This is a genomic window from Chitinophagaceae bacterium, from assembly GCA_016717285.1.
In the GTDB taxonomy this organism is placed as follows: Bacteria; Bacteroidota; Bacteroidia; order Chitinophagales; family UBA10324; genus JACCZZ01.
Genome location: JADKFU010000005.1, coordinates 1,039,900 through 1,097,570, shown reverse-complemented (window position 1 = coordinate 1,097,570; position 57,671 = coordinate 1,039,900). Strand labels below are relative to the sequence as shown.

Here is a 57,671-nt window from a genome sequence, read left to right as displayed (position 1 = left end):
ATCCATTTTCTAAAAGTGATCTGCTGATTTTTTTAGTGGGAACACCTTCAAATATTTCTTCAAAATCACGGTCCGTCAGCAGTTGCAACTCTTCACCTGTAGATTGTCCGAACAAAATTTTTGAGGCGCGGATGGCCTGGTTATAATCTTCTGCGGAATGAACCCTGATGGTAATGTCCTTAGCTAATGCCTGCTGCAATAAGCGAAGATGTGGTTCTTTCACATGACTTGCTTCCATCGCTTCAATCTCTTCTTTGTTCATCAATGTAAAAATCCGCAGGTACTTTGCCGCATCTTCATCAGAAACATTCAACCAGAACTGGTAGAATTTATACGGTGAGGTCATTGCAGCATCCAGAAAAACATTTCCCTTTTCTGACTTGCCGAATTTCTTTCCGTCACTTTGCGTAATGAGCGGACTGGTTACCGCAAACACCTCATTGCCTGATTTTCTTCGCGATAATTCAATGCCGGCCGTAATGTTACCCCACTGATCGGAACCTCCCATCTGCAAGGTGCAATCACGGTGACTGTTCAACCAGTAATAATCATATCCCTGCAAAAGCTGGTAAGTAAACTCTGTATAAGAAATCCCGGTTTCAAGCCGGCTTTTAACAGAATCCTTTGCCATCATATAATTCACAGTGAGGTGTTTACCTGCTTCGCGGAGAAATTCCAGCACTGTCATGTCTTTGTACCATTGATAGTTGTTCTCAATTGTCGCTGCATTGACTCCTGTGAAATCAAGAAACTTTCCCAGTTGCAACTTTATCTTTTCTTCATTGGCTCTGATCGTTTCTTCAGACAATAGTTTCCGCTCTTCCGATTTTCCGGAAGGATCTCCAATCATGCCGGTGGCGCCACCAACCAGCGCAATTGGTTTATGGCCCGCTCTCTGAAAATGAGTGAGCAACATGATCTGTACAAGATTGCCAATACCCAACGATGGAGCCGACGGATCGAAGCCAATGTAACCGATACGTGATCCGCTGCTGAGGTGTTCCTCCGTTCCGGGTGTTGTGTCAAAATACAAACCGCGCCATTTCAGCTCTTCTATAAAATTCATGCTTCTGTTTTGCGGTAAAATTAAGAATTGAGAATTGAGAATTGAGCATTAGGAATTAAGAATCAGGAATTGTGAATTGGAGTCAGCACACCGGCTTTGCCGCAACCATTAAGCAATTTAACCATGTAACAATTATCCTTTCAACCTTTGGTCTGCCCGTTTGAACAGTCTTTCTTCAGAAACCAACCGACATCGGTTCGGAATAAAAATTCTATTTTTACAATACCTTTATTGAGAGGGCGTTTATCCAGGATTTCAACCAAAAATTTAGATGAGAAAAACACTGACAATTATTGTGCTACTGCTTTGCTCCTACTCAGGCGCATTTTCTCAGTTTTACAAATACAGCAATGAATTTCTCAGCATTGGAATCGGCGCCCGTGGTTTGTCAATGGCTGGTGCACAAGTGGCTTCTGTGAGAGACGTGACGGCAGGCTTCTGGAACCCAGCCGGATTGGCACTGATTGATAAAAAATTCGATCTCGGACTGATGCATGCAGAATATTTTGCCGGCATCGCCAAGTTTGATTATGCGGCGGTAGCGCTACCGATGCAGGACAAAAACAGGATGCTGGCATTTTCCATCATTCGATTTGGCGTGGATGATATTCCGAATACACTTTTTTTACTGGAGCCCGATGGAAGCGTGAATTACGATAATGTGACTACCTTCTCCGTTGCTGACTATGCAGGACTGATTTCCTATTCACAAAAACTAGGTGTTGAAGGATTAAGGATTGGAGGAAACCTCAAAATCATCCACCGGACTGTCGGATCGTTTGCCTCTTCCTGGGGCGTTGGACTGGATGCAGGCATTCAATATGACTTGAAAAAATGGCACTTCGGTGCGATGGCAAAAGACATTACCACCACATTCAATGCCTGGTCATTTAATTTTACGGAAGAAGAGCAAGCGGTTTTTGCATCCACCCAAAATGTGATTCCGGAAAATTCAGTGGAGCTCACGGCACCAAAAATAATTCTCGGTACTGCCTATAAATTTACTTTGGGAAAAAACATCACGCTATTACCTGAAGTGGATATTGACATCTCTACAGATGGTAAAAGGAATGTGCTTATCAGTGCAAAACCTTTCAGTATCGATCCTCATGCAGGAATTGAAGCAGGTTACAAAGACCTTATTTTTTTAAGGGGCGGAATCGGCAATATCCAAAAGATCACCAACATTGACGGAACGACGAATATGACTGCTCAGCCTAGCATTGGTGTGGGACTGGTAATAAAAAGTATCAGCATTGATTACGCTTTAACAAATCTTGGGAGTCTTTCTTCTTCGCTCTATTCTAACGTATTTTCTCTCAGGATTGCCATTAATGAAAAACCAAGCAAGTCGTAGATGAGAAGACTGATACTCGCATCGTTCTTCCTTTTGATTTCACATTCACTTTACTCCCAGGTTTATGGGAATGAATGGATACAATACAACCAGCCCTATTTCAAATTCCAGATTATTGATGATGGATTTTACAGAATAAATTATTCTGTATTGGCTGCAGCGGGCATTCCGCTTGGCAGTGTAAATGGAAATCAGTTCCAGGTTTTTAATAAAGGTGAAGAAGTGCCTGTCTATACAAGCACAAATGGTTTGTTCGCAGCAAATGATTATATCGAATTTTATGCTGTACACAATGATGGAATGCTTGATTCGGTGTTGTATGCTGATAAAAGCTGGCAGCCCAACAATCACCTTAGTTTGTACAATGATACCGCGACTTATTTTTTGACGTGGAGCAACATGCCCAGCAACAATCATTTTGTACAAACAACAAATAGTATCAGCAATCATCCTCCCAAAGAGTTGTATTGCTGGTATACAGTAGCAGAAGTCTACGGCAAGGAACGATACGCTCCAAATAATTACAGCCATGGTCCTACGGCGCTTTCCGGCCAGGCTTTGTTTAATTCCGATTTTAGTGTCACCGAAGGTTACTCGGGAGATTATTTCAATAAGACTTCAAAGGCCTTATCTCTCAACACACCTTATCCTTATGCAGACGGTCCGACAGGCTCACTTACATCATGGGCAACCAGTTGGGGAAACACAGATCATCGTTTTACCGTCGCTGTGAATGGAAACACCATTTATGATGTGTCGGATTTTGGATATTTGGTTCGTCACTTTTTCCTTCCCCTTCCCGGCAACAATTTACTCACTCATCCCACTACAACAGTTACTTATTCTACAGAACTTACCACTTCCACTACTACTGACTGGGGATCAGTTGGCTGGCTTGATTTTAAATATCCGAGAGAATTCAATTTTGATTTTCAAACACAGGTGCCCTTCAGTTTAAATGCATCAGGCGGAAATCAATACATTGAAATCGGCAATTTCAATTCCAATGGCACTACGCCGGTGTTGTATGATTTCACCAACAAGTTGCGGCTTGAAGCAGTTGTACAAAATGACACACAGAAATTTTTATTGCCGCCGTCTGCAATTGAACGCAGCTTGTGTCTTATTGCTTACGATCCTTCATCGGTGATCAAAGCAGTTGATACATTGCAGGAAATTCATTTCACCAATTTCTTTGATGCAATCAATCAAGGCAACTTCATCATTATTACACATCCTTTTTTCTTCAAAGACAGTATTGGTCATAACTACGTTGAAGATTACAAGAATTATAAAAATGCAAGTGGCTATACTGCCATCGTTGTAAATATCCGTGAACTATACGATCAGTTCGCCTGGGGCATACATGAACATCCTGCTTCCATCCGGCATTTTTCAGATTTCATTCTTGCAAAATGGCCACCGCAAGACAGGCACATTTTTATAATCGGCAAAGCAATCGAGTATGTAAGCATGTGGGAGATTCCGGCTAACAGACCGTATTGTCACGTGCCCACCTTTGGAAATCCGGGCTCTGACGTGCTGCTCACGGCATATGGTTTTTCGCCGGTGCCGCGCATCCCGATAGGAAGACTTGCCTGCCTGAAACCTGAAGAAATCGGCATTTACCTTTCAAAAATGCAATTGTTTGAAAGTGCACAGGCAAGTCCCTTTCAAACAGTGGCTAATAAAGGCTGGATGAAAAATATCATGCACCTCGCCGGAGGATCTAACTCGATAGATCAGGCTGTCTTTCAGGGATACCTGAATAAATACAAATCCATAGCTTCAGACACGATGTACGGCGGTAATATTTATTCATTTTTTAAGACGAGCACCGATCCGATTGAATACATTGTTTCCACCTATCTCGATTCATTGATTTCCAATGGTGTTTCGCTGATTACCTTTTACGGACACTCCTCCTACAATTCATTCGATTTCAATCTTGACAGACCTGAGGAATACAACAACTATGGAAAATATCCTGTAATTCTCACTAATGGTTGCCTGATTGGTAATTTATTTAACACTACACACGGCATAAGCGATGATTTTGTGTTTGCGAAAGACAGAGGCGCCATCGCCTTTCTCGCACCCTCCCAATTTTCTGTTTCCACATCGCTTGATTTGTACAGCACCAACTTCTACAAAAATTTATCTGCTAAATACTACAATCAATCACTCGGAACATTGATTGCGAAAACGATGAGCAACGTGATTGCGCAATCGGGTGCAGACATCGACAGAACTGTTGCAGAACAAATGTTGCTGAATGGAGATCCTTCAATTAAGATCAACACACATCCAAAACCTGATTATGATCTTGAATCGCAATTCGTAAGCTTTGATCCTCCAACTGTGTCTGCAGGACTTGATTCTTTTTTCCTTCAGGTTGTACTGTACAACATCGGTGAAGCCACGAGCGACTCCATATTTATAGATGTAAAACGCACCTTGCCAGGCGGCACCCAGGAATTTCTCTACCACCAACGTATCAGGGCGCCCTATTTTAAAGATACCATCCGGCTTTCCATAAAAACAGAGCCCAATATTTCTTTCGGATTGAACCAGTTTAATATTAAAGTGGATGCCGGCGACAGTATTTCCGCACAAGGGGAGATTGATGAAATATCAGAGCTGAACAATGAAATAACCACCAATCTGTTTATCAGTTCAGATGACATTGTACCTGTTTTTCCCTATGATTATTGTATTATAAGCAGTCAGGATTTGGTACTGAAAGCCGCCACGGTAGATGCTTTTGCTGCGGAAAAACAATATGTATTTCAGATTGATACTACGCAACTTTTCAACAGTGCTTTATTGCAACAGAAAAAAATTATTCAGTCGGGTGGAATTTTAAACTGGAAGCCTGACTTAATCTTAAAAGATAGTACTGTGTATTATTGGCGCACCAGTATTGATACATTGTACAACAACGGTTACCTCTGGCACAATGCCTCTTTCATCTATCTGCCAGGCTCCTCTCCCGGCTGGAACCAGTCGCATTTCTTTCAACTGAAATCTGCTATTCAACCAAATGGAAATATTGAATTACCTGACTCACGCGTGTTTAAATTCAGCGACGATATTAAAACCATCAGCGTGTACGATGCTTTCACTGCTTACATAGGCGGTCCTGTTCCATTGGATGATCCCGGCTACTTTATCAATGGCGTGAGAATGTCCAGGGTGTGGGATTGTATGGGTTATGGAGTTACCATGTTATTTGAAGTGATTGACTCAGCGAATGGATTGCAATGGATGAATCCTAACATTGGAGGTTATCAAGGTCTATACAACAGCATACAATGCAAAGAAACACCCCGTGCTAATTTTTTCTACAACACCTCTTATACTAATGTTGATGTCGGCAATTTCTTAGATACAGTGCCAAATGGCGATTACCTGTTAATGATGTCGGTGAATGATCCGAACATCCGGAACTGGGACAGCACCATGATGAAATATTTCACAGATTTAAATCTTACAAAAATCACTACGATTGATTCTGCAGTGCCTTACGTTGCATTCCTGAAAAAAAATGATCCGTCCTATCCTGTGTATGAAGTGGTGGGTGATACCTTTAACTCCATCATCGACACCGGTTTTGTGATAAAGGGAAACTGGGATCAGGGATTTATGGAATCACCGCTAATCGGACCTGCCGTATCATGGACCTCCCTGCACTGGAAAGCGCATTCGCTGGAAGCAGGAGCAGACAGCATTTCCCTGCAACTAATTGGGGTGAGTAATGATGGCCTTGAAACCGTTCTATCGAATCATGTATCAGCAAATGACACTTTGATTGACGGTATTGATGTTTCTCAATATCCTTATCTGAAGCTGCTCCTGTTTTGCACGGATACTTTAAACCGGACTCCCGTTCAGCTTGATTACTGGCGGATCAACTATCAGCCGGTGCCGGAAGCAGCATTAAATCCGTCGCTGCATTTTTTAATGTCCGATACCATACATCAGTTTTTGCCGCTGCATCTGGATGCTGTGATAGAAAACCTGACACCATGGGACATGGACAGCATGCTGATGAAATTTGAAGTAACCGATGCGACCAACGGAACCCACACTTACATAAAACGGTATGGGCCATTAGCGGGAAATGACACTATTCATGTCACCTATGATTTCAGCACCGGAAGTGATCAGTACGCCGGTATTAATTATTTATTTATTGAAGCGAATCCTGACAACGATCAGCCGGAACAAGCTCATTTTAATAACATAGGCATCATCGATTTCACCGTAACCACCGATAATTTGAATCCGCTGCTGGATGTAACTTTTGATGGCATTCACATTCTTGATGGCGACCTGGTTTCGGCTAAGCCTGAGATAGATATGGTGCTGAAAGATGAAAGCAAATTTCTTGCATTGAATGATACTTCACTCTTTGACATTTATTTATTGTATCCGGATGGAGGAAAGCACAATGTAATCTTCGATCAGTTGACAGCCTTCTTCTATCCTGCTGATTCCTCCAATCTTGCAAAAGATAATTCAGCGCATGTAACATTGAAAAAATATTTCCCCATCGATGGCACCTATCAACTGGTAGTGCAGGGATATGACCGCAGTGGTAATTCATCCGGCAACAATACTTACAGAATATCTTTCAAAGTTATCAATAAGCCGATGATCTCCAATGTGATGAATTATCCTAACCCGTTTACCACTTCCACACGATTTGTGTTTACGCTCACAGGTTCCGAAGTGCCGCAGTTTATGAAAATTGAGATCATGACTATCAGCGGAAGAGTGATCAAAGAAATATTCATGAGTGAACTCGGTGCCATTCATGTTGGAAATAACATTACGGATTATGCCTGGAATGGTACCGATCAGTACGGCGATAAGCTGGCCAACGGTTTGTATTTCTATCGCGTAGATGCAATTCTCAACGGCCAGGATATTGATCACTATGACGTTGGCACCGATCAGTATTTTAAACATGGCATCGGAAAAATGTATCTGATGCGTTGACAAATTCCGAAACGGTCTTGCATCTTGTTTTATAACTGCAGATCATATTTTACCCTGACTCCCCTATCTTTGCCTCACAAAAATTTATTACGCTGTTAAGCAGCATTCACCGTCTAATTTTCTATGGCAAAAATTTCCATAAATATTAAAGAGGCTTCGATTGAAAAAAAAGAGCTGATTGCAGGCATCGATCTCGGTACCACTAATTCATTGATTGCTTTTGTTAACAGGGAAACCGGCCACGCGGAAACCGTAAAGGAAGACGGCGTGCATTCGCTCGTTCCTTCGATCGTGCATTTTGAATCACCTGAAAAATTAGTCGTAGGATCAGCGGCAAGGCAGCATCTGATTTCCGATCCGCAAAACACCATTTATTCCGTAAAGCGATTGATGGGAAAGTCGTATAAAGATGTGAAGGCTCATGAAAGATATTTCGGTTATAAAATTATTGATGAAGACACGGAGCAATTGGTTAAGATTCGTGTCGGTAACATTTTCTACTCTCCCATTGAACTATCCTCTTTCATCTTGAAAGAGCTGAAAGAACGTGCAGAAAAAGTGATGAAGGCAGCAGTAAAGAAAGTAGTGATCACCGTTCCGGCATACTTCAACGATTCACAAAGGCAGGCAACACGCGATGCCGGAAAATTAGCCGGACTGGAAGTGTTACGCATCATCAATGAACCAACGGCAGCTTCACTCGCGTATGGTATTGGATTGAATCCGGACGAAGAAAAAACAATTGCTGTTTATGATCTCGGTGGAGGAACTTTTGATATTTCCATTCTGAAAATTCAGGGCGGAATATTTGAAGTGCTCTCTACACATGGAGATACATTTCTCGGTGGCGATGATTTCGATCGCGCTATTGTAGATTTCTGGCTGAAACAAAATCAGCTATCAGAAAAGGAACTCGTTAGTGATAAATCGTTGAGTCAATCGCTACGTCTTCAGGCGGAAGAAGCCAAAATTTATCTGAGCCAAAACGATAGCTATTCAGGCCATCAAGGCAGCTTCAATTGCAACATCACAAAAACTGAATTCGAAGCAGCAACCAACCACCTTGTTGAAAAAACAATGGTGGCAGTAAAGCATGCATTAAAAGATGCAAAGCTGACGACCAGCGATATTGAAACAATCGTGATGGTGGGCGGAGCTACTCGTATTCCATTGGTAAATCAAACAGTGGCTGCATTCTTCGGCAAGCCCGTTTATGATTCACTAAATCCGGATGAAGTAGTTGCATTGGGAGCGGCGATACAGGCTGATGTATTAGCAGGAAATCAAAAAGATATTTTACTGCTCGATGTCACTCCGCTTTCACTCGGCATCGAAACTATTGGTGAACTGATGGATGTGATTATTCCGCGTAATTCAAAAATTCCAACCAGCGCAGCAAGACAATACACCACTTCTGTTGACGGACAAAAGAATCTGAAAATTGCAGTGTACCAGGGCGAACGTGATGTGGTGAAAGACAATCGTAAGCTGGCAGAATTCATCCTATCAGGAATTCCTGCCATGCCTGCCGGTTTTCCAAAAATTGAAATCAGTTTTATCCTGAATGCTGATGGCATACTAAAAGTGAAAGCAAAGGAATTGCGTAGTGGACTTGAACAAAGCATTGATATCAAACCACAATATGGATTGACAGATGCGGAAGTGGAAAAAATGTTGCTGGATTCTATCACCCATGCAAAAGATGACATGCAGACACGTAGTGTTCAGGAAGCAAAAACAGAAGCGCAACAGGTTTTGCTTTCCGCCGAAAAATTTCTGAAGAGCAATGCCGGTTTCCTTTCTAATGAAGAAGCTGAAGGCATGCGTTCTTTTATGAATGCTCTGAAAGATTCATTGGATAGTGGTGATAAAGATTTTATTCATACCAAAATGGAGGAGCTAAATGAATATTCACAACCCTTTGCACATCGTGTGATGGATAAGGTGATCCTGGATGCTATGAAAGGGAAGAAAGTTTAGTCATTTTTTTTTTGCTCCCTGAGCGTAGCCGAAGGGCGCAAAAAAAAAAAACGCGATCAGTCAAACTTCAAAAATCCGGGCACTTCGGCTCCGCTCAGTGACCGATTTTTTTTGCTCCCTGAGCGTAGCCGAAGGGCGCAAAAAAAAAGAAACCAGTCATTTAAAAAAATCCGGGCACTTCGGCTCCGCTCAGTGACCGATTTTTTTTGCTCCCTGAGCGCAGCCGAAGGGCGCAAAAAAAAACGCGATCAGTCAACTTCAAAATCGGGCACTTCGGCTCCGCTCAGTGACCAATTTTTTTTTGCTCCCTGAGCGTAGCCGAAGGGCGCAAAAAAAAAGAAACCAGTCATCTAAAAAATCCCGGCACTTCGGCTGCGCTCAGTGACCGATTTCTTTTCGAGCTCCGCTCAGTAACCGATTTTTAGTTTAGAATTTCGTCTCTGATAATTCTACTAATGCATCGTAAAAATTCTCACAAGCATTCTCGTTAATGAAAAAAGATAATGTAGGTTCAATCAACTCTAATTCCATCAATAGAAATTTTCCATCATCGGTTACAACTCCATCTACTCTTGCATAAAGTAAGGGTTCTGCAATACTGCTTAACAATTCAGATGCCTGCATTAAAATAGCTGCATCAGGTTGTATCACTTCCGCCGTTCCTCCAAATTGCGTCTGCACCCTGAAATCGCCGTGCTTTGCTTTTTTACAAATGGCATGACTGAATTTTTTATTAAAGAAGATGAATGACAATTCTCCTTTGGTAACAATTTCTTCCACAAAAATCTGAACAATCACATCACCGGTTTTCAGTAATTCTGCAAAACGTATTTCGTCGGAGGCAACAGTATCAATAGTTGTAACCCAAGTATTGTAAGCACCTCCGGAAATAACCGGCTTCACAACAGCTTTGCTCCATCCGCTTTCTTCCATTATTTTCTTTAATGTCTGCTTATCATTGCGCGAACAAATAACATAGGCTGGCAGCAGCACACCCTTACGCCTGAAATCATTAAAATAATGTTTGTTCTGATTCCACCTTACTACCGAGAGCGGGTTTAACACGTTGCAGTCAAGCGCTTCAAGCTTATCAAGCCATTGATCAAACTCATGCGGCCTTTCAAAATAATCCCACATCGAACGGAGTATGATGGTATCAAACTGCTGCCAGTTGATCGTTTTATCATCCCACTGCACAGGACTTACAGTAATATTTTTTTGCACTAAATAGTGCATCAACAGTTGATCGTCCTCCGTCAAATCAGGAAATTTGCTATAGGTTACAAAAGCTACCTGCATGATTAATTTGTTTGATTATTATTTAATGATGCAAAGTAAAAAAGATGGAGAGAGAAAAAAGTTGCCATAAGACAAGTAATGAATTACTTCATTTTTCTTCTTATCCTGCTCAGTGATGTAGGAGTTACACCAATGAACGAGGCTAGATATTTTTGCGGGACTTTTTGCAGGTAAGCAGGTTTATTCAATAAATCTTTATAACGTTTTTCGGCAGCATCTCTTTGAAGAGCAGTAAACCGGTCGATGAGATTCAATACAACGTCTTCTAAAAATAGCCGCATCATCTCCTGCACCTTCGGTTGTGAATGGTACAGTTTATTCAACTCTGTTTTGGGAAGGAACAAAATTTCACTGTCTTCAGTGGCCTGCAGAAAATAGTTGGTTGGTTTTCCGCTGAGAAAACTGGAAATTTCAATGGCCGATGAATGCTTAAAAGAAAACCAAACAGATACTTCAACGCCATCTGCAACATAATACAACCTGAGACAACCTTCTTCCACAAAAACCAGGTCCTTACAAATCTGTCCTTCACGTAAGAGGAATTCATTTTTCCTAACAGCTTTTACTTTAAACTTATTGACAATGCTATCCATTTCTCTGTTGCTGAGTACAACATAATCTGAAATGAATTTTCTTAACGCTGCAGTCATAGATCTATTTAGATGATCGCAATAATAATCAAATCATCGGGACGGTTTTTCATGCGACTACCTTGCTTGAGCTAAGTATTCTTACCAATTACTGTAAGTTATTTTATTTTCTATTCCGGATCAGATAACGCAACTGAAACGATAATGTCTTGTTGGTAAAGCTTTCTGCCATACAGCTATATGGATAAAAGTATAAAGAATTACCACCCACCGTATAAGACAAGCATGCCTGCATGTGATCGTTGAGTTCAGCACCGATTACAGAAGTGAATTGCAACTCCCGTGGCGTATAGCCCATCAAATCATTTTTGCTTTCTTCTATAAAATTGTTGGTATAATTCATTTCCGGGTCATGAGAATAGGACTGTTTCGCCTCAGCACGAATGGTGTAAGAAGGCACCATTCCAAATCCTGCAAAGGGATGCATTTTTTTGATCCGGAAATGATAATTCAGCGTTACAGGCATTTGCAAATAGGCAAACTCATAATGACGTACATTCTTATAGTAATACCAGAATTCCGTAGTTTTCTCAGGATCATTGATATACACTGTTTTCTTGCCGGATTGAGAATAGATAACCTGTAAATCAAGTGAGAGATGCTTCCATTTCAATTGAGAAAATATTCCCGCCGTAACTCCAAAAACAGGATGAACCCCGAAGGAATGATGCTCTTTTGTCTGACTTTCATAATAGCACTTATTATGATAAACTCCTGATGCATTTATGCCTGCTACAGGGCCAAAATTGAACTCCGCCTGTGCAAAAGATTTCATCACAGTTAAGATCATCACAACAATGAACAGTGCTAAACAATTAATTTTCATCTCATCATTTGTTGGGTTAGGTTAGCAATTACTAAAAAAAAGAATTATTCTTAGATAGTGACACTTTGAATTCCCGAATAGCTGTGGTAAACCTATTCATATCTATCAGTTTTTTATTCAAAGATGTATTTCAATCTGAATTCGCTGCTTTTCAAAAAGTTTGCTGCTTCGTTGTAGAGACCGAATTTTTTCGACACCACTCAGCGGCCGAATTTTTTTTGCTCCCTGAGCGCAGCCGAAGGGCGCAAAAAAAATACACGATCAATCAACTTCCGAAATTCGGGCACTTCGGCTGCGCTCAGTGACCGAATTTTTTGCTCCCTGAGCGCAGCCGAAGGGCGCAAAAAAAGCGATCAATCAACTTCCAAAATTCGGGCACTTCGGCTCGCTCAGGCTCCCAACCCCCCCCCCCCCGGGGGCCCGGCCGTGACCGAATTTTTTTGCTCCCTGAGCGCAGCCGAAGGGCGCAAAAAAATACACGATCAATCAACTTCCAAAATTCGGGCACTTCGGCTGCGCTCAGTGACCGAATTTTTTTGCTCCCTGAGCGCAGCCGAAGGGCGCAAAAAAATACACGATCAATCAACTTCCAAAATTCGGGCACTTCGGCTGCGCTCAGTGACCGAATTTTTTACTTAAAAAAACAAGCATTTCCTGTCTGGTGTACGATCTGCCTGATTCAACACTAATGCTTTCCTGATGAGGTAATAATAATTGTCTTCACTAAATAACGAAAATATCTTGTTCATGTAAAAATGCTTATGCTGGTAGAAACCCACCAACCATGACAATTGTCATTGTTAATCTAGAGCATAGTTTAGAATTTTACAATCTTCAAATAAATAAGTCTGCTACATTAACAAATTCAAAAATTAATACTATGAAAAAGATAATCCCCTTGATCGCTTTCTTGCTGATGGCTTCTAGCTATTCTTTTGCAACTTATTCCACTGACTGGATCAAACCAGCCGACAGTTATCTTAAAACCGGTTCGATGATTGCCCACGACAAATCAGATAACGTAGTGGTAGCCGGCTATATACAAGCTCAGAATACTTACACACGCAAGTATGATAAGTTCGGGAACTTCTTGTGGGAACGGATCTCTACTTCGGGTATTTCAGGCAACTATGAAAAACCTGTTTGGATTAACTGCGACAAGAACAAAGATATTTATGTTGTGGGCTACAGATATACATGGGGTTCTTCCTGGGAATATCCCAATGCTGTTGTTGTGCTGAAATACACTTCAACAGGAACTTTGCTGTGGAAAAAAAATATTGATCTCAGTTATATTGTAGGCAGCTCAACAGGTATGAAATTCAACTTGCGCAGTGAACTCGATAAAAACGGAAATCTGTATATAGGTACAGCAGGCACCAGTCCCGCAGGTTTTGTTTTGATGAAACTTAATCCGGCCGGTACAGTGTTGGTAAACACCACTGTCAACCTTGGAACTATTCACGGATTTGCATCCATGCGGTTAAAAAATAATTTAGTGATAGTGACAGGAACGTCTGAATATGTAGCTAACCTCTCGATAGTAGCGTGGGATACTGCCGGTACATTTTTATGGAGCAAATATCTTACAGGTTACTCGGGACAAGATGTTGAAATTGATGGTAATGGAAACTCATACATTCTCACCAATTATCCGAATCAGGTGTCAGCTAACAGTGGCATGGATATGATCATTTATAAGTTTAATGCTGCCGGCGTTCAGACCTGGAAGAAGAGTTATGATTTTGGCGGTGAAGAAACAGCGAGGAGTTTCACATTGGTTTCCACCAAGTTAAGTGTGATTGGTTATGGCAATCTAAATGCTTCCTATTTTGACTGGGTAACCTTCCAGGTAAATAATAGCGGCAACATGTTATGGAATGCACGATACAACCAAACCACCGGTAATGATGAGGCGCCGGGCGCCCTTTCTGCAACGGCCAATGGAGAAGTTTTTGTAACCGGGAAAGGCGGTCCGATGTTTACACAATCCAATGGCTCATCTTACCTGCGAATGATTACTTTGAAATACAGCAATAGCGGAGCAATACAATGGATCGACTCCGTAAATATTTATTCAGGTTGGGGCATCGCATCTACGCTTGCCAATGACAGCAGTCTGTTTGTGTTAAGCGGAACGAATATGACCGCCTTCCATTTTCTTGATCACAATGGTACAGGAACATGTAGCATTCCAACCAACTTAAAGGCCAATAACATTACAGACACAACTGCCAAGGTTTCATGGGCGGCTGTGGCTGGTGCCTATCTTTACCATCTCCATTATAAAACGAGTTCAGCCGCAGATTGGACTACTATCACAACTGATCTTACTTCCATCAAAATAAAAGCACTTACAGCAGGCACTTCCTATAATTATGCAATAGAGGCCGTCTGTAGCAGTGGACCTTCGGGCTTCTCTAATACAAAGAACTTCACCACTAAAGGTACGGGTTATTGTAGCGTGGGCGGTCTGGATGCATCACTCGAATACCTTTCTCTGGTTTGGATTGGCGGTATACAAAACAGTACCGGAAATAATAATGGCTATGGAGATTTCACAAATCTTAGTACTAACCTGATTCAGGGTTCTATTGTAACCGGGTATCTATCGGCAGCGTTGCCATTTGGACTCACCGAGAATTACAGTATCTGGATTGACTATAACCATGATAATGATTTTACAGATGCAGGCGAACAGGCAGTAAATATTTCTTCTGATTTCCTTGGATGGATTGGTGTGAATTTCAACGTTCCAGCAAATGCTACACCTGGCTTAACCCGCATGCGTGTAATGATGATATTTGGTGTACCGCCTTCTCCATGCGGATCCTATGCACGAGGTGAAACAGAAGATTATACAGTGAATATTGTACCTCCGAAGTCCGGTGTTACCATTGAAGGCATCAGTGAAACAGGAATTTCCAATAATGTAAAGGTCTATCCGAATCCTGCTACAAACATTATCAATGTGTTGTTGAATGGATTTGAAGGAATGGTTAATCTTCAGGTTTTCGATCTTTCAGGAAAGGAGTTGTACAGGCAATTATCAGATGAAGCAGATCAAACACAGTTTGATGTTCACGAATTACTACCTGGACTATACCTCGTTCGTGCCACAGATGAAGCAGGAAATATTTCTATAATTAAATGGGTGAAGGAATAAATCAGGATTTTTTTGCTCCCTGAGCGTAGCCGAAGGGCGCAAAAAAATACGCGATCAGTCTACTTCAAAATTCGGGCACTTCGGCTGCGCTCAGTGACCGATTTTTTTTGACTTCATACAGCAGCCGGGACTTTTTTGCTCCCTCAGCGTAGCCGAAGGGCGCAAAAAAATACACGATCAATCGACTTCCAAAATTCGGGCACTTCGGCTGCGCTCAGTGACCGAATTTTTTGCTTCCTGAGCGTAGCCGAAGGGCGCAAAAAAATACGCGATCAATCAACTTCCAAAATTCGGGCACTTCGGCTGCGCTCAGTGACCGAATTTTTTTGGCTGCACTCAGTGACTGAATTTCAGAAGCCGATTTTCTTCCTAACTTTCGCCCCTTCCAAAAATAAATTCTCATGAACAGGATTTACATTGTTACGATCATCTTACTGGTGATCGCGCTGATTTTCGCCATACAAAATATTGCCACGGTGTCACTTCACTTTCTGTTCTGGAAATTTGAAGGCTCGATGTCACTGGTTACCATCGTAATTTTTGTGGTTGGATTTGCCGGAGGCTGGTTGCTGGAAACCCGGAAAGTCTGGATCAAAAATTCACAATTGAAAACGGTTCAGAAAAAACTTGATGAGCTCCAGAAAACGTTGCATGCAAATAGCGCAGGCAGCAGTAAATAATGTGCTGCGTCCGGCCTAAATGGAATGACCGGTTTTATGAAATAAAGGAATCATCGTACATAAAGAATGGATTATAACAGAATAAGGGTGTTGATGTTGGGATGGGAATTTCCACCAATTCTAACCGGTGGACTTGGCCCTGCATGCTACGGATTAGCGAAAGCACTCGCCAATTTTGTAGAAATTAAAATCATCCTTCCAAAAAGTGATCTCCACTTCAAAATGAAAAGGGTAAACCTCATCGGTCTCAATCATTTTGATTATGATGTGGCCACGGGTGAAATGGTGGTGGATGACTTCCGGAAATTTCTCGCCGCTGAATTTATTGATGAGCTGAATCCGGATCATGCGGACTTACGCATACCGTATGCAGGCAATGATGTGGTGGGTGAAGAAGTGAAGGCATTATTCAATCAGCAGGAATCCTATGGACCCGACATCATGCGCAAGGTCCGCGCGTATGCGGAAATGGTCAATCAGTTGAGTAAGAAAATTGATTTTGATGTGATCCATGCGCATGACTGGATCACTTTCCCTGCTGCTGTTCAATTGAAGAAGAAAACCGGTAAGCCTTTGTTGGTGCATGTTCATTCACTTGAAACAGATCGGGCGCATACAGATGCGCGCAATCCTGTTTATCACATCGAACATCAGGGCATGTTAAATGCAGACCGTGTTTTGCCGGTAAGTGCATACACGAAATCAACCATCATCAATCATTATGGAATTTCCGCAGAGAAGATTTTTCCTGTTTACAATGCTATTGAAGATAACAGCACTTATAAAGTAGCAAGAACCGACCATGAAAAAAGGATACTTTTTCTCGGACGCATCACACGTCAGAAAGGACCCGAGTTCTTATTGGAAACCATGATAAAACTCTGCAGCAAAATGCAGGAGGCAAAATTTATCGTTGCGGGAAATGGTGACCAGTCAGATTGGTTGAAAGAAAAAGTGAACGAAGCCGGACTTAACCGGCAGGTAGAATTTACAGGCTTTATCAAACGCGATAAAATTTCAGAGCTGCTTGCTTCCGCTGACGCTTATTTTATGCCATCCGTTTCTGAACCATTTGGATTATCTGCGTTGGAAGCCGCGCAGTTTAATGTTCCCTGTGTGATTTCAAAACAATCAGGCGTGAGTGAAGTGCTCCATAATGTTTTAAAAGCTGATTGTTGGGATACTGATAAGTTCGCGAATTATCTCTATTCCGCTTGTAATTACAAAGGATTGCGCGAAACCATGATAAAGCTCACAGCGAACGATGTTAAGAATATCAGTTGGGATAATTCTGCACGCGAAGTGTTGAAATCATACAAACATTTAGTGGAGTCAGCTAAGGAAGTTGTAGAATAAAGCGTTCTTATTAATTTACAGATACTATGTCGAAACGAGGCAAGAAAAAGAAAAAACTTAAAATCAAAGAAAAGGCAAGCGATGTTGAAAAAGTATTTGATCCCGTTACAGGTTTCACGGTGCCGGTGTATGCATTGAATGAAAACCTGGCAAATATATTTATTGACTCCATGGCAACCGGCAACAATACCGGGGAATCCGGTGTAATTAAAAGTGTTGAAGAAAAAACAGCAAACCTTACTTCAGCAATTCTTCCCGCTGAATTAATAACCCTATCGCCTGCAAGAAAAGCGAATGAGCTGCCCGGAACCTCCGTTTGTTTTTATTTCCAGGTACACCAGCCATTCAGACTTCGCAATTATAATTATGATCAGATCGGTCATGATCATTACTATGAAAACTACGATATGAACGTAGAGATTCTGAATAAAGTGGCAGACAAATGTTACCTCCCGACAAACGCAAAAATTCTCGAATTGCTTTTGCGGCACAAGGGAAGATTCAAAGTGGCCTACTCTATTTCCGGAGTGGCCCTGGAGCAATTTGAATTGTACAGACCCGATGTGATTCTTTCTTTCCAGGCATTGGCTGCAACAGGTTATGTAGAAATGCTCGACGAAACCTATTATCATTCACTCAGTTTCCTGTATTCAAAAGATGAATTTGACCGGCAGGTGAAAATGCACCGTGAAAAAATAAAAAAGCTTTTCAATCTCGAACCTGCCATCTTCAGGAATACGGAACTCATTTTTAACAACGATCTCGCTGCGCATGTTGCTTCACTTGGTTACAAAGGCATGTTGTGCGAAGGCACCGATCGTTATCTTGTAACACGCTCACCTAACCAGGTTTATACTGCACCCGGTGTTGAAAATTTTTCATTGTTGTTGAAAAATTACCGTTTGAGTGACGACATCGCTTTCCGTTTCAGCAATCACAATTGGGAAGACTGGCCGCTTACTGCCGATAAATTTTCGAAGTGGCTGCATGACCATGCCGGACAGGCGGAAACCATCAACCTGTTTATGGATTATGAAACCTTTGGTGAACATCAATGGAAAGAAACAGGCATCTTCGATTTCCTCGATAATCTTCCGGAAATGATTCTCGATCATCCTGATTTTTATTTCCGCTCTCCTTCAGAAGTAATTTCCAATCATCCTCCGCGTGATGTATATGATGCACCTGAATTCACCAGTTGGGCTGATGAAGAACGCGATCTTTCTGCCTGGAATGAAAATGAATTACAGCGGGAAGCACTTGAAAAAATTTATGCACTGGAACACGCCGTAAAAGCAACGGATAATGAAGACCTTTTAAAAGTGTGGAGCAAGCTGCAAACTTCCGATCACTTTTATTATATGAGCACCAAATTCTGGGCTGACGGCGATGTACATAAATATTTTTCTCCTTTTCCTTCACCTTATGATGCCGGCATTTTTTATATGAATGTGATCAGTGATTTGGAGAAGACTATTCTGGAACAATAAGGCAAGACCTTTTCAAAGTTTATTTCACTTTGGAAAAGTTAGTAAAACAAAATCAGCGCTACTTCTAATTTTAGGGCTCGTAAAATCTCAATTATTTATTCAGATATAAATTTGAAGCAAGACCTTTTCAAAAGTCAAAAACTTTGGAACGGTCCTATCTTATTGAAAAAAAATTACCTACTCAATAAATATCACCTTTCCCGTTTTAACAGTTTCATTTCCGTCGCGAAAACGATAGATATAAGGTGCAGCTACATTTAAAAAAGAGGAAGCATTCAAAGAACTTCCGTCAACAGGCAGGCTGATCAAAGTTCGTCCCAGGAAATCAATAATTTCCAATCGCAATGCTGTATACTGATGTATATCACAATCCATAGTCACACTCAGCATTCCTGAAGTGAGCGTCGGATGTAAAGCGATGGCACAATCTTCCACGACTGTCTCTTCCACAGCAGTTGGTACATTGCAATCTTTACTGAGTGCATACAAATCGGAACCAAGCGTTACTGAGCTGAAGATGGTAGTATTAAGATTATCCATTGGAAGAATAGCAACGGTATTTGTTCCAAGATCATAAATCGCCATTTCAGGATATCCGGGATTACTTTGCTGAACAATAAAATAAAGCTTGTTGGTGGGTGGATTGAACACCATATTCGCACCGATCAGATTCGCAAAAAAGTCGGTGGTGAGGTAAGTGAACGCTCCGGTTTCCGGATCTACCTTTACAATGCGCAGGTCGCCAAGAAAATTGTTGTTTGCAAAAGAATCAAGGTCGTAATCAACTCCATAAAGATTTCCATCATTTGAATTGTACGTGAGTGATAGTTGTGAGATGTTAAAATCCGGCTGCGACAGCGTGGCTGACGAAACAGTGTTGCTGCTGATGTCGTAGGTAATAATCTCGCTCGACGATGCATAGTAATTGTAATAACCAAGGTAAATCTGCTGGTGATTTACTGTTACCACATTATCGAAGCTCCACCAACTGATTGGAAATTTTGCAAGCTCCGTTACTTCATAGGAAACAGGATCCACTTTTGCAAGATGTGTTGAATCTTCCCAGGGGGCCTTGTAATGCATAAAATAAATTTGTGCATCAGCACAATTGTAAAAAGTACCGTTGATGTTTCCGCCAATTGTTACAGAACCGGTTTGGCCATTTCCCACTGAATCCACTGTAAACAATTCACCTAATACTTCTCCGGTAGTGAAATCAATATCCTTTAAATACATATTCAGAGAATCTCCAATTACTTGTACATATCTTTTGTGCACCGGATCAATAGCATGATCACCAAAGGCATAATATTGTTCGCTGAATTGGCTCCAGGTTGCCAGTTCGTTGGTGGCAGTATTGTATTCTGCCAGACCTTTGTAAGTGTTGGGCGGATTACTTTGAGAAAAAATGCTGAAGCCATAAAGAAAGCCGTTCGTTTGTGCTTCACAGCAGCAGGCAAAAACACAAAGCAATGGAAGAAGTACAATTCGTTTCATGCAGTAACAATTTTCGAGAAGTGAATGATTCCCGAAAGCTAAACATTTGATTTGTTATTCTTATGCTGATTCATCAGTGCAGGAACCAATAAACCGATCATCCGCACACTCAGCTTTACAAGAAATGCTTCCGATAATCAGCGTCTGCGTGGCAGTTGTAAAGGCTGATCAAGTCTCCTTTAATAAAAAGATTATCTGTAATGAATTCGAAAATGCAACTGTAACAAGCTAACTTTACAGTAGTCTGAAAAGCAAATTTTCCGGCTTTGGCAGGTGAGTAAAACTATCATTAATCTCATCCTTGATCTTACTGCAGGCCTTCTTTTCCTGGCAATGATTCTTACGGGTTTTATCATCCGGTTTCCTTTACCTCCGGGTACAAATAAAACAAGAATGCTTTGGGGACTTGCCCGTCATGAATATGGCGTTATACATTACTGGTTCAGCATTGGCTTGCTCGTTGTACTCTTCCTTCACCTGATACTGCATTGGCAATGGTTAACATCAGTAATCGGAAGAAGAATTTTGGGAATAACAACGAACCATAAGTCTACTGTTCGCGCAGGTCTTGTAACCGTCTTCACAATTATTGCTTTGTTCACTGCATTCGCTTTTGCAGCTTACCGATCAGTAACAGATGCTTCAGGCAAAGTAGTGTGCAATGCTGCACTGCCGTCCAATAGTAGTACAGGAATCACCCCGGTTGCAGAAGTGATTGCTCATACCAAAATAGATTTCCGGAAAGACGTTTATCCTATTATAGAGCTGAATTGTATCATTTGCCATGGACCCAGGAAGCAACTTGGCGGTTTTCGCGCCGATATCCGTGATAACTATTTTGGGAAAAGCGGCATGGAAGCCTTCATCATTCCGGGCAATAGCAACAAAAGCATTTTGATAGAAATTGTTTCCGGTAAAAGACCCGACATGAAATCTGCTGAAGCACACCTGCTTCCCAAAGAAAACATCCTTACGCTTGAGAAATGGATTGATGAAGGAGCCGACTGGCCGCATGAATAAGATACTGATTTAGGAAAGCTAAATATCTGATTTGTCATTCTGAACGCAGTAAAAAATCTGCTTTACTTTTTGTGATTCTTCGCTGCGCTCAGAACGACAATTCCAAACATCATTTACAAGAAGCGGCACAAAAAAACGCTACGCCATTTCCGGTTCTTTCTTCCTGTTTTTATCCAGGAATTTCTCCAGAAGATCAGGCAGTTTTTCAAACGTCGCGGTTAATCCTTTGGAAGTGCGCGTAGGAATAAACTGAATTTCATTTCCTTTCGTAACCAGGAACCCAACCGGTCCCATTCCCAATCCTGCGCCGCCACCTGCACCTGTTCCTTCTCCTTCCTCTGAACTCCTTGCTTTGCCTTTTCCTTCTCCGCCGCCGCCGCCGAATCCCAGTCCGACAGACATTACGGGAACGCAGGTAAATTCACCTAATTTAAATTGCTGGCCAATGATGGTTTCAGTTTTTGCTTCTGATTTTAAAAATCCGGTCATTTCACTGAGCATCTCATTTAGATTGTTCATTGTTTTGAGTTTTTACTTTGTGAATTGATTGTGAAAATATGCCCATGCTATGCGGGCAAAATTGTTTTCTATTTGTAGCACCAATTCCGTATCGCCAAGAAAATTGATGCTGAAAGATTTTCCTGTTTTCCTGCTCAGCCAATAAAAGCCGGGAAATAAATAGCCATTCAACTGCATATTGCCGGAATCAAACGAAAACCGGCACTTGTTTACTTTAAAACTTCTTGTGATCGACAATATCTTTTTGAAAGAAAACATTGACTGTTTTCTTTGTGATTTTTTCTTTGATGCCTTTTTTATTTTGGGTTTTCTTTCCAACAGCAGATCAATTTGCTTCTTCCAACCTGCAATACTTATTTCAAGCTGCAATGAACCGTCCGATACCAATAACCTGCCGCTTGCAAGGCGATGAAACCTTACAATGCACAAGTCTTTTCTGCTGTCAATATCAAGGAAGAAGGGAGCAAATAAAAGATAGGCAAGTAGAAGAAGAAATAGTGAGAATATCGCGATCAGCCATATCATAGACTGAGATTTAAGACTGCATAATTACGGCAACTTGCAATTATAAAAAATGATATCCGTCAGTTGTTAATAGCAATTTCATAAAGTAAAGAATGAAAAAAATCACTCCCACCTGAACACCTTCACGGCAATAACATAAGCTACCAAACCGCATATGCCTAATGCAGCAAGGTCTTTCCATACATCCAATAAACCTGCACCTTCAAATGAAACTTTGCGCATCGCATCATTCAAATACGTGAGTGGAAGGATTTTAGGAATGGGTTGCAGCCAGGATGGAAAAGCATCTGTAGAAAAAAAAGTGCCCGCCAGTAAAAATTGTGGTAAGGTGATGATGTTGGCAATCGGTGGCACTGCAGATTCATTTTTCGCAATGCCCGACACTATGAACCCGAAGCCCATAAAAATAAATAACCCAATGAAAGAGAGAATTAAAAGATCAATAAAAGTCGTGAGTCCGTGAACCAGTGTGAAACCAAATGCGAAATATCCAAGGATCAGAATAACGGATGAAGTAAGGAGCGAAAAAAGTACCCTGCTTAATCCTTCTCCAATAATAATGTAAGGTCTTTTTATAGGTGTCGCAAAAAAACGTTTGATCACCAATGTCTGCCGGAGACTCAGAAAGGTAAAAGCAGTTCCAAACACGCCGGTGCTTAGTAATGAAAAACCGAGCATGCCCGGTAAAATAAAATCAATGGCTTTATACTCTCTTCCCGGTTGTGGTTCTTCCTTGATTTCCGCGAGCATTGTCTGTGGATGCATCATGGTGAGCGTTCCTTTATCAACCATTGATTGCAACATACTAATCAGTAATGCCGCATTACGCGATGATGCGGAAGTTTTAACATGAATAAAAACAAGTGGTCCATCGCCTGATGTATTTGGCTGTAGATTGAGGATCCCATCAATGCGGCCTTTGTTCAGATCTGCAAGTAATTCCTGATCCGGTTCATTGGTGATTAGACTGAACTGAGGATTTTTTGCAATGGCATGATAGAGTCCACTGGTTGTATCACAGGATTGTTCAACACCAACATCAAGCTTAAATCCATTGTTTCCTACAAACCCAAATACCAAAATAAAAATCAGCGGAAACGCAAAAGAAAAAACTACAGCCGACGGACTGCGAAAAATGCTTCGCAGACTTGCTTTGGTTACGGCAAGCATTGCACGGATCTGGCTGTAAGGTTTCGGCATTGAAGAGTTTAAGGGTTTAGATTGTTTATGTTGTTTCCTTAGTCGTTAGTCCTTAGTCGTTAGTCGTTAGTCTTTAGTCTTGTTAGAAAATCCTACCTTATTTGTCCCAATTTAATTCCTAATTCCTAATTCCTTTACTCATCCCGCCATTCCTTTCCCGTCAATCGTAAAAACACATCTTCAAGGTTTGCTTTCTTCACTTCTTTCTTTCGTTCAAAACCGGAAGCCACCAATTCATCGATCAGGTGATCAGGCGTATTCAAGGCATTGATACGGCCGCTGTCAATGAGTGCAACACGTTCGCAGAGTTGTTCGGCTTCATCCATATAATGCGTAGTAATCACTATAGTAGTTCCTTTACTGCGCACTTCCCGAATAAGGTCCCAGAGATTTCTGCGTGCCTGCGGATCAAGTCCTGTAGTGGGTTCATCCAAAAAAATAATCTTAGGCTGATTGATGAGCGTGGTGGAAATAGAGAAGCGCTGTTTCTGACCACCGCTTAATTCTTTGTACCTGCTTTTTGCTTTCTCTTCCAAACCCACCATTGATAGCATCCCAGGTGCATCAACTTTTACATTGTAAAGACCGGAAAACAATTCCAGTAATTCCAACAGATTCAGATTTGGATAGTATCCTGCTGCCTGCAGTTGTACACCAATGATTTGCTTGATCTCATTCTGATCTTTATCTACCGACAAACCATCTATTGAAACATTGCCGGAGGTTTTTTCACGCAATGTTTCCATGATCTCCAGCGTGGTGGTTTTGCCGGCACCGTTAGGTCCTAGTAAACCGAATATTTCGCCCTCATATACTTCAAAACTAATTCCATCCACTGCACGGAAAGTTCCGTAGTCCTTTACAAGGTCTTTAACCGAAATGATGACTTTGTTGCTGGTGCTCATTGTTTAAAATCTGCTCAAAGATAGCGTTGAAATGAAAAAGCAATGATGGAAAATCACTGGTGCAGACCATTTAATAACCAGAAACTGAGCAATCATCAGCTTGTTCTTCGGTTTAGCTGCAACCATTTGGCCATTTAACAATTTAACCCCTGGCAATAATGAGCCGGACTCTTCAATTTTTGTTGATATGAATACTAAGTACCGGAATAGGTGAATCTGAAACCACGGCGCGGGAAATAGATCCAAATAACATTTCACCCAATTGTGATTCCTGACCGGACACGATCATGATCAGGTCGGCATTCATTTTTTCTGCATGGTGCAAAACGGAGAGTGAAGGCGATTGATTTCTGATGATATGAGCTGTATAAGGTATCCCTTCCTTTACCAACAACTCTTCTACCTGATGTACTTTTCTGTCTACTGCTTTCGCATCCACCACAAACTCCTCAAAGAAGGCAGTCACTGCCAATAAATGAATCGTGCTGCCGAATAATTTGGCCCAGGCAATAGCAATATCCAGTTTCATGGTCGACTTTGCGCTGCTGTCAATAGGTAGCACAATGTTTTTAAAACTTTTTTTCGAGGGTTCATTTCTAAGTGTAATAATAGGGCACGTTGCATTCTGCATGGTTCTGTAAGCATTGGAACCCACCATAAACTTTCCGATGTTGGTTACCCCTGAAACACCATGTGTTCCCATTACGATCAATGAAATTCCATCTTGTTTTACGATCTGCTCGATTTCTACATGTATTTTTCCATGTGCCACTCTTGTTTCAACACGAACACCATTGAGCTGTTGGTCCATTCCAACAATTTCATGCATCTTCTCTTCAATTCCCTTTTCCATGATATTGTTGAAATCAACTGTGGCATGAAGCATGGTATTCTGCATATACGATTCGAAAACATGCAGTAATATGATCGTTGCATTCGTCTTACTGGCAATCAATCCCGCATATTCAAGTGCCAGCAAGGAGATGGCAGAAAAGTCAGTCGGTACAAGGATTTTATTGATAACCACAGGTGAATGGTTTTGCTCGCTCATAATTATTTGGGATGAATTACATTTAGATTCGCAAATGTAACAACTGCCTTCAATATGACAACTATACCCGAATCCGAATTAATACTTAATGCGCGTGGCGCCATTTATCATCTTGATCTTTTACCGGAAGAGATTGCTAACACCGTTATTACAGTGGGTGATCCACACAGGGTTAAAGAGGTTTCAAAATATTTTGACCGTGTGGAAATAACCAGGCAGCATCGTGAATTTGTCACCCATACGGGATTCATCGGTAACAATAGGATGTCTGTAATTTCAACAGGAATTGGTACCGATAATATTGATATTGTAGTGACAGAGCTGGATGCATTGGTGAATATTGATCTGCAAACACGCAAGATCAAAGAAAACCTCACGCCCATGAACATCATTCGGATAGGAACTTCCGGCGCTTTACAGGCTGACATTGAGATCGACAGTTTTGTGGCATCTGAATTTGCCATCGGAATGGACAACCTCCTTAATTTTTATCACCTGGAGCATCCGCCATTTGAGAAAGAATTATTGCTTGGCTTTTTAAATCATGTGCAGGATAATCACATCGCTTTCATTCCCTATGTTGCGGGAGGATCATCATCATTGATTTCTAAATTCCAGGGAATTACCCACAAAGGAATTACCGTAACCTGCCCGGGATTTTATGGTCCGCAGGGAAGAATGTTACGTGCTGAACCGGCATTCCCCGATTTGATTGATCACTTATCTTCATTCACCTTTTCCGGTCATCGCATCACCAATTTCGAAATGGAAACATCTGCCATCTATGGCATGTCGCGACTGCTCGGTCACCAGGCTGTTTCCCTAAATGCCATTGTCGCGAACAGGATGCAAAAAAAATTCAGCAGTGATTCGCATAAAGCAGTGGACCGGCTGATAAGGGCGGCGTTGGAATTGTTGGTGGAGAATTGAGAATTAGGAATTATGGGACGAATGAAGTTTCATCTGGATATTATTCAGCAATATCAAAATGAACTGGAAAACAATGCAGCAATAAAACAATGGTTCAAAACAAAATCAGAATTGGGTTTGGACGCGTAAGCGAATATGCTACACGATATACAGGTTAAAACCATGTTGAATAAAACCAAACGCCGCGACAGTTGGTTTTTGGATGATTATACTATTAACCCATATAGTGGTTGTTCTTTCAATTGCCTGTATTGCTATATCCGCGGAAGCAAATACGGCATTCACATGGAAGAAAAGTTGTCCATTAAAAGCAATGCGCTGGAAGTGCTGGAAAAACAATTGCAAAACCGTTCGAAGAAAAATCAGCATGGTATTATTGTACTTTCATCTGCAACAGATCCTTACCTGCAATTTGAAAAAGAAACTAAACTCACACGTGGCATTCTTGAACTGATCCTGCAATACCGGTTCCCTTTGCATGTAATTACAAAATCTGATCTTGTATTGCGCGATCTTGATCTGTTAAAAGCTATTGGCGAAAATGCGTTGCTGCCTGCCGATCTCGAAGAAAAATTATCTCATAAAGTATTCATCACGTTTTCCTTTTCCACCATTGATGATCATGTTGCAGGAATTTTTGAACCCGGCGCCACTCCACCTTCTCTCCGTCTTCACACATTACAGGCAATTCTGAATGCAGGCCTTGCAAGTGGAGTAAGCCTGATGCCTTTGCTTCCTTATATTTCAGATACTACAGAACACCTTGAATTGATGTTCTCAACGTTTAGCAACTTAGGAATAAAATATATTTTTCCTGCAACAATCACGCTGTTCGGCAATACCCCTTCCGACAGTAAAACACTTGTATTTCGTGCGATAGAAAAGCACTATCCTCATTTGATGGAGAAATATGAAAGGCTCTTTGCTGACGGTACACAATTGCCTGCATACTATCGTGAAGCGTTCAGTAAAAAAACAAACACATTGTGTGCAGCATTCGGAATCAAGAATCACCTTTCCTGATCATTAAGGATTTGCATAGTTCTTTAGCTCCACCTTCTGTTTTATTGGAGTATTAAAAATCACACTGGTCAGAACGCCTGCAATCACCAGTATCATGCCGGCAAGGGAAACCCATCCATACGTTTCACCAAAAAACATATAGCCAAAAAAGAGTGCATACAAAATACCAAGATAATTGAGCATGGAAATGCTGGAAATTTTTTCTTTTTGCAAGGCCTGCGTAAGGTTGACCTGACCGAGTTGTGTACAAACGCCAATCAGCAAAAGGTACAGCCAGTCAAGTCCCTGCGGAGTTTGCCAGTTAAAGAGCATGAAGATAAATCCTGCCACCACGCCAAAAATCTGGAAATGCAGCACCACCACCAATGGATGTTCACGTTGCTTCAGACTACGTACCATGTTATAAGCCAGCGCAGAAAAAATGGCAGAAAAAATTCCCACAAAAAGATAAAACATGGATACCCTTTCATCAATGCCTTTGATCAATGCAATGCCTGAAAATGAAACTAAAAAGAATAACCATTGCATCCATTTTACGTGTTCTTTCAAAATAAAGATGGCTGCAATGGTTGTAAAAACCGGCGACAGGTATTGAATGGTGACTGCTGTACCCAACGGCATGTGGTGAATCGTCATGATAAACGCGTACAGGGAGACAGTACCAAACAAGCCACGCAACAACAATAATTTTCTGTTACTGCCCATCCAGTGAATTTGTTTTTGGTGCAGACTGATAAAACACCAAAGCATTGGTGTAAGGCACCTGAAGAATACAACTTCCATTTCCGGAAGGTGATTGACTTTACGAATAAATACATTCATAATGCTGAACCACAATGTGGCTGCCAGCATATGACGGGCAGCTCGTGAGATCAATGGTCGTGATAATGCAGTTTCCAAAGTGAGGCAAAAATATCATTCTTGAGTCAGGTGTGATGTTCAATTGGTTGAAGTTGATTTGATGGAACGCCCTGAGTTTGCCGAAGGGTAGTTCAATTTAAATCAGTCATTCGATGATTTTGCATATTATTCTGTAAAATTCATCAGTGAATAGTCGTTGGATAACTTGTAAAATTTTAAATCAGCAACTTCCTGCTTTATTCTAATAGTATTATTGATTCACAATTCCTGTTAGATCGAAAATTCTTTAGCTTTGCGCCTTCTTTTAACAACCTACGCATGAAGAAATACAACTTTTATTCAGGACCAGCTATTCTCCCTCCATCTGTTTTCGAACAGGCCTCCAAAGCGGTTATTGAACTGGATCATATCGGATTATCACTTATTGAAATCTCACACCGTAGCAAAGAATTTACGGCCGTATTGGAGGAAGCGCAGCAATTAGTGCGGGATCTTACTGGAATTGGAGATGAATATAAAATCCTCTTTTTGCAGGGCGGTGCAACCATGCAGTTTTGTACCATTCCGTTCAATATGCTCGACACGAATGAAACTGCAACGTATATGGAAATTGGTTCTTGGTCGAAAAAAGCGATTAAAGAAGCAAAACTCTTTGGCAATGTGAATGTGGTTGCCTCTTCCTCCGATAAAAATTACACTTACATACCGAAGGGATTTACTGTTCCTTCCGATTCGAAATATTTTCATATCACGACCAACGAAACCATTCATGGCAGTCAAATGAAATTGATTCCTGACTCACCTGTTCCTTTGATCGGGGATATGAGTTCTGATATTTTTTCAAGGGTGTTGGATTGGAATAAATTTGACATGATCTATGCCGGTGCACAAAAAAATCTGGGCACTTCCGGAGCAACACTGGTGATAATGAAAGAAAGTCTGCTTGGAAAAGTAAGTCGCCCGATTCCAACCATGCTCGATTACCGTTCGCATATCAAGGACAATTCATTGCATAATACACCGAGCACTTTTGCACTTTACGTATGCATGCTTACACTTCGCTGGTTAAAAGAGAACGGTGGTATTGCGGTGATGGAAAAACGCAACCAGGCTAAGGCAGCATTACTGTATTCGGAAATTGAAAGGAACTCCCTTTTTGAAGGCAATGTAGCCGCTGAAGACCGTTCGCTGATGAATGTGACCTGGATCATGACCGATACATCACTCGAAGAAACTTTTGGTCAGTTTGCCAAAGAAAATGGATGTATCGGCATCAAAGGACATCGTTCAGTAGGTGGTTTCAGGGCATCTATTTATAATGCCATGCCGGATGAAGGCGTTGCTAAACTTATCAGCATAATGCAGGAGTTTGAAGCTACACATATGAAAAAGTAGTTGGTGCTCCAGTTCATCGTTTCACTTTATTTTTTATGCAAGCCGATCCTATTTGTACCACCTGCGATTCTAAAGATTGTTTCGTAAACCGGTTTGTGATAAGTGAATGGAAAGAAAAACTGGCGGTCAATAAAACGATTCAGCTTTATAAGTCAGGCACTGTAATTTTTACAGAAGGTGAACCCGTTTCAGGAATCTATTTCATCTATTCCGGAAAAGTTAAAGTGTATAACACAGGCCCTGGTCAGCGTTCGCAGATTGTACGTCTTGCAAAAAGCGGAGATATACTCGGACATCGTGGATTAGGTTATCCTATGATTTATCCTATCAGTGCCAGCGCAATGGAAGATTGCACTATTTGTTTTGTTAAAACAGTTGATTTTTTAGGAGCCTTGGAACAGAACCCTGCCCTTGCCATCAACTTGCTGATGTTCTACGCTGCTGAACTGCGCCGCGCGGAATATAAACTCCGCTCACTTTCGCAGATGACTGTAAAGCAAAAACTGGCAGATGCACTGCTTACCGTGCAAGAGATTTACGGTACCAAAACACGAAACGGAATTAAAGTGCTGGCCGTAAAATTATCCAGGCAGGATTATGCTGATATCATTGGTGCATCTTTGGAAGAAGTCATCAGGACCTTCTCACAATTTAAAAAAGAGAATGTGCTCGTGCTGGCAGGAAAATATATCTCCATCAAAAAAGAAAAAGAGCTGGAGAAATTATTGAAAGGATTCAGGAATATCCTCCTTCCATAACGCTTCCGTCTTCTGACTTTAGAATTATTTCATACAAAAAACATAATCCTTTGGCTATTTTCGCAACTGACGAAAAATGAAACGGAATGATTAAAATTCTTGCCAACGATGGCATGGAACCATCGGCAAAAGAAGCACTTGAAAAAGCAGGTTTTGAGGTACACACTACCAAAATTCCACAAGATGAATTAGCGGCGCGTATTAATGAATTTGATGCACTCACTGTCCGCAGCGCGACTAAAGTACGCCAACCGTTGATTGATGTAATTACCAGAATGAAACTTATCATTCGTGGAGGTGTAGGGCTCGATAATATTGATGTGGACTATGCGCAATCAAAAGGTATCACCGTTAAAAATACACCACTTGCTTCTTCTCAATCTGTAGCAGAACTTGTATTTGCCCATTTATTCGGACTGGTACGTTTTCTTCCCGAATCAAACCGTGAAATGGCCCTGAATGGCGCAACAAATTTTAAAATACTCAAAGAAAAATTTTCGAAAGGAAGTGAACTGAAAGGAAAAACCATCGGCTTCATCGGGTTTGGAAATATCGGACAAGCCACTGCAAAAATTGCGGTGGGTTGTGGCATGAAGGTGCTTGCCTATGATTTATTTCCGCGCGACTGGAACCTTGAATTGCAGTTGATGAATGATATGAAAGTGACTGTTCCGTTGAAGCCATCATCCAAAGAAGAAGTGCTTCGCAACAGCGATTTCATCACTATTCACAGTGCTGGTTCAGCGCAAGTGCTTTCAATGGAAGAGTTTGCAATGATGAAAAATGGTGTCGGTATCATAAACTGTGCAAGAGGCGGCGCGATTAAAGAAACGGAATTACTGGAAGCATTAAATTCAGGGAAAGTCGCTTATGCCGGCATAGATGTGTATGAAGAAGAGCCAACCAATAACATTGCATTGCTGCAACATCCCCGTGTTTCTGTTACGCCACACATCGGTGCTTCCACTCAGGAAGCACAAGATCGCATTGGCAAAGAAGTAGTGGATATCATTTTGAATTTTTCCCAATGGGAATCATCCGGAAAATCATCATAGCGTGATCATAAAAGCCTTTAAAGGTTTCAGGCCGCTCCCGGAGCTGGCAGCTAAAGTAGCTTTGAATCCGAACAACCTGCTGAGTGATCAGCACAGGAAAGAAGAAGCACGTAAAAATCCTTATTCTTTTGCGCATGTGGTAAAGCCGCGAATTAATTTTCCGGATGATACTCCGAAAACAGAACAGCAACTTTTCGATTTCGCGCGTCTCTATTTTCAGAAAATGGTGGCAGAAGGCACCCTGCTGCGCGACGAACAACCCTGCCTTTATGTTTACAGGTTGTCTTTGCAAGAGCATACACAAACCGGACTGATCAGTTGTCTTCACATCAAAGATTATCATGAAGGAAGAATAAAAAAGCATGAACATACCCGTGCTGATAAAGAAAATGAAAATGTGCTGCACATCCAGAGCACTTTGCTGAATTCAAATCCTGTCTTTCTTGCATATACACCAGTTGATGAAATTGACATGGTGATTGCGCTCATCACCAATGAACATCTTCCCGCCTATGATTTTGTGAATGAATATGGCGTGCGCCAGGAAGTATGGGTAGTGAACAATGTAAAAACAATTGATGAGCTCACAGATCTTTTCAATCAGCATGTTCCGTGCTCTTATATCGCTGACGGACACCATCGCGCAGCAGCGGCTGCGATTTATGCAAATCAAATGGCAGACAAGCTGAACCAATTGAAATCAAATGATTTCAACTATCTGCTCACCTGCCTGTTTCCATCCAATCAGCTTCGCATCTACGACTACAACCGCGTGATCAAAAACCTGAACGGTCATACTGAAAAAGAATTTTTGAAATTAGTGAGTGAAAAATTTGAGGTGAAAGAAGCAAACCGTTCACCTTATGATCCGTCGCAGCCTCACCGGTTTGGCATGTATCTGAATTTTAAATGGTACAAGTTAAAAGCGCGTGAAGGCACCTTTACAAATGATGCGGTGGAATCGCTGGATGTTTCTATCCTGCAAAACAACCTGCTCGATCCCGTTTTAGGAATTAAAGATCCACGCATCGATAAGCGCATTGATTTTATTCCCGGAATTAAAGGACTTGAAGCTTTGGAAAAGCCTGTATTGAGAGGCAAAGCCACTGTAGCGTTTTCACTTTTCCCGGTTACAATGGAACAACTCTTCGCCATTTCCGATATGAATGAAGTGATGCCTCCCAAGTCCACCTGGTTTGAACCAAAGCTGATGAGCGGACTTATAGTTTTTAAGATGGAATTATAAACGGCAGGTTGAAATATCCATTCATCATCATTGTAAAAAAATTACATGTCCGCGGCATGGCATTGTTTCCATTTATCCTTTTCCGCGATAGCTACTTAGTAAATGATTCAATCATACTCAACCATGAGCTGATTCATCTCCGGCAGCAGTTGGAACTTTTGATTCTTCCATTTTACTTTTTGTACCTGTTACATTATCTTATCAATCGCTTCAAATATCCGGACCATTATTCGGCTTACCGCAATATCATTTTCGAAAGAGAGGCGTACGCAAATGATCATGACTTGAATTATTTGAAAAAGAGGAAGTGGTTTGCTTTTGTAAAATACTTTTGAGAGTTAAGAAGTTGTTTTGAAATCAATAAATATAATTGTTACATCGCTTACCCTTCGGCTGCGCTCAGGGTGCGCTTCTGGCAAAGCCGAACCAAAGAGCATTGTAAAAAAATTAATTGATTTCAAAACAGATTCTTAGAATTACGGACTTTTAACTTTATATTTTTTGGATTATCTTCAATTAGCCATAATTTTCCTACTGAGAAAGATTCAAATAACTCAAACTTATAGGACTTAAAAACTTCAACCACTACCAACCACTAAACATTTCAGACCCTTCAAACTCTTAAACCCTTCAAACTCTTAAACCCTCTCAAACCCTTAAACATTTCAAACTTTTCAACCCCTTCCCTCACCTATGCCAATCAGAATGGTCGGAGACGACAACCCTCAACAAAGAGATAATTATCCCGGTGGCGGGCGACGTCCGGGTGGTGGCGGCGGTTTTTCCATCCTCGCCTTTCTTCCGATGTTGATCGGATTGTTCAGGAAAAATCCAAAGACAGGCATTGTATTGCTGATAATCGCCGGAGCAGCGTATTATTTTTTGGGTGGAAATTTTTCTCCGGGCACAAACACTGCTTCACAATATCTTTCAACAGGCGCTGAATTTGATCCTGCCTTGTATGATAAAACGGAAGTATTTGAACCATTGGCAGATAATGTTAAGAATCCTTTGCCCGAAAGAGTTACGCTGGAAAAATACTGCCCTAAAAGATTGAACCAGGGTGAACAAGGTTCCTGTGTAGGTTGGGGAAATGCATATGCAGCACGTACCATTCTCGAGGCGCAACGCACAGGTCAGAATCCTAACCAGGTTGCGTTCAGTCCTTCGTATTTGTATAATCAAATCTCTCTCGATGGCTGCCAGGGTTCTTACATTGAAAAGGCCATGGATGTAATGCAGGGACAAGGTGTGCTTCCGCTTTCACAGTTTCCATACAATGAACAGAGCTGTTCCAACCAACCTTCTTCCGCTCAAAAACAAGCGGCAACACAATTTAAAATGACCGGCTATAACCGGCTTACAAAAAGTGGTGACAACCAGGAAGTGGACATGCTGGCCATCAAGCAAAACCTTGCACAAGGTGCTCCTGTAGTAGTAGGCATGATGGTGGGCGGAAGTTTTATGCAACCTATGATGGGACAGGAAGTGTGGGTGCCTTCTTCCAATGATTACAACATGATGAATTTTGGCGGTCATTGCATGTGCATAGTGGGTTATGATGATTTTAAATATGGCAATGAAGGCGCTTTCCAACTCATGAACAGTTGGGGAACTGAATGGGGACAAAACGGTCTTGCCTGGATTCGTTATAAGGACTTCGCTTATTTTACCAAGGAAGCATACGGCGTTTATCCAATGGGCAACGCTGATAAACCACTTTCGAATAATTTGTCGGTGCAGTTTGGATTGATAGACAATGCCACACAGAAAAATATTCCACTAAGAAATAATGGTGGTATCCTATTCAACACTTCAAAACCTATTGCGAAAGGCACGAAGTTTAAAATCCAGGTTACGAATACCTTGGAATGTTATACGTATCTCTTCGGACAAGAGACGGATAATTCCAGCTATGTATTATTTCCTTACACACCTAAGCATTCTCCTTATTGCGGCATCACCGGCACACGTTTGTTTCCAAAAGATTTCTCGATGCAGGCAGATGAAGCAGGCAGCAAAGATTTTATGGCCATCGTGGTTACTAAAAAACCTATCGATTACAAACAATTGAATACTGCCATCAGTCAGCAATCGGGATCGTATGAAGAAAAAGTAAAAAAAGCTTTGGGAAATCAGTTGCTGCAATCGGTAAGTTTCAATCCCGGAGAGAATATCAGTTTTACTTTGAACAATGTGAAAGATGGGGCTGTGGCGATGGTGATTGAGGTGGATAAGAGGTAGTGAGGAGAGAGTCGTAAGTCGTTAGTCCTTAGTCCTTAGTCCTTAGTCCGGTCCTTGGTCATAGGTCATTAGTAATTGGTCAGTGGTCAGTGTCTCTGTAGGAGCGGCATTATGGTAGAAATCGATCATCAAAATTCCGAAAGCTCCGTAGGAGCGACATTATGGTAGAAATCGTATCATCAAAATTCCGAAAGCTCCGTAGGAGCGGCATTATGGTAGAAATCGTATCATCAAAATTCCGAAAGCTCCGTAGGAGCGACATTATCGTGAAATGTAAAATGAATGAATGAATTTGGCGTGTTACAAAAAATGAAAAGACAACCATGTTTCAACACAATATTTTAAAAATTCCTAAAACTAAATCCAGCTAAAATCAAATGCAATTTTTTATCAGCAGACTTCCCTATTATAATTTTCGTTTATTTCGGTTTATAACAACCAATGCACTTTTATCTTGATCAAAAGGAAGCTCACTCTTTTTATACTTATCGTTTCAGCCATCTGTGTTCAGCACAACGCATGCGCACAGGACAAAACAATTCAGGTTTCAGGATGGGGAATTGATTCGATCAGCAAACGCCCCATTATCAATCTGCAACTCATCAACAAACGTACGCAGGAACGCTTTTTCAGTGATAACGCCGGCTACTTCAGATTAACCACTGCTCCGGAAGATTCTATTTTTGTTGTTGCCACAGGTTATTCTTCGAAAACAATTTCATTCAGAGATTCTCTTAGTAAAGAGAAATACCTGATCACGATCTTCCTCAACAAGATTCAGATTGAACTCCCAAACATTGAAGTTCAGTCAAACCGCGAATTTGAACTCATTCATCGCGATGCCTTGCGTCTTGGTTACAATAAAAAAGATTATGAACTGCACGGTTACCAGGTTTTGCAGAGTCCGTTCACTGCTCTTTATCAGCAATTCAGCAACCGTGAAAAAGACAAACGTGGCTATGCGGAGCTGATGAATAAAGTACACCAGCGGGAATTGCAACGGGAAATTTTACAGAAATATATTGACAATGATGTGATCCCACTGAAACCGGACGAAATCAGTTCGTTCCTTGATTATTGTGATATTCCTGAATACATGCTGAAAACAGGATTGGAATATGATATTGTTCTTTACATGAAGAGCAAGTACTTTCAGTTTATCAGGCAATGATGATTCACATCAAGTTTGATTTTTCAAATGAAAATCCTGATTTAATAGCAGAGTAGCCGAAGGACTTAAAAAACAAATTCCGCCTGAAGTACTTCAGACCTTATAATTCCTGATTCAATATACGCTTCCTTAAATTTGTGTTCCTGTAACCGGTAACAATGAACCTCTTTGTCAACAGGATGAATAACAAAATATTCCCTTACGCCAAAATGCTCGTAAACGTGCATCTTCTTTGTTAAATCATAATTCGCAGTTCCGGTTGACAGTATTTCTATTACCAGTTCCGGAACACCATGAAAATATCCGTCATCAAGCACATTTTTCAGGTTTTCATTGGATAGAAAAATAATATCCGGTTGAAAAATATTTTCTTCATCAAAATGAACATCATAAGGAGCGGTACGAATACTACCCAACAATTTTTCCTTTACATGCAAAAAAATACCTGCTGCTAATTCGATAAGAATTGCCTGGTGATTATCCTTTGGGGCCGGCGACATGATAAGTTCTCCATTAATAAGTTGATAGGGCGATCCTTCCGGAAGTTTTTCATATTCTTCCGATGTTACTATTTTCCTTTTTACTTCTGTTTCCATACTGAAACCTAAAGTTACCTTTTTAAACATTTATGCTGCCTTTTACAACATTCTAAAAGCAGCAGAAAATGCTAAGTGCCGGGTCTACCTTCTTAATATTTCTGATTGATTGAAGTTCGTACCTCGTAACCAAGCTGCAGGATGCAATCCGGAAAGTGCAGATTACTATTTCAAATCCACTGCACAACGCGGTTTAAAATCCTTTAACTTGCGCACTTAAATTTTTCCTTACATGAAATTCGCCACCAAAGTACTGCATGCCGGCATTGAACCCGATCCAACTACAGGAGCTATCATGACGCCTATTTATCAAACCTCCACGTATGTGCAGGAAGCGCCGGGTGATCACAAAGGTTATGAATACGCACGTACTCAAAATCCAACACGTAATGTGTTGCAGAATAATCTCGCCGCATTGGAAAACGGCAAATTTGGATTGTGCTTTTCCAGTGGCATGGCTGCAACTGATGCAGTCATCAAATTGCTGAATCCCGGCGATGAAGTGCTTTCCACCAACGATCTGTATGGTGGATCCTATCGCATTTTCACAAAAGTGTTTGAACGGTATGGCGTGAAATTTAAATTCATTCCCATGCATGAATCCGGTACGATTGAAAAACACATAACACCCCATACTAAATTATTGTGGCTGGAAACTCCAACCAACCCGATGATGAACATTATTGATATTGCCGCCGCTGTTGCTGCGGCAAAAAGCGTGGGCGCATTGGTATGTGTTGACAATACTTTCGCTTCCCCATACCTGCAAAATCCATTGGATCTCGGTGCAGATCTGGTTTTGCATTCGGTTACAAAATATATATCCGGACATAGTGATGTGGTGATGGGTGCTATTGTTACTAAGGATGAAGAATTGCATGAGCGTTTGAAATTTTTGCAAAATGCCTGTGGCGGTGTGCCCGGACCACAGGATTGCTTTTTGGTATTGCGCGGTATCAAGACACTTCATCTGCGAATGGCACGTCATTGCGAAAATGCATTGAAGATGGCAGCATTTTTATCGGACCATTCTAAGGTGCAGACGGTACTTTTTCCCGGATTAACAAGCCATCCGAATCATGAGATTGCAAAAAAGCAAATGCGCGGATTTGGCGGCATGATTTCCTTTACGTTAAAAGGAAATAAAATGGAAGATGCCATCAAGGTGCTTTCCGGAACAAAATTATTCTCGCTTGCAGAATCATTGGGCGGTGTGGAATCGCTCATCGGTCATCCTGCTTCGATGACGCATGCTTCTATTCCTAAAGAAGAGCGGGAGAAAAATGGATTGGTTGATTCTTTAATCCGCCTCAGTGTAGGTGTGGAAGATATTGATGACCTGATGGAAGATATTCAACAGGCCATCGGATGATTAAATGACCACCCGTAGAGACGCAATGCATTGCGTCTCTGCGCCGATCCATAATAGTAGCCCAATGATTTGCATTTTATAATTTGAATACGGATTTTTATACAATTAAAATACACCCATGAAAAAACGCTACACCATCCTCGCCATTTTTCTTTTATGTTTTCAACAACTTGTATTTGGCCAAATAGACACACTTGTATTTGAAAATTTTGAAAATGATCCCACAACTTACATCGAACCCACATTCCCGAATGGCGATGATGAAACCTGGGTGAATTACGACCAGGATGGATTCAATGATGGCAGCGGCACCGGACGACCCGGTGAGTGGTTCTGGACGTTTGGATTTGCAGATATTGATACTTCAACACTGGTGTTTGCCAGCAACTCCTGGACTTCCCCTGCCAATTTAGTTGCGAACTACCTGATTCTCCCACCCTTAAACATAGAAGATGCCAGCGCACAACTGAGTTGGAAATCCGCTCCCTATCAAACACCGCGTTACCTCGATGGCTATTATGTGGTGGTTTCAACCGATTGTAATGTGGAAGAATGTTTTACCGATACACTCTTCAAAGCAGCAGAATATCTTTCTGTGGGAGCTTTGGATGTGGATAGTGGATTCAGCCATTATACTTTCTCGTCTGGATGGGTGCATGGCGAGGATGGAACTTATACGGAATACCACAATGATTCAGCACGCTTCGTTGGGGTATTGCAGCCACAATCCGTGAGTCTGGCCGCTTATGTTGGCCAGAAAATATACATCGCTATTGTACATGGATCAAAAGACGATAACCTGTTGAGTGTGGATGATATACTGGTTACGCAAAATGAAATTACCGGCATTCATGAAACAACAGCAGCTATTTCAACATTGAATATCTATCCTAATCCTTCCAATTCAATCTCCACCATCCATTTTAATTTGAACCGCACTTCATCTGTTACCACAACTATTTCCGACATAACCGGAAGAATTGTAAAAACGATTTATGCTGGTGTATTGATAAAAGGGAATCAGCAAATAACGTTGGATGTTTCTGATTTAGCCGCAGGCAATTATGATGTCGTGGTTCAACACAATGCAGGAAAGGTGAGTGGGAAAATAGTTGTGCAGTGATGAATGAACAATTCAGCATAATTGGAGAAGCAATCATTTATGTTGACGATGAAATACTTAATAAGTATAAATATCCATGGCATAAAGTGAGAGGATTCAGGAATTTTATACTTCACGAATACCATGCAATTGAATTCGGCATTGTATGGGAGGCCATAAGAAAAGATTTACCTGAACTGAAAACAGTGGTTGCTGAAATACTTAAGAAGGAATTTTAGTTGACAACACCATTGTCAGGTTAATCCTGAACTGACAACTTTGACATGGTTTGCAACCGGCAACGGCAAGGAGTTTACAATAGTTGAACACTGCCAAAATTTATTTCGTCCTGCACTTAGCTGCGCTCTTCCACTGCCTTCATCATACATTCCCATAATCTGTCAGCAGTACGTTGCCAGGTGAATTGCTTACGCTGCAATCTTCCTTTTTCAATCAGTTGCATACACAATTTCTTATCTTTAAGAATCAGCTCCATCTTTTCAGCAATGTCTGTAACCGAATAAGGATCTACCAGCAATCCTGAGTCACCTGCAACTTCCGGCATGGAAGAAATATTGGAAGTGATCACAGGAACATCGCAATGCATAGCTTCCACAATAGGAATTCCAAAACCTTCAAAGAGCGAAACATATACAAGCGCTTCCGCTGCACCCATTAACCTCGACAAATCAAGCCGTGTTAAATGGCCGGGAAAATCACTTCTTCTTTAAATTGCATAGCAGCATGCACTTTCATCGCTTCATCATACGACCAGTTTCTGCCTGCCATCACCAGTTTTACATTGCAATGATTACTTTTCTTAAAGAAATCAAAAGCTTTAAAGAGATTGATGATATTTTTTCTTGGTTGTAAAGCTCCTGCATAAATAAAATACGGATCACCTGCTGTAAATTGTTGCTTCACCACTTCCTGTTCCTCTTTCTTCAATGGCTTGAATAATTCATTGGACCCATTATACACCACATCAATTTTTTCCGGTGCCACTCCATATATTTTTACAATATCCTGCTTTGAATATTCCGAAACCGTTGCAATCCGTTTTGCTTTTTTTGCAAACCGTGGCATGTAATACTTGTAGTAACGCATGGTCATTGCAGGTACATGATCAGGGAAATGTTCAAAGGCAAGATCATGCATTACTGTAACCTGTGGCAATTTGGTATGGAGAGATAAATAACCGTCTGTGGAAAGAAACAGATCCGGTTTTATTTTTTTCAATGCCGCAGGCACAGCATGTTCAAACCACCAATACCATAAAAACGGATGGCGTGCAGGCGGAAAAATTACCATTGCGGTGACATTGGATGAAAAAATAAATTCTTCCGGATACGGGCGATCAAAGAGAAACACAAACTCATGCTCAGGATGTTGCTGCGTGATCCGCTTCAGCGATTCATAGGTAAACCATCCTATGCCTTCTAATTTATTCTTAAGTAGAAATCTGGTGTTGACTGCAATCTTCACGGGCGAAAGATAACTATTGGTTATTAGGTTGTTATTGGGTTGAATGGTAGGGTGACTAAATGGTGGGATGGTTAAATTGTTGAATTGCTAAATTGTTGAATTGCTAAATTGTTGAATTGCTAAATTGTTGCGGCGAAGCCGGTGATTTGCAAGAACAATACTTTGAAATCAGCTTGAGTTAGACAACTAGCGACTAATGACTAACGACTCTTTACTCACTACTAACTACTCACTACTATTTTTTTTTCCCGCCAGGAAACCCAGACATTTTACCTTTGTGCGCGCTGCACTATTCTCGCACTGCAAATAACATCCTGAAATAATCACCTCAGTTGCTGCATGCAAAAATTATTTTTCAGAAATCTTGTATTTATTGTTGCGCTGAATGTCCTGATCAAGCCCTTATGGATTCTTGGTATTGACCGAACGGTACAAAATGTTGTCGGGTCGTCGGCTTATGGAATGTATTTCGTGCTGTTTAATCTTTCGATGCTGACGCAGATTTTACTGGATGCAGGCATCAGCAATTACAACAACCGTCACCTTGCCCGCAATGAGAGTGAACTCCCGGATTATCTTTCCAATATATTCAGTATCAAAATCGCGCTTGCAGCGATCTACATGGTCGTGACGCTGCTGCTGGGTTTTGTAATACACTTTTCTCACTTTGAAATATACCTGCTTGGCGTGATTGGTTTAAACCAGGTACTTGCATCCCTCATTGTCTATTCCCGTTCCAACATATCTGCGCTCCACCATTTCAAAGTGGACAGTATGATTTCCGTAATGGACAAGGCGTTGATGATTCTTATATGCGGGACATTATTGGTAGTTCCTTCGCTTCGGGCGCACTTCAGCATTGAGTATTTTATTTATTCACAAACGATAGCCTACCTGGTGACGCTGATTATCGCCCTTGGATATATCATCCATGTCAGCGGCCGTTTCCATTTTCACTTTTCCTGGAATTTTGCTACCGGTTTGTTCAGGCGTTCATTTCCTTTTGCTTTGCTCATTTTGATGATGGCTGTTTATTCGCGTATTGATGGCATCATGATTAATAAATTGTTGCCTGAAACAGGCGCCCACGAAGCCGGTATCTATGCATCTGCCTACCGTTTGCTGGATGCACTCAATCAATTCGGTTACCTGTTTGCCGTTTTATTATTACCCATCTTTTCGCGCATGCTTGGCAAGCAACAGAACATCGAGTCGCTTGCACGTACCAGTTTCACCGTCATCTTTATCTTTTCATTCATCATCTGTATGGCATTGTCCTTCTTTTCAGGACCGATCATGCAGTTGTTATACCACGATGCAACGGAATATTCATCTTCTATTCTTTCCATAATTATTTACAGTTTTCTCGGAACAGCCACCGTTTATATATTCGGTACGTTGCTGACTGCCAATGGCAACCTTAAAGAACTCATCCTTATATCATTGATGGCTGTAGTGCTTAACTTCACCTTAAACCTCGCTTTGATTCCAATGAGCCACGCATTGGGTGCTGCAATTGCTGCATGCATTACCAATCTTGTGATCGGGGCACTAAATTTCCTGCTGTCAATAAAAGTATTTCATTTCAAAGCCAACAGGCCTTTGCTATTGCGGCTTTTCGTATTTATTATCGGTTGTTACAGTATATTTTTTACCACACATTGGTGGTATTATAACTGGCTGAGTGGTATGATACTGTTTTCATTGCTTTCATTAGGTCTCGCATTTTTGCTGGGTCTGATTGAGATCAGCAAAATATTGCCTTTATTAAGATCTGATGCCGATACTTCAATATGATTTTTGTACAATTAGATGATCTATAAAGGACAAAGAATGCTTTAACCTGAAACAAACAGACAAATTCATTCCTGCCGCCTTTTATGCACCTTAATTGAAGTTCCTTTAATGTCAAATTACTTGCATAAGTTGCGCTAAATCCCTTACAATCAAACACCCAGCTGAAAAACTTAAAGCGTAACTTTTTTGGAATTGGGCTGAATTCGTGTAGGTTTGCCGAAAATTTTTAATACCTGCGGATGAATAATTCCTTAAATCTGATCGAATTCCTGAAACTTATTGTGAAATGGCGAAAGCCGGTATTGATAGTGATGGGAATTGGCCTGCTGGGCAGTATCGTAATCACCGATCCGCACATCATGCCACCGTATTATGAATCGGTGTCCCTCATTTATCCGCTCAACCCCAACCTGACTCAAAGCTCCAACCTCTTCGGCGACAATGCACAGGGCTATTTTGGAACCGCCGCAGATGTTGACCGTATTCTTTCCATTGCCGGTTCAGTGCCGCTGAAAATGTTCATCGTGCAGAAGTTTAACCTCTTCAAGCACTATAAGATAGATTCAATGAAGTCGAAGTATCCGGTGGAGGCCGTACTGAAAGAATTGCACAGTAATTACACCTTCGAAAAAAACGACCGGGGAGCTATAGAAATAACAGTATACGACAGAGATCCACAGGTTGCCGCAGATATGGCCAATGCCATTGTAGCAAAAATTGATGAAACAAACCAGGCATTGCTTAATGATAACAAGCAAAAGATTTTATCAATTTATGAAGTGAAGCTGAAAGAAAAACAAGGTCAATTGCAGGCCCTCGGTGATACCATTTATAAGTTGAAACAGGAATACAGCTTGTACAGCTCCATTCAGGATTTACCTAACCAGGTGAGTAAGCTTCGCGCTGAGAAAGGTGCCGGATTTGACCAGGCTACTGAAAAAGTGAAAGTGCTCGAAGAGCAAAAAAAAGGTGCTATCCGTGAACTCAATAATAACATGATCGAATACGAGCAATATAAAGCCACCATCAACAGCACGGTGCCAACGGTATACGTTTTGGAAAAAGCTTTTAAAGCCGAAAGAAAATCTAAACCTGTCCGTTGGCTGATTGTGCTGGGCACTTTGCTCGGCAGCTTTGTATTGGCAGCGCTTGCCATCTTGATGATAGAACGTTTTAGAAGTTTCAGAACGGCCTTTCAGAAAAGCAATGAAAATGCACAGCCTGCCACCTGATTTTCTAAACGGCAGTTATCACCTTCTTACAACTGTTCAGGAATAAATTAAAGCTGAGAAATTTATTGTGCCCTCAAAATCATTTTTAATAAGAAGCAGGTTTAGTTGATGATTCCTACTACAAACACTCAACTTAATAGCTTAACACGAGGCAGCCAACCACCCATTGATAAATTGTGGTTGAAACTGTTTTATATTTTTTTTGGCTTGTTGTTTATCTGTGCCTTTGCAAGCATTTATACAGAGAATTATCTTTTGCTGCTCATTCCGGGTAGTATACTTTTTATCTACCTGTGTATAAATGATTTCAGAAGTATCTATTTTTTGTTGCTTTTTCTGCTTCCTCTTTCCACGGAAGTTGCTTTACCTGGCGGCTTTGCAACTGATTTCCCTACAGAACCTTTGATTGCAGGACTCATGCTGCTTTTCTTTTGCGCCGTTGCCGCAAGGCCTGCAATATTTAATCAGGAAGTTTTAAAAAGCCCGATCATTTTTTTGCTGCTGATTCATTTTTGCTGGATCCTGGTGGCTACCGCATATTCCGCTGATCCGCTTGTTTCTGTTAAATATTCTCTTGCAAAAATGTGGTACATCATCACCTTCGTTTTTGTAACAGGGCTTGTGATCAAAGAGCTGACGACATTCAAAACAGCTTTCTGGTGTATTTTGATTCCCTTGTTGTTTACTGCTGTTTATAGTTTAGTCCGCCATTCGAGGTATGATTTCTCTTTTCAGACAGTGAATGAACAAATGATTCCCTTCTTTCGCAACCATGTAAATTATGCCTGCACGCTTGCGCAGATCATGCCTTTTGTTGTGTTGGCTATTGGATGGTATAAGAAGAAGTCTTTAGCACGAAGATTTCTACTGTTTTCATTCGCATTGCTGCTGGTGGCTATTTATTTTGCCTATACACGATCTGCCTGGCTCTCGTTGATTGGTGCCTGTTTCATGTACATTATTATCAGAAACAAACTCACAGGATGGTTGCTGACAGCAGGACTGGCAGCCATGTTGGGATTTATGATTTACATGAGTGTTCAAAATCATTACCTGAATTATGCACCCGACTTTGAGCACACCATTTATCATCCGGAACTGGAAGATCATTTACTTTCCACTTTTGAAGGCGAAGATGTTTCGAGTGCGGAACGTGTCTATCGCTGGATTGCAGGTGTGCGCATGTGGTTAGACCGGCCCGTGATCGGTTACGGCCCCGGAAATTTTTATGGCTTCTATAAAGCTTTTACGGTAACGAGTTTTAAAACCTATGTAAGCGAAAATCCGGAGCGTTCATCCGTACACAACTACTTCCTCTTATTGCTTACGGAACAGGGTATTATCGGCTTGCTCATCTTCCTCGCATTAACCATTGTTTTGCTGATGCAGGGTCAGCGCATTTATCATCAAACAATCGACCGGGAAGAAAAACGATATGTGATGGCGGTGCTGCTTTGCCTGGTAATTATTTATGTGAATACAATGCTCAGCGATCTTATTGAAACCGATAAGATCGGTTCCTTCTTTTTTATCTGTATCGCTTTATTGGTGAACCAGGATGTCCGGAATAAAAAACTGAGGAATCAGGTGTCAGGCTCAAAATAATTTTTTTCAACCTACCGGGAAAATCAATACACCACACAAGTCAGTATACTCACGTCATCATTAATCAGGCGGGCACCCTTGAACGCAACGAGATGATCGACAATCTTTTTATTTATTGCCGAAGGCGGGAGCGCAATGTTTTCCTCAATCAGGCTGATGATATCCTTTAATTCAAGCATCTGCTTTGCTTCACTTTCAACATCCGTGAGTCCGTCGGTATAACAAAAAACCGTAAACTTATTGCCAAGTGTAACACTTTGCACATTTACGTAAGGCAGCTTCTCAAACATACCCAGAATCGTACAACCTTCCTGGAAGCAAACGTGTTTCTCCTTCGTGAAATAAAACAGCAGGATTATGTCCCGCATTTATATACTGCATTTCCCGTGTTACGAAATTGAATTTGGCAATGAAAAAAGTGATGTACTTCTCCCCTTTGGTAATTTCATTTACTCTTCCATTTAAGCTCTGAATCAACGCGCCAAGCGACGGTTGTTGTTCCGCATAGGAGCGCACACTGGCCTGGAAATTCGCCATCAGCAAGGCTGCGGCAATTCCTTTCCCGGAAATATCACCAATACAAAAAATGCATTCATCCTTATTCAGTTCAATATAATCATAGTAGTCACCGCCCACCTCCCGGAAAGGAAGGTAAACGCCGGCAATAGATATCTGTTCATCATCCGGCAACTTTCCGGGTATGAGCATCGTCTGCATCTGCCCTGCCAATTCCAGTTCTGATTTAAGAGTGGTTTCTTTGGTATTCGCCCTGAACATCCGCTTATTTTCTATGGCTACACCTATAATATTGGAAATGGTTTGTATATAATTGAGTTTTTCTTCCAGCTTAAAAAGAGGATCTCTTTGAATATTACCGACAAATGTAAATGCTATGGGAAATTCTTTGTGATAAACAGGCACTACCACATCAAAATATTCAGCAAGCGGATGATTGTTTTTCTCAAGTCTTGTTACCTGCTTAAACGACAACAGGTACTTTCTGATGAGCTTACCGGCGAAATCCGTATCAATACCAATCGCATTCGAGCATAACCAATCTCCATCATAAATAAACACTGCCACTTTGCCTGCACCAATCTGCTTCACCAATATATCTTCATACAATAGCAGCAAGCCTTGCGATGAAATATTATTGTTCATGGCCTGCGTAATCCGGAGCAATGAATTCAACTCAAGCTCCTTCAACAACAACTGTTGTTGTAGTTGTTCTACATGTAGTTCAATATTAACAGGTGCGACCTTCATATTCTGAATCAGGATGTAAGCTATGCCTTTCCAGCTTCGTTCTGCAATCAGCGGCTGTTATGTATCAGTAAACCCTCCCGGGATGCTACAAAACTCGAAGACTCCAAAAAGGCAAGATCAGGTTTTTCCAGCTTCTCAAAATCCTTTATGACATCATTGTAATTCAATTGAATAACAAATCCCTTTGCAAGTAGTCCGGTTAAAGTTGAAAGGAATAAATCCTTATCTATCGCAAGCTCTTGTAAAACTTCCCCGAAAGAGGTAACGAAATATAATTCATCCAACAGAAGAAATTCATTTTCAGTTAAAGCTTCCATTCTAAAAATAAATTTTCAGGTTTAGAAGTTGTTTTGAAATCAATCAATATAATTGTTACATCGCTTACCCTTCGGCTGCGCTCAGGGTGCGCTTCTGGCAAAGCCGAACCAAAGAGCATTGTAAAAAAATTAATTGATTTCAAAACAGATTCTTAGAACCCATTCAAATTTTTCAGCGTGACATCCATTAAAAAGCAAAAATGAATCTGCAGTTTTATCAGTCAGACTTATCATTGGCGTCTTCCCTTCCACTTAAATTTCATGCTATTTCCCATGGTGCCAATCACCACAAGATAAATGATATGAAACAATTGCGCCGGCAAAAATAAGCGCATCAGCTTACGGCGGTTGAAAAAAGCGGTAACGCCGGAGAGGAAAGCAATCTCTACCGTCATTTTCAGCGCAAGCTGAAAAGCAAGTAAGAAAAAGTAAGTGCTGTTAAAAAAACACATCAGTGTAGTAAACACGATCGAAAGATTAAACAGGTAAACCCATAAAAGATTAGCATTGATGCGCCAGTCAACATAATGTTTCGATTTGGAAGTCCAACGGATTCGTTGTTGAATAAATGATTCCAGCTCAGGCATCGCAAAAGTGGTCACCATCGCATCCCTGTTTTTTAAAAAGTGAATGCTGCTTTTCCATCGCAGTGCAATTTTTTGCATCAGTAATACATCATCTCCTGACGTTACCTTATTAATGCCATCATAACCGTTAACTGCTTCAAATGATCTTCTGCGAAAAGCAAGATTGGCGCCGTTGCACATAACCGGAAAATTAAATTGCAAAGTGGCTGCAGTAATTCCAATCATTCCAAGAAAGTCCAGGGATTGTAATTTTTCAAAAACAGAAACTTCGTTTGTAAATGAAACAGGTGCCACCACCATGTGACATTGCTCCTTTTCATAAAAATCAGCCAGCGTGGCCAACCAATCTTTACCCATTCTGCAATCTGCGTCAGTGGTGATGATCAGTTCACCCGAAGTTGCTGTGATGCCAGCTTCCAACGCTTTCTTTTTAAAACTACCGTGAAATTGATCTTCCAATATTTGATCCTGCAACCGCAACAGCTTTACATTTCTTTTTGAAAATGAGCTGACAATTGCTGCTGTATCATCCGTTGAAAAATCGTCCACCACCATAATTTCAGTGAGATGGGAAGGATAGGTTTGCAACGTAATATCCTGCAGCAGCGCACCAATATTTAATGCTTCGTTTCTCGCTGCAATCACCACCGATACTTTCGTTGTGGCTGTATCCGCGCGGCGAACATATTCCGGTAAAAGAAACCATCCGGTGAGATAAAAAATGAAGAGGAGCACGTAACCAACTGTCAACAACAGAACAATGATGGTATAGACTATCATGACTTTAACGCCTGCAACAATGGTTCATTTAGAGATTCAGTAATGAGGTTGTGACCCTTTTCAAGTAACACATATTGACAATCATGCAATCCCGATACAAATTTTTTTCCGGTTTTTTCAGTAATCACCTTATCGTATTTCCCAATGAAAATATAGCTTTTGATGTGATAACGGTTGAGCAGATCTTTTACTTCCTGCAATTGCACTTCGAAATCTTTTATGGTCATCCAAACATTGTAAACTTTGCGTCTTTTATCTTCTGTATTGGTTTGGATCTGCAAAAATTTAAAAAACTTTCGCTCAATACACCGGTGAATCTGAGCATCCGTGCCACCCGGAAAATAAATGATGGCTTTACCACGAAGCGCTTAAAAAGTTTTCTTCCCCATTCGGGATACACGGCCACATTGTACCAGGCATTCACAACCACACCATCAGGTGCAGCTAAAAGGACTGAATCAATCAATGAAGGAAAATGTGGTATCGTGGCCAGCACAATTTTTCCTCCAAGGCTATAGCCCAATAATGAAAATCGTTCTTTTCCTTCACGTTTAAGAATTTCAAGAATCAGCACCTTTAAATCTTCCTGCAAAAAAGTGCTCCCTCCTGCCACTTTGTGTCTCCATGAAACGGAAGATCTATGGCAACCACGGTAAATAATTTGCCCAGAGATGGTTGTAAGGCACTGAATTTTGCGGCCTCTTCACCAAAGCCGTGAAAACAAATAAGCAGTTGATCGCCGGCACCAAACCGTAGGGCATGTATGAAAGAAGATTTTATCGGAATAAAGAAACTCGTCGGTACACCAAACATTGCTACAAAGTAAGAACAAACCGCTCCTGCAAAAAAATTATGCACCTTATGGCTTCAATTATTTTTCTATCTTGAAAAAAATATTTCGGTCGTGTTTGAAAGGTTTGTCATGTGGTATTTTAAATTCCGCGGGTGGAAACTGGGTGCGAATGTTCCTCCTGAATTAAAAAAATGCGTCATGATTGTAGCACCACATACCAGCGGCTGGGATTTTATTTTTGGTGCTGCCGCCAAACAGTTGCTGGGCTTCGACGCAAAGTACCTGGCGAAAAAAGAACTCTTTAAGTGGCCGTTGAAAAATATGTTTATCCGGTTGGGCGGCGTACCCGTTGATCGTGGCAAGCACAATGGCATGGTAGAGGCCATGATTGACTATCTGAACAGTAATGAAAAAGCCATCGTGGTTTTTCCTCCCGAAGGCACACGCAAACGCACATCAAGATGGAAAAAAGGTTTTTACCATGTGGCACTGGGAGCCAATGTACCCATCATCATGGCCTACATCGATTTCAAACAAAAGAAAGCAGGCATGGGACCTTATTTTACACCAAGCGGTGATATCAAAGCTGACTTTAAAATCATTGCGGATTTCTATAAAGACATTACGGCCTGTCACCCGGAAAAATTCGCTTTGCCGGAATAGGAAAGTGCAAGGCTACCTCGAAATCTTCCAGCTCACTTAGAATTTCGAAATCAACTAATTTTTTTACAATGCTCTTTGGTTCGGCTTTGCCAGAAGCGCACCCTGAGCGCAGCCGAAGGGTAAGCGATGTAACAATTATATTGATTGATTTCAAAACAACTTCTTATATTTTATTCAATTGTTTTTCGATGGCGGAGTTAGTTCTTTCAATGGGAGAACAGTTAGTTTTCTAATGGACACATGCTCTGGCAGCCCTTTTAACCCTTCAACTATTCCGTTAATTTTACAACATCACTTTTGATGGAGGGTTGATTGCTGCTATGAAAAATTACCTGTTGTTGATTTTAAAATTGTTCCTCTTCTGGTGGATCATTTTCCTGGTTAACCGTATCATTTTCATCCTGTTCTTCTTTCAAAAATTTTCCGGCATACCGGTCACGGAAACGCTCACAACTTTTGTGCATGGCATTCCGCTCGACTTTTCTGCTGCCTGTTATGTATTGATCTTGCCCGTGCTGTTGTTATTGTTTCAACAGTTTACAAGCTTGAACTTCTATCGTCATTTTCTTTTATCATACACTGTGATTGCATTAATCATCACTTCATTTATCTGTGTATTCGATCTTGCCATTTATTCGGATTGGGGAACCAAGCTGAGCTACCGTGCTATCCATTACCTGAAGTATGCAAAAGACGGAGCTGCATTTACCAAATTCTCAGATTCCGTGCTGCTGCTGGTGCTGCTGTTGATACAATTGTTGGTTGGACTATTGCTCTTCCGTCAATTCTTCCGATCCCGCAATTATCAATTCGTTTGGAGAGATGCCAGGTTTTTGAAGGTTGTTGCCATACATTTAATTTTATCAATCTTGCTGTTTTTAGGTATCAGAGGTGGATGGCAACAAATTCCCATCAATGAAAGCAGCGCATACTTTTCAAAAAAGCAAATACTTAATGATGCCGCAGTGAACACTGTTTGGAATGCCGGCAAAAAATTCATGCAGGATAATAAATCACTGTACACAAATCCTTACAGGTTTCTTCCGAAAAATGAAGCAATTGATTTGGTGAAAACATTATTTACAGTACAAAAAGATTCTACCATTTCTGTGTTAACCACAACTCGTCCGAACGTAGTGCTTTTTCTTTTAGAAAGCTTTACTGCAGATGTTGTGCAAGCGCTGGGCGGAGAAAATGGAGTGACGCCAAATCTTGATTCGCTTATTCAGCATGGACTATTGTTCAATACCATTTATTCACAGGGCTTCAGAACTGATCAGGGACTTGCGGATGTGTTGAGCGGATTTCCTGCGCAACCAAATTTCTCCATCATTATGCAGCCGGAAAAATTCAAGCATCTGAATTTCCTTCCGGAAAGAATGGCGGCCAACGGATATCATACTTCATTTTTTTATGGTGGTGAAGCGGCGTTTGCGAATATGAAAGCATACCTGTTAGCTGCAGGAATTGAAAAGATCACTGACAAAAATTCCTTTTCCGCTGATGAAATGAATGCAAAATGGGGAGCACATGATGGCTACGTTTTTCAGAAGCAGGCCACTGATATCAGCAGCGAACGTGTTCCTTTTTTCTCAGTGATTCTATCGCTCAGCAGCCATGAACCCTTTGAAGTGCCGATGGAAACGAAGTTTCCGGGAGAAGATGCCGCTGCAAAATTCAAGAATGCATGTGCATACACTGATGAATCCATCGGCGAATATTTTGAGCACGTAAAAAAAGAAGAATGGTATCAGAACACGCTGTTTATTATTGTTGCAGATCATGGTCACCTGCAACCGTACAACAGGAATCCGCGTGAACCGGCGCGCTTTCACATTCCGCTCATTTTTTATGGTCCTGTTATCAGGGAATCATTTCGCGGAACAAAAATTTCCAACCTGGGAATGCAGTCAGACCTTCCTGCAACATTGCTGGCCCAATTAAAAATCCCTTACCGGGAATTTGCATGGAGCAATAATCTATTAAATCCCTTCCGCAACAACTTTGCTTATTATACTTCTGATGACGCATTTGGATGGATGACTGACAACGGCAGCATGCTATACGATTCCAAAAACAATACCATCCAAAACCACCACCTTTCCGAAACAGAGATGAAATCAGGCAAGGCCTATTTACAAACATTGTTTGATGAATACATCAGTTATTGAAAGCAGTGATGTAACTCCTTTGAAGATTTAGCTCTCTTTCAGGCAATGTCATTTAGTTTTAAATGAACGTCCTTATCAGGACGTAAAAAAACTCCGCAATTTGCTACCAAAAGAACGTCTCTAACGAGACTTGACTCTTAACTAAACGACATTGTTCTTTTGGGACTTTCTCAGAACCAGGTTTGAATTTATTATCAAAAAAATTATCTTTAATCCAACATAACTTCCGATTTGCTTTTACCATTAAAATGACCAACATGAATAAAGCTGCCTTTGATGATTATATCAAGAACCGGTATGAAGAGCAAATGAGTTACTACGCGAAATCATCTCGTGAGAACCGTGACAAGTACAAAAAATTTCAATGGGCGCTCATCATCCTTTCTGCCTCCGCGCCGGTGTTGGTCGCTATTGATGGACTTAAAATAGAAGTGACAAATACCTTTTGGATCATGCTGCACATAAAAATATTCGTGGTCATCATCACCGCTTCGGTAGCCATTCTCACAACAGCGCTGAAGACCTTCAACTACTTTGAAAATTATGTCAACTACCGTAACACGAGGGAAGAGATGAAACGGGAGATTCATTTATATGATTTCAGGATTGGAGATTATGGAGAACACGGAGTACACCGCGAAGCACTATTTGTTCAGCGGATTGAATCCATATTGGATAAAGAACATTCACAATGGCCCGCCTCCAAAAAACTAAAGGATCAGGCAAATGGAAAAGGTGAATATGAGCCGGTAGTAGTTGCTCCACCGGCGGTTGCTGATCCAACCATAACAGATGATAATGCGGATGTGAATGCTGATACACCACCACCACCACCGGAAGCACCTGTTGATGATGCGGAAGAAGTAAAACCATGATTAGTCTTTACGTTGTTAGTCCGGATTTATAAACACAGGTGTTCGAAACCTTTGAAAGCTTTATTGACGGATTAATGCGATCTTTCAACGAATAAAATTAAAGGTTAAATTAAACCCGAATTGCTATTTATATAATGCTTACTCAGCAAATAATCAGCGGCATTATCAGAACAGCACGTGGACATCAAAATAACCTCTTGCGAAAATAACTAAGATGTATATTGGATAAGTGTTTAGAACACTTATATTACAAATCCAGACTAGCGAGGTTGGAATATTTGCGTCATTCGCATATTCAGCATTAAAATAACAATAATTGTTTTTCAATACTTTAACACAAAAATAGAATAGGAAAAATAAACGGCACTGTGACGTAAATACAAATGTTGTGTGCAATGCTAACCGCTACCCGACCGACAAAACTATGGACAACCGTTTATTCAAATTGACATTGACATAACCCAATTTTTAAAAATATGAAACACCTCACAACACTTTTAGTTTTTTGCTTTTTGACACTTGGACTGTATGCCCAAATTCCGAATGACACAATTGCTACTAATGACTTGCCTCAAGTAATTGTTACTGCATATGGCTTTTCCAAACAAGTAAATTCAAACACAACAAACAGCAACTTATTGACTGAACAAGTTGCTTTAATACGACCAGAAAAAATTACAGATGGATTAACCTTTTTACCAGGAATTTATAGAGTTCCTGACGAATTGGTGGACAGACTTTGAATATCAGAGGGTTTGAACAAAATCGTGTAAATATTTTCTACAATGGTATTCCCTTAAGGTCAAATACGGAAGGTAGAATAAGCACTGACGGCTTGTTTTTTACGAACTCTGATATTTCAATTGAGAAAGGAAATGCCTCCTTAATTTATGGGGCTAATTCATCAGGAAATGTAATTAGAATAGACAATAGAATCTTTACTGATGAAAAATTTGGAATTAAATTTAATTCGTTTTGGGGCAATAATGGTAAACAAAGCTACAATACCTTAATTACAGGGAACATAAAAAAGAAATTCTATTACCAAGCATCCGCTAATTATTTTAAAAGAAATTCTTTTAATCTTTCAAATGAATTTGATACAATTTCAAGTCAAACAAATAGAAACCGAGTTAACAGCGACCAAGAGAATTTAGAATTATTTGGCACAATAACATATGCACCAAATAGTAAACATCATATTAGCATAACAGGAATGCACAATGAAAGTAAGTTTGGTTATCCGCCATCAATTTCAAACCCGAGATATAGGCGAATGGATTTTTGGCACAATACAATAATTGGGCTTAGACATACCTCATCATTTGGAAATAAAATTAATTTGGAAACAAACATTTATTACACATACTTAAATGATACTCTGAATGAGTATAATGATAAAACATTTACTTCCATTAAACGATTTAGCTATTGGAATGATAAAACAATTGGAGCAAGAAGTATCTTGTCTTATCAAATAAACAAGTTACATAAATTAAACTACTCAATTGACTACAAAAATGATATTCACGAACAAGCTTGGTTTACAACTGCAACCACCAAAGCAAATACTCTATTATCTGCGTTAGAATATAGAGGAGAATTTGTTAAAAGAATTTTCATTAACGCAGGGGCTTCATATAACTTTACTAACCCAAGCTATACAAGCAGCAATGAAAATATCATTAGAAAAGATTTATCCGTTTGGAACTATCAATTTTCTGCTGCTTATAGTCCATTAAGTTTAAAATATAAAGTTCATGCTGGATATAGTCGCAATTCAATATTTCCCCGGATGAGGGATTTATTTGGGGATGTTTTAATTGGTTATGTCGCTAACCCCGACTTAACTTATGAAATTAGTGACAATTTGGATTTTGGTATTGGTTCCAATTTTTTTAGAAACAAATTATCCGTACAATTGGGTGGCTATTACAGCAACATCAAAAATCTTATTACACAAGTTAAAGCCACCGATACAACAAACCAAGTTATCAATTTACAATCAGCAATATTTTCAGGTGGTGAGTTAATGATTAAATATTCGCCAAGTGATAAACTGTTTGGAATGGTTAGTTATTCATACTTAAATGCTAAAAATACTTCTGATAATCGGACATCGGATTTCATTGCATATCGCCCAGAACATCAATTAAGGACATTTATTTCCTACATGCCTATTAAGTATTTTGGCATCGACTTAACATATACATTTGTTTCAAAAAGAAATTATGATAATCAAAGTATTTGGTATGAACTACCAGTTTATTCAATTTTTGATTTAGGTTTTACATCAAAGCCAATTAAGTATTTTACATTTTGGTTTAAACTAAATAACCTCCTTGACCGAAACTATGTCAGTGCATTTGACCAACCGTTACCAGGGAGAGAATTTCGTGTTGGATTAACTTTTGACTTTAAAGTTCCTTCAAAATGAAATCTATTGCTTCAATCATTTTTGTTTTTTTGCTGTTTACAATTTTTTCTTGTAATCAAAATGCTGGAACAAGTAAGATTGATAGATTAATAAAGGATTACTTCAACCGTTCAATTGATATTCCACAGAATGTAGAGCGAATAATTCCTTTATATTATGTTCAGGCAGAAATTATTTGTGCAATTGGTGGGAAAGGGAAAATTGTAGGGATAGGAAAAATAAATGAAAAAAATTCTCTTTTTCTAAATACTAATTTCCCAGAAATGTTGAAGTTTCCACAAGTAGGACATGGCAATATTAATTATGAGAAAATAATTTCGATTAAACCGGATATTGTTTTTAGCGGAACTGAAAAACCAGTTATCGAACGATTAGAGCAATTAGGGTATGTGGCTATTGCCACATACCCTAAAAGTTTGAAAGATATTATGGACGAAACTTTATTTTATGGAGACATCATTGGAAAAAAGCAGCAGTCGCTAAGGATTTACGAATTATTTAAAAATATTGAAGATAAAATTTTTGAAATTTCTAAAAATATTCCTCTGAATAAAAGACCAAAAGTTTATTATGTCCGAACTGACGCATTAACATCTCTTGGTGGTAATGTCCAAGGAGAGATAATTGATTTAGCAGGTGGTCAACTCGTGACTAATGGGCTTGGCGATAATGCTACAAGTTTGCAAATGTCATTTGAAGACATATACAAATTCAATCCAGATGTGATAATTATTCGGGACAGGGCTTCTATTGAGCCCGAAGATATTTTCAATGATGTAAGATGGAAAAATATTAATGCTGTCAAAAATAAAAGAGTATTTCAAGAACATTCAGGTTGGACAGAGTATCGTTTAGAAACAATTTTCGGAATTATAGAAAAAGCAAAATGGTTACAGCCTGAATTATTTAGTGATTTTAATCCCGAAGCTGACTATAATAGGTTTATTGAAATCGTAAAACAAAACAACCAATGAATGCTCAACAGAAAACTATTACTGTTGTTATTCTCATTTCTCTAATTGTCATTAGCTCAATTTCCCTAACGTATGGTAATTACAAAATTGACTTTAATATTATTTTAAATTGGTTTTGTTCCAAACTAAGATTAACAACTAATATTTTATGGACTGAAGAACAAAGCATAATCTTATCTGGCATTCGGTTGCCGAGGATAGTTTTAGTTTCCTTGGTTGGTTCAAGTCTTGCAGTAGCAGGATCTGTCTTACAATCTATTTTCAAAAATCCGCTTGTTAGTCCCTATATTTTAGGCGTATCGGCTGGTGCTTCATTTGGAGTTTCAATTGTCATCGTTTTTTTTCAATCATACAATTTTCTATTCCTCCAATCATTTGCATTTATTTTTGGTGTTGTAGCAGTATTATCGGTATTACTTGTTTCACGGTTATTTTCTTCAGGCAACACAATTACATTGGTTTTATCTGGTGTAATCATATCTGCTTTTTTCTCTTCTTTAGTTTCCTTACTGCAATATTTTTCAGAAGAACAACAGTTGCAATCTATTTTATATTGGACTTTTGGAAGTTTTAATAATTCATCTTGGAAGGATGTTGTTCTTGTCAGCCCATTAAATATAATTTGCACAACAATTCTTATTACCCAAAGTTGGAGAATTAATGTTTTATCCCTCGGAGAACAAGAAAGCCAAGTTCTAGGAATTGATACCAATAAGTTCAGAATAATGCTTATTGGAATTACAACCTTGCTTACAAGTTCAGTAACAGCAGTTTGCGGTCCTATTGGTTGGATTGGTTTACTCATTCCTCATGTAGTTAGGTTTATTGGTGGGGCTAATAATTTTTATGTAATAATAAATTCTTTCTTATTGGGAGCGGTTTTCCTGCAAGTGGTTGACTTAATTGCAAGAAACATTGCATCAGTTGAAATTCCAGTGGGAATTGTAACTGCAATAGTTGGGTTGCCTTTTTTTATTTTTATACTCTACAAAAGTAAAAGTTCGTAAGATGATAGATGTAAATAATCTTTCAGTAAGCATTGGAAATAAAACTATTTTAAGGAACATTACTTTTTCTTTAGAAAAAGGAACATTGTCTATTATAGGTTTGAACGGGATTGGCAAAACAACTTTATTAAGAACACTTGCGGGTTTAAATAAGAGTTATTCTGGTCATATTTCAATTAATCAAAAATCATTAAGTAGTTTTTCTAATAAACATCTTTCAAGGTCAATTTCTTTTGTGCCACAAGAACATGTGCCATACTTTAAATTTACTGTTTTAGAAATGATTATGTTTGGAAGAACACCTCATATTAAACAGTTTGGATTTCCTACAAAGAATG

At 40.3% G+C, this 57,671-nt stretch carries 49 protein-coding genes and 1 pseudogene (2 of these 50 only partly in view); 31 read left to right on the top strand and 19 right to left on the bottom strand.

What is annotated here, in order from left to right:
* Positions 1–1,066 carry the 5' portion of a tyrosine--tRNA ligase gene (locus IPO83_14410; protein MBK9732444.1) on the bottom strand. 206 nt of this gene lie to the left of the window's left edge, so only the first 1,066 of its 1,272 coding nucleotides appear in the window; the start codon lies at positions 1,064–1,066; its stop codon lies off the left edge, out of view.
* 271 nt (positions 1,067–1,337) lie between these two features.
* Here IPO83_14410 and IPO83_14405 point away from each other — a divergent pair, with 271 nt between their 5' ends.
* From IPO83_14405 to hscA, 3 genes are all read left to right on the top strand, one after another.
* Complete coding sequence (locus IPO83_14405) at positions 1,338–2,423, top strand: PorV/PorQ family protein (protein ID MBK9732443.1); 1,086 nt, start codon at positions 1,338–1,340, stop codon at positions 2,421–2,423.
* Complete coding sequence (locus tag IPO83_14400; GenBank protein MBK9732442.1) at positions 2,424–7,427, top strand: hypothetical protein; 5,004 nt, start codon at positions 2,424–2,426, stop codon at positions 7,425–7,427.
* 123 nt (positions 7,428–7,550) lie between these two features.
* Positions 7,551–9,407, top strand: a complete 1,857-nt coding sequence (gene hscA, locus IPO83_14395; GenBank protein MBK9732441.1) for a Fe-S protein assembly chaperone HscA — start codon at positions 7,551–7,553, stop codon at positions 9,405–9,407.
* 426 nt (positions 9,408–9,833) lie between these two features.
* On the opposite strand, the gene IPO83_14390 is transcribed toward hscA, so the two are convergent.
* The 3 genes from IPO83_14390 to IPO83_14380 form a co-directional block, all read right to left on the bottom strand.
* Complete coding sequence (locus IPO83_14390; protein ID MBK9732440.1) at positions 9,834–10,706, bottom strand: hypothetical protein; 873 nt, start codon at positions 10,704–10,706, stop codon at positions 9,834–9,836.
* 83 nt (positions 10,707–10,789) lie between these two features.
* Positions 10,790–11,356 (bottom strand): Crp/Fnr family transcriptional regulator, encoded by a 567-nt coding sequence (locus IPO83_14385; protein MBK9732439.1) that lies wholly within the window; start codon positions 11,354–11,356, stop codon positions 10,790–10,792.
* A gap of 103 nt (positions 11,357–11,459) precedes the next feature.
* Entirely contained in the window at positions 11,460–12,182 is a 723-nt protein-coding gene (locus IPO83_14380; GenBank protein ID MBK9732438.1) for an outer membrane beta-barrel protein, read from the bottom strand.
* An 880-nt stretch (positions 12,183–13,062) separates the two neighbouring features.
* On the opposite strand from IPO83_14380, the gene IPO83_14375 reads away from it, so the two are divergent.
* From IPO83_14375 to IPO83_14360, 4 genes are all read left to right on the top strand, one after another.
* A complete protein-coding gene (locus IPO83_14375; GenBank protein MBK9732437.1) occupies positions 13,063–15,348 on the top strand; it encodes a T9SS type A sorting domain-containing protein in 2,286 nt (761 codons plus the stop codon).
* Positions 15,349–15,749: 401 nt separating this feature from the next.
* Positions 15,750–16,028 (top strand): LapA family protein, encoded by a 279-nt coding sequence (locus IPO83_14370; protein MBK9732436.1) that lies wholly within the window; start codon positions 15,750–15,752, stop codon positions 16,026–16,028.
* 66 nt (positions 16,029–16,094) lie between these two features.
* Positions 16,095–17,384 (top strand): glycosyltransferase family 4 protein, encoded by a 1,290-nt coding sequence (locus IPO83_14365; GenBank protein ID MBK9732435.1) that lies wholly within the window; start codon positions 16,095–16,097, stop codon positions 17,382–17,384.
* Between the two features lie 170 nt (positions 17,385–17,554).
* A complete protein-coding gene (locus tag IPO83_14360) occupies positions 17,555–18,874 on the top strand; it encodes an alpha-amylase (protein MBK9732434.1) in 1,320 nt (439 codons plus the stop codon).
* A 177-nt stretch (positions 18,875–19,051) separates the two neighbouring features.
* Here IPO83_14360 and IPO83_14355 read toward each other — a convergent pair whose 3' ends face one another.
* The gene (locus IPO83_14355; protein ID MBK9732433.1) at positions 19,052–20,371 is read right to left on the bottom strand and encodes a hypothetical protein; all 1,320 of its coding nucleotides are present in this window, start codon (positions 20,369–20,371) and stop codon (positions 19,052–19,054) included.
* A 273-nt stretch (positions 20,372–20,644) separates the two neighbouring features.
* Here IPO83_14355 and IPO83_14350 point away from each other — a divergent pair, with 273 nt between their 5' ends.
* On the top strand, positions 20,645–21,391 hold the full coding sequence (locus IPO83_14350) for a DUF4405 domain-containing protein (GenBank protein ID MBK9732432.1): 747 nt from the start codon (positions 20,645–20,647) through the stop codon (positions 21,389–21,391).
* 138 nt (positions 21,392–21,529) lie between these two features.
* Here the strand turns inward: IPO83_14350 and IPO83_14345 are convergent, their stop codons facing one another.
* The 5 genes from IPO83_14345 to IPO83_14325 form a co-directional block, all read right to left on the bottom strand.
* Positions 21,530–21,910 carry a GerW family sporulation protein gene (locus IPO83_14345; GenBank protein ID MBK9732431.1) on the bottom strand — a complete coding sequence of 127 codons (381 nt, stop codon included), beginning with the start codon at positions 21,908–21,910 and terminating at the stop codon, positions 21,530–21,532.
* A gap of 12 nt (positions 21,911–21,922) precedes the next feature.
* Positions 21,923–22,435, bottom strand: coding sequence for a hypothetical protein (locus tag IPO83_14340; GenBank protein MBK9732430.1), 513 nt, complete (start codon positions 22,433–22,435; stop codon positions 21,923–21,925).
* Between the two features lie 102 nt (positions 22,436–22,537).
* The gene (locus tag IPO83_14335) at positions 22,538–23,635 is read right to left on the bottom strand and encodes an ABC transporter permease (protein ID MBK9732429.1); all 1,098 of its coding nucleotides are present in this window, start codon (positions 23,633–23,635) and stop codon (positions 22,538–22,540) included.
* Between the two features lie 134 nt (positions 23,636–23,769).
* Entirely contained in the window at positions 23,770–24,540 is a 771-nt protein-coding gene (locus IPO83_14330) for an ABC transporter ATP-binding protein (protein ID MBK9732428.1), read from the bottom strand.
* Between the two features lie 172 nt (positions 24,541–24,712).
* Entirely contained in the window at positions 24,713–25,591 is an 879-nt protein-coding gene (locus tag IPO83_14325; protein ID MBK9732427.1) for a universal stress protein, read from the bottom strand.
* A gap of 54 nt (positions 25,592–25,645) precedes the next feature.
* Here IPO83_14325 and IPO83_14320 point away from each other — a divergent pair, with 54 nt between their 5' ends.
* Both IPO83_14320 and IPO83_14315 read left to right on the top strand, forming a co-directional pair.
* Positions 25,646–26,521 (top strand): nucleoside phosphorylase, encoded by an 876-nt coding sequence (locus IPO83_14320; protein MBK9732426.1) that lies wholly within the window; start codon positions 25,646–25,648, stop codon positions 26,519–26,521.
* Positions 26,522–26,656: 135 nt separating this feature from the next.
* Complete coding sequence (locus IPO83_14315; protein MBK9732425.1) at positions 26,657–27,544, top strand: radical SAM protein; 888 nt, start codon at positions 26,657–26,659, stop codon at positions 27,542–27,544.
* A gap of 3 nt (positions 27,545–27,547) precedes the next feature.
* Here the strand turns inward: IPO83_14315 and IPO83_14310 are convergent, their stop codons facing one another.
* Positions 27,548–28,444 (bottom strand): DMT family transporter, encoded by an 897-nt coding sequence (locus IPO83_14310; GenBank protein MBK9732424.1) that lies wholly within the window; start codon positions 28,442–28,444, stop codon positions 27,548–27,550.
* A gap of 279 nt (positions 28,445–28,723) precedes the next feature.
* On the opposite strand from IPO83_14310, the gene serC reads away from it, so the two are divergent.
* From serC to IPO83_14275, 7 genes are all read left to right on the top strand, one after another.
* A complete protein-coding gene (gene serC / locus IPO83_14305) occupies positions 28,724–29,800 on the top strand; it encodes a 3-phosphoserine/phosphohydroxythreonine transaminase (GenBank protein ID MBK9732423.1) in 1,077 nt (358 codons plus the stop codon).
* A 35-nt stretch (positions 29,801–29,835) separates the two neighbouring features.
* Positions 29,836–30,558 carry a Crp/Fnr family transcriptional regulator gene (locus IPO83_14300; protein ID MBK9732422.1) on the top strand — a complete coding sequence of 241 codons (723 nt, stop codon included), beginning with the start codon at positions 29,836–29,838 and terminating at the stop codon, positions 30,556–30,558.
* An 86-nt stretch (positions 30,559–30,644) separates the two neighbouring features.
* Entirely contained in the window at positions 30,645–31,613 is a 969-nt protein-coding gene (locus IPO83_14295; protein MBK9732421.1) for a D-2-hydroxyacid dehydrogenase, read from the top strand.
* A gap of 1 nt (position 31,614) precedes the next feature.
* Positions 31,615–32,859, top strand: a complete 1,245-nt coding sequence (locus IPO83_14290; GenBank protein MBK9732420.1) for a DUF1015 domain-containing protein — start codon at positions 31,615–31,617, stop codon at positions 32,857–32,859.
* A 56-nt stretch (positions 32,860–32,915) separates the two neighbouring features.
* Positions 32,916–33,194 (top strand): hypothetical protein, encoded by a 279-nt coding sequence (locus tag IPO83_14285; GenBank protein MBK9732419.1) that lies wholly within the window; start codon positions 32,916–32,918, stop codon positions 33,192–33,194.
* A 358-nt stretch (positions 33,195–33,552) separates the two neighbouring features.
* Positions 33,553–35,103, top strand: coding sequence for a peptidase C1 (locus tag IPO83_14280; GenBank protein ID MBK9732418.1), 1,551 nt, complete (start codon positions 33,553–33,555; stop codon positions 35,101–35,103).
* A gap of 454 nt (positions 35,104–35,557) precedes the next feature.
* Complete coding sequence (locus IPO83_14275; GenBank protein MBK9732417.1) at positions 35,558–36,274, top strand: hypothetical protein; 717 nt, start codon at positions 35,558–35,560, stop codon at positions 36,272–36,274.
* A 65-nt stretch (positions 36,275–36,339) separates the two neighbouring features.
* On the opposite strand, the gene IPO83_14270 is transcribed toward IPO83_14275, so the two are convergent.
* Positions 36,340–36,900: a Uma2 family endonuclease gene (locus IPO83_14270; GenBank protein MBK9732416.1), complete on the bottom strand. Its 561-nt coding sequence runs from the start codon at positions 36,898–36,900 to the stop codon at positions 36,340–36,342.
* Positions 36,901–37,102: 202 nt separating this feature from the next.
* On the opposite strand from IPO83_14270, the gene IPO83_14265 reads away from it, so the two are divergent.
* The 3 genes from IPO83_14265 (at position 37,103) to IPO83_14255 (ending at position 39,583) form a co-directional block, all read left to right on the top strand.
* On the top strand, positions 37,103–38,242 hold the full coding sequence (locus tag IPO83_14265) for a cystathionine gamma-synthase (protein MBK9732415.1): 1,140 nt from the start codon (positions 37,103–37,105) through the stop codon (positions 38,240–38,242).
* Positions 38,243–38,360: 118 nt separating this feature from the next.
* A complete protein-coding gene (locus IPO83_14260; protein ID MBK9732414.1) occupies positions 38,361–39,365 on the top strand; it encodes a T9SS type A sorting domain-containing protein in 1,005 nt (334 codons plus the stop codon).
* A complete protein-coding gene (locus IPO83_14255; protein MBK9732413.1) occupies positions 39,365–39,583 on the top strand; it encodes a DUF86 domain-containing protein in 219 nt (72 codons plus the stop codon). The genes IPO83_14260 and IPO83_14255 overlap by 1 nt, the downstream gene beginning before the upstream one ends.
* A gap of 116 nt (positions 39,584–39,699) precedes the next feature.
* Here IPO83_14255 and IPO83_14250 read toward each other — a convergent pair.
* Positions 39,700–40,829, bottom strand: a pseudogene (locus IPO83_14250) (glycosyltransferase family 4 protein).
* Between the two features lie 339 nt (positions 40,830–41,168).
* Between IPO83_14250 and IPO83_14245 the strand changes: the two are divergent.
* The 3 genes from IPO83_14245 to IPO83_14235 all read left to right on the top strand — a co-directional run bounded on the left by IPO83_14245 (position 41,169) and on the right by IPO83_14235 (position 45,463).
* On the top strand, positions 41,169–42,626 hold the full coding sequence (locus tag IPO83_14245; GenBank protein MBK9732412.1) for an oligosaccharide flippase family protein: 1,458 nt from the start codon (positions 41,169–41,171) through the stop codon (positions 42,624–42,626).
* Positions 42,627–42,865: 239 nt separating this feature from the next.
* Positions 42,866–43,858, top strand: a complete 993-nt coding sequence (locus IPO83_14240; protein ID MBK9732411.1) for a hypothetical protein — start codon at positions 42,866–42,868, stop codon at positions 43,856–43,858.
* A 108-nt stretch (positions 43,859–43,966) separates the two neighbouring features.
* Positions 43,967–45,463, top strand: a complete 1,497-nt coding sequence (locus IPO83_14235; GenBank protein ID MBK9732410.1) for an O-antigen ligase family protein — start codon at positions 43,967–43,969, stop codon at positions 45,461–45,463.
* Positions 45,464–45,486: 23 nt separating this feature from the next.
* On the opposite strand, the gene IPO83_14230 is transcribed toward IPO83_14235, so the two are convergent.
* The 6 genes from IPO83_14230 to IPO83_14205 form a co-directional block, all read right to left on the bottom strand.
* Positions 45,487–45,753, bottom strand: a complete 267-nt coding sequence (locus IPO83_14230; protein ID MBK9732409.1) for a SpoIIE family protein phosphatase — start codon at positions 45,751–45,753, stop codon at positions 45,487–45,489.
* Positions 45,746–46,729 (bottom strand): SpoIIE family protein phosphatase, encoded by a 984-nt coding sequence (locus tag IPO83_14225; GenBank protein MBK9732408.1) that lies wholly within the window; start codon positions 46,727–46,729, stop codon positions 45,746–45,748. Before IPO83_14225 ends, IPO83_14230 begins: the two co-directional genes overlap by 8 nt.
* Positions 46,730–46,776: 47 nt before the next feature.
* The gene (locus tag IPO83_14220; GenBank protein MBK9732407.1) at positions 46,777–47,046 is read right to left on the bottom strand and encodes a hypothetical protein; all 270 of its coding nucleotides are present in this window, start codon (positions 47,044–47,046) and stop codon (positions 46,777–46,779) included.
* 230 nt (positions 47,047–47,276) lie between these two features.
* A complete protein-coding gene (locus IPO83_14215; protein MBK9732406.1) occupies positions 47,277–48,413 on the bottom strand; it encodes a glycosyltransferase in 1,137 nt (378 codons plus the stop codon).
* Complete coding sequence (locus IPO83_14210) at positions 48,410–48,640, bottom strand: hypothetical protein (protein MBK9732405.1); 231 nt, start codon at positions 48,638–48,640, stop codon at positions 48,410–48,412. Before IPO83_14210 ends, IPO83_14215 begins: the two co-directional genes overlap by 4 nt.
* Positions 48,637–49,026 carry a hypothetical protein gene (locus tag IPO83_14205; protein ID MBK9732404.1) on the bottom strand — a complete coding sequence of 130 codons (390 nt, stop codon included), beginning with the start codon at positions 49,024–49,026 and terminating at the stop codon, positions 48,637–48,639. The genes IPO83_14210 and IPO83_14205 overlap by 4 nt, the downstream gene beginning before the upstream one ends.
* A 378-nt stretch (positions 49,027–49,404) precedes the next feature.
* Here IPO83_14205 and IPO83_14200 point away from each other — a divergent pair, with 378 nt between their 5' ends.
* The 8 genes from IPO83_14200 to IPO83_14165 form a co-directional block, all read left to right on the top strand.
* Positions 49,405–49,869, top strand: a complete 465-nt coding sequence (locus IPO83_14200; GenBank protein ID MBK9732403.1) for a 1-acyl-sn-glycerol-3-phosphate acyltransferase — start codon at positions 49,405–49,407, stop codon at positions 49,867–49,869.
* 320 nt (positions 49,870–50,189) lie between these two features.
* Complete coding sequence (locus IPO83_14195) at positions 50,190–52,040, top strand: sulfatase-like hydrolase/transferase (GenBank protein MBK9732402.1); 1,851 nt, start codon at positions 50,190–50,192, stop codon at positions 52,038–52,040.
* A 257-nt stretch (positions 52,041–52,297) separates the two neighbouring features.
* A complete protein-coding gene (locus IPO83_14190) occupies positions 52,298–52,915 on the top strand; it encodes a DUF4231 domain-containing protein (protein MBK9732401.1) in 618 nt (205 codons plus the stop codon).
* A gap of 476 nt (positions 52,916–53,391) precedes the next feature.
* Positions 53,392–53,658 carry a hypothetical protein gene (locus tag IPO83_14185; protein MBK9732400.1) on the top strand — a complete coding sequence of 89 codons (267 nt, stop codon included), beginning with the start codon at positions 53,392–53,394 and terminating at the stop codon, positions 53,656–53,658.
* Entirely contained in the window at positions 53,655–55,352 is a 1,698-nt protein-coding gene (locus IPO83_14180; protein MBK9732399.1) for a TonB-dependent receptor, read from the top strand. Before IPO83_14185 ends, IPO83_14180 begins: the two co-directional genes overlap by 4 nt.
* Positions 55,349–56,326 carry an ABC transporter substrate-binding protein gene (locus tag IPO83_14175; protein ID MBK9732398.1) on the top strand — a complete coding sequence of 326 codons (978 nt, stop codon included), beginning with the start codon at positions 55,349–55,351 and terminating at the stop codon, positions 56,324–56,326. Before IPO83_14180 ends, IPO83_14175 begins: the two co-directional genes overlap by 4 nt.
* Positions 56,323–57,333, top strand: coding sequence for an iron ABC transporter permease (locus tag IPO83_14170; GenBank protein ID MBK9732397.1), 1,011 nt, complete (start codon positions 56,323–56,325; stop codon positions 57,331–57,333). Before IPO83_14175 ends, IPO83_14170 begins: the two co-directional genes overlap by 4 nt.
* A 1-nt stretch (position 57,334) precedes the next feature.
* A protein-coding gene (locus IPO83_14165) for an ABC transporter ATP-binding protein (protein ID MBK9732396.1) crosses the window boundary here: on the top strand, positions 57,335–57,671 show its beginning. 428 nt of this gene lie beyond the right edge of the window; 337 of the gene's 765 nt are visible here — the first part of the coding sequence; its start codon is at positions 57,335–57,337; its stop codon lies off the right edge, out of view.

Coding starts and splice junctions, on each gene's coding strand:
- IPO83_14405 (MBK9732443.1), top strand. CDS start 1,338: ATGAGAAAAACACTGACAATTATTGTGCTACTGCTTTGCTCCTACTCA.
- IPO83_14400 (MBK9732442.1), top strand. CDS start 2,424: ATGAGAAGACTGATACTCGCATCGTTCTTCCTTTTGATTTCACATTCA.
- hscA (MBK9732441.1), top strand. CDS start 7,551: ATGGCAAAAATTTCCATAAATATTAAAGAGGCTTCGATTGAAAAAAAA.
- IPO83_14390 (MBK9732440.1), bottom strand. CDS start 10,706: ATGCAGGTAGCTTTTGTAACCTATAGCAAATTTCCTGATTTGACGGAG.
- IPO83_14385 (MBK9732439.1), bottom strand. CDS start 11,356: ATGACTGCAGCGTTAAGAAAATTCATTTCAGATTATGTTGTACTCAGC.
- IPO83_14380 (MBK9732438.1), bottom strand. CDS start 12,182: ATGAAAATTAATTGTTTAGCACTGTTCATTGTTGTGATGATCTTAACT.
- IPO83_14375 (MBK9732437.1), top strand. CDS start 13,063: ATGAAAAAGATAATCCCCTTGATCGCTTTCTTGCTGATGGCTTCTAGC.
- IPO83_14370 (MBK9732436.1), top strand. CDS start 15,750: ATGAACAGGATTTACATTGTTACGATCATCTTACTGGTGATCGCGCTG.
- IPO83_14365 (MBK9732435.1), top strand. CDS start 16,095: ATGGATTATAACAGAATAAGGGTGTTGATGTTGGGATGGGAATTTCCA.
- IPO83_14360 (MBK9732434.1), top strand. CDS start 17,555: ATGGCAACCGGCAACAATACCGGGGAATCCGGTGTAATTAAAAGTGTT.
- IPO83_14355 (MBK9732433.1), bottom strand. CDS start 20,371: ATGAAACGAATTGTACTTCTTCCATTGCTTTGTGTTTTTGCCTGCTGC.
- IPO83_14345 (MBK9732431.1), bottom strand. CDS start 21,910: ATGAACAATCTAAATGAGATGCTCAGTGAAATGACCGGATTTTTAAAA.
- IPO83_14340 (MBK9732430.1), bottom strand. CDS start 22,435: ATGATATGGCTGATCGCGATATTCTCACTATTTCTTCTTCTACTTGCC.
- IPO83_14335 (MBK9732429.1), bottom strand. CDS start 23,635: ATGCCGAAACCTTACAGCCAGATCCGTGCAATGCTTGCCGTAACCAAA.
- IPO83_14330 (MBK9732428.1), bottom strand. CDS start 24,540: ATGAGCACCAGCAACAAAGTCATCATTTCGGTTAAAGACCTTGTAAAG.
- IPO83_14325 (MBK9732427.1), bottom strand. CDS start 25,591: ATGAGCGAGCAAAACCATTCACCTGTGGTTATCAATAAAATCCTTGTA.
- IPO83_14320 (MBK9732426.1), top strand. CDS start 25,646: ATGACAACTATACCCGAATCCGAATTAATACTTAATGCGCGTGGCGCC.
- IPO83_14315 (MBK9732425.1), top strand. CDS start 26,657: ATGCTACACGATATACAGGTTAAAACCATGTTGAATAAAACCAAACGC.
- serC (MBK9732423.1), top strand. CDS start 28,724: ATGAAGAAATACAACTTTTATTCAGGACCAGCTATTCTCCCTCCATCT.
- IPO83_14300 (MBK9732422.1), top strand. CDS start 29,836: ATGCAAGCCGATCCTATTTGTACCACCTGCGATTCTAAAGATTGTTTC.
- IPO83_14295 (MBK9732421.1), top strand. CDS start 30,645: ATGATTAAAATTCTTGCCAACGATGGCATGGAACCATCGGCAAAAGAA.
- IPO83_14285 (MBK9732419.1), top strand. CDS start 32,916: ATGGCATTGTTTCCATTTATCCTTTTCCGCGATAGCTACTTAGTAAAT.
- IPO83_14280 (MBK9732418.1), top strand. CDS start 33,553: ATGCCAATCAGAATGGTCGGAGACGACAACCCTCAACAAAGAGATAAT.
- IPO83_14270 (MBK9732416.1), bottom strand. CDS start 36,900: ATGTTTAAAAAGGTAACTTTAGGTTTCAGTATGGAAACAGAAGTAAAA.
- IPO83_14265 (MBK9732415.1), top strand. CDS start 37,103: ATGAAATTCGCCACCAAAGTACTGCATGCCGGCATTGAACCCGATCCA.
- IPO83_14260 (MBK9732414.1), top strand. CDS start 38,361: ATGAAAAAACGCTACACCATCCTCGCCATTTTTCTTTTATGTTTTCAA.
- IPO83_14255 (MBK9732413.1), top strand. CDS start 39,365: ATGAATGAACAATTCAGCATAATTGGAGAAGCAATCATTTATGTTGAC.
- IPO83_14245 (MBK9732412.1), top strand. CDS start 41,169: ATGCAAAAATTATTTTTCAGAAATCTTGTATTTATTGTTGCGCTGAAT.
- IPO83_14240 (MBK9732411.1), top strand. CDS start 42,866: ATGAATAATTCCTTAAATCTGATCGAATTCCTGAAACTTATTGTGAAA.
- IPO83_14235 (MBK9732410.1), top strand. CDS start 43,967: ATGATTCCTACTACAAACACTCAACTTAATAGCTTAACACGAGGCAGC.
- IPO83_14230 (MBK9732409.1), bottom strand. CDS start 45,753: ATGTTTGAGAAGCTGCCTTACGTAAATGTGCAAAGTGTTACACTTGGC.
- IPO83_14225 (MBK9732408.1), bottom strand. CDS start 46,729: ATGAAGGTCGCACCTGTTAATATTGAACTACATGTAGAACAACTACAA.
- IPO83_14220 (MBK9732407.1), bottom strand. CDS start 47,046: ATGGAAGCTTTAACTGAAAATGAATTTCTTCTGTTGGATGAATTATAT.
- IPO83_14215 (MBK9732406.1), bottom strand. CDS start 48,413: ATGATAGTCTATACCATCATTGTTCTGTTGTTGACAGTTGGTTACGTG.
- IPO83_14210 (MBK9732405.1), bottom strand. CDS start 48,640: ATGACCATAAAAGATTTCGAAGTGCAATTGCAGGAAGTAAAAGATCTG.
- IPO83_14200 (MBK9732403.1), top strand. CDS start 49,405: ATGATTGTAGCACCACATACCAGCGGCTGGGATTTTATTTTTGGTGCT.
- IPO83_14195 (MBK9732402.1), top strand. CDS start 50,190: ATGAAAAATTACCTGTTGTTGATTTTAAAATTGTTCCTCTTCTGGTGG.
- IPO83_14190 (MBK9732401.1), top strand. CDS start 52,298: ATGAATAAAGCTGCCTTTGATGATTATATCAAGAACCGGTATGAAGAG.
- IPO83_14185 (MBK9732400.1), top strand. CDS start 53,392: ATGAAACACCTCACAACACTTTTAGTTTTTTGCTTTTTGACACTTGGA.
- IPO83_14175 (MBK9732398.1), top strand. CDS start 55,349: ATGAAATCTATTGCTTCAATCATTTTTGTTTTTTTGCTGTTTACAATT.
- IPO83_14170 (MBK9732397.1), top strand. CDS start 56,323: ATGAATGCTCAACAGAAAACTATTACTGTTGTTATTCTCATTTCTCTA.